The organism is Nocardia anocheti, assembly GCF_029675105.1.
GTDB lineage: Bacteria > Actinomycetota > Actinomycetes > Mycobacteriales > Mycobacteriaceae > Nocardia.
On the sequence record NZ_JAQQFV010000008.1, the window covers coordinates 227206 to 284083 of the forward strand.

Genomic DNA, 56878 nt, shown 5'->3' on the forward strand with positions numbered 1-56878 from the left:
AGGCCGAGCCGCAGACGATCGGCACCACCCCGGAGACCTGGCCACCGCCGGACCCGGAGCCGTTCGACGACCGGCCGGTCACCACGCCCGTCTACGTCGAGCCGGTGTACCACTCCGACGACGACGGCTTCACCGGCGACTGGAACGACTGGCACGACGACGCCCCCGTCGCCGAGGAGCCGACGCGCCGCGACGATGTGGACTGGAACGACTGGGCCACCACCACCGCCACCGAGCAGAGCGGCGACCACGTGGAGATGCCGGTCCTGCCCCGGCTCAAGGACTACGGCGGGGGCGGCACCGTCACCCGGCGGCCGCGCAAGTCCTTCGACGACGAGCGCTACGACGACCCGCACGGGCGCGCGAAGGCGGCGGCGGTGATCAAGGGCGTGGTCGGCGCGCTGGTGTTCGTGGTCGCGCTCGGGCTGGCCGCCAATATCTTCCTCGGCCCCTCCGACCGGGCCGACACCGCGAAACAGGCTGCCCTGGCCGGTGTTCCGGTGACCTCGTCCGCCGAGCAGACCGTGGTCGCGCCCGCGCCACCGCACGCGGTGGACGGGTGTGAGTCCTTCCGCAGTTCCTCGATCACCATCAGCGCCGATCGCGGCGACACCGCGTCACCGCAGGGCGCGATCCTGGGTTTCGAGTACAGCTACTACGTCGATCGCGACGCCGCCAAGGCGCGCACGTACGTCACCGACGACGCGCACGTCGGCGACGAGGCCGCGCTGGCGGCGGGTATCGCCACCTTCCCCGTCGGGGTGAAGTACTGCATCCACATCACCCGCGCCGACACGACCGATCCGTCGGTGTGGAACGTCACCGTGCAGCAGCAGTGGCCCGGCGACACCGCCATCGAGAAGATCAACCAGACGATGCGGACCACCGAGGTCTCCACCGGCCGCTACCGCATCACCAGCATCGATCACCGGAACTGAGCACACGCGAAAGGCCCCCACACCGGCATGGTGTGGGGGCCTTTCGTGGCGACCCTGACGGGACTCGAACCCGCGACCTCCGCCGTGACAGGGCGGCGCGCTAACCAACTGCGCCACAGGGCCTCGATGTAGTGCGGGTGCAGCGTACGCCAGGAGTGCCGTCGGAGCGTAATCGTGCTGGTCGGCGGGGTCTCCGACGCGCTAGTTGACACCCGCGTCAAGTCCGATGAGACTGTGACTGTGACCACACCGGGGGCTGAGTCGTCGAGGAATTCCGTGACATTGCTGATCGCCAACCGCGGGGAGATCGCCCTGCGCGTGCTGCGCACCGCCACCGAACTCGGGCTCGACACCGTCGCGGTGTACGCCGAGGACGACGCGCTCACCCCGCACGTGCACCTGGCCGACGAGGCCATCGCCCTGCCGGGCACGGGCGCCGCCGCCTACCTCGATCAGCACGCGATCCTGGCCGCCGCCAAGGAATCCGGGGCGGACCTCATCCACCCGGGTTACGGATTCCTCAGCGAGAACGCCGCGTTCGCGCGGGCCTGCGCCGACGCGGGTCGCGTCTTCGTCGGACCCGATCCAGCGGCCCTCGAACTGTTCGGCGACAAGTCCGCGGCCCGACGCGCGGCGGTCGCCGCCCAGGTGGCGGTGTCATCTGCCACCGACGGCCCCAGCGAGCTCGCCGAGATCCGCGCCTTCTTCGCCGAACACCCCGGCGGCATCATGATCAAGGCCCTGGCCGGGGGCGGTGGGCGCGGGATGCGGGTGGTGCGCGCGGCCGAGGAACTCGACGACGCCGTCCGGCGGTGCGCGGCGGAAGCCCAGCTCGGCTTCGGTGATCCGGCCGTCTTCGCGGAGGCCCTGGTCGAGGACGCCCGGCACATCGAGGTGCAGATCGTGGCGGCCGACGGGGTGGCGCTGGCGGTCGGCGATCGGGATTGCAGTGTGCAGCGTCGTCATCAGAAGCTGATCGAAATCGCTCCGGCACAGGGGCTTTCGCCGCAGCTGCGCCGGGAGCTGCACGCGGCGGCGGCCCGGCTGTGCGCGAGTGTGGACTACCGGGGACTGGCCACCGTCGAATTCCTGGTGTCCGAGGGCGAATTCGTGTTCCTCGAGGTGAATCCGCGTATCCAGGTGGAGCACACCGTCACCGAGGAGGTGACCGGGATCGACCTCGTCGCCACCCAGCTCGCGCTCGCCCGGGGTGCGCGCCTCGATGATCTGGACCTGCCGTCCGGCGTCCGCGCCGAGGCCACCGGCACCACCGGCGAGCCCGCCACGGCCGACGGCATCGCCATCCAGACGCGGGTGAACATGGAGACCCCGGCCGTCGACGGGTCCACGATGCCGACCTCGGGCACGCTCACCGCTTTCGCCCCGCCGACGGGTCCCGGTGTGCGCGTGGACACTTTCGGCCGCCCCGGCCTCACCCCGAGCCCGCGCTACGACTCCCTGCTGGCCAAGGTGATCACCCGCACCCGGGGCCACTCCTTCGCCGCCGCGGCGCGCAAGGCCGAGACCGCGCTGGCGGAATTCACCGTCACCGGGCTCGGTACCAATATCGCCCTCCTGCGGAAGATTCTGGCCGACAGCACCTTCCGTGCCGGGACCGTCACCACCGGGTATCTCGCCGAACACCTGCCCGCGCTGCTCGCCGGGGTCGATCGGCCCGAGGTCACCGGCGCGGCCGTGGAGCTGTATCCGGGGCAGGAGGCGGTGCGCGCCCAGCTCGCGGGCACGGTGGTCGAGGTGATCGGAGAGGACGTCGAGGTCGGCGCCGGGGCGCAGCTCGTGGTGCTGGAGGCGATGAAGATGCAGCACGTGCTGGCCGCACCGGCGGCCGCCAGGACCGTGCGGACGCTGGTGCGGCCCGGTCAGGTGGTCTCCCCCGGCGACCCGCTGGTGATCATCGCCCGCACCGGCACCGACGACACCGGCGCCGCCGACGCCGACCTCGATCCCGGCAGACCACGCGCCGATGTCGAGGAGATCCTGGCCCGGCATCGGGTGACCCTCGACGCGGCCCGCCCCGAGGCCGTCGCCAAACGGCACCGCCTCGGCCGCCGCACCGCCCGCGAGAACATCGCCGACCTGGTCGACGACGGCAGCTTCGTCGAGTACGGCGCGCTCACCATCGCCGCCCAGCGCAGCAGGCGCGGTGAGGACGACCTGATCGCCAACACCCCCGCCGACGGCCTGGTCACCGGCCTGGCCACCATCGGCGCCGAGCACTTCGGCCAGGCCGCCGAAGCCGTGGTCATCTCCTACGACTACTCCGTGCTCGCGGGCACCCAGGGCAAACACAATCACGCCAAGACCGATCGCGCCTTCGATCTGGCCGCGCGCAAGGGCATTCCGGTGGTGCTGTTCGCCGAGGGCGGTGGCGGTCGACCCGGCGACACCGACTGGACCGGCATGGGTCTGGACGTGCCCACCTTCCGCGCACTGGGCGCCCTGCGCGGCCGGGTGCCGCTGGTCTCGATCGTGTCGGGCCGCTGCTTCGCGGGCAACGCGGCGCTGGCGGGCACCTGCGACGTGATCATCGCGACGCCCGACGCCAATCTCGGCATGGGCGGCCCGGCCATGATCGAGGGCGGCGGGCTGGGTGTGTACCGCCCGGAGGACATCGGCCCGATCGACGTGCAGCGGCGCAACGGCGTGGTGGACCTGGCCGCCCGCGACGAGGCGCACGCGGTGGCCCTGGCCAAGCAGTACCTCGGCTATTTCCAGGGCGCGGTGGACGCCTACGAGGAGCCGGACCCGCGCCTGGCCCGACACGTGGTACCGGAGAACCGCTTGCGCGCCTACGACATCCACCGCGCGATCGAGGCGATCGCCGATGTGGGCTCGGTGCTGGAACTGCGCGCCGACTACGGCGTCGGGATCGTCACCACGCTGATCCGGGTGCGCGGCGTGGCGTTCGGGCTGGTCGCCAACTCCAGTCATCATCTGAGCGGCGCGATCGATGCCGAGGCCGCCGACAAGATGGGCGATTTCCTCACGCTGTGCCAGTCGTTCGGGCTGCCGGTCGTGTCCCTGTGCGACACCCCGGGTTTCATGGTCGGCCCCGATGCCGAGCGGACCGCGACCGTGCGCCGGTTCAGCAAGCTGTTCGTGCTCGGCGCGCAGCTCGACGTGCCGTTCGGCCTGGTGATCCTGCGCAAGGGCTACGGGCTGGGCGCGATGGCCATGGCGGCCGGGCATCTGCGCGCGCCGGACTTCACCGTCGCCTGGCCGACCAGCGAGATCGGCCCGATGGGTCTGGAGGGCGCGGTGCGCCTGGGCTTCCGCAAGGAACTCGAGGCAGTGGCCGACCCGGCCGAGCGCGAGACGCTGTTCGAGCAGCTGCTCACGCTGGCCTATCAGCAGGGCAAGGCCCTCACCGCCGCCACCGGCTTCGAACTCGACGACGTGATCGACCCGGCCGCCACCCGCGACTGGATCGCCACCCTGCGGCGATAGTTGACGCTGACGTCAACTTCAAATAGGTTCGCTCCATGTCACTCTTCGAAGTCTCCGAACGGGCCGAGAAATACCGGGCTGACCTGCTCGATTTCATGGACAGCCACGTCTACCCGGCCGAGGCCGTCTACGCCGCGCAGATGCGCGAATCCGGCGACCCGCACTTCCAGCCGCCGGTTCTCGAAGAGCTCAAGGCCGAGGCCAAGCGCCGCGGGCTGTGGAATCTGTTCCATCCGCACCCCGGTCGCGGCCCCGGCCTGACCAATCTCGAGTACGCGCCGCTGGCCGAGATCATGGGCCGCAGCGTGCTCGCGCCGGAGGCGTGCAACTGCAACGCCCCCGACACCGGCAATATGGAAGTGCTCGAGCTGTTCGGCACCGAGGAGCACAAGCGCAAGTACCTCGAGCCGCTGCTCGACGGCACCATGGCCTCGGCCTTCGCGATGACCGAACCGGCCGTGGCCAGCGCCGATGCCACCAATATCGAGCTGTCGATGGTGCGCGACGGCGACAAGTACGTGCTCAATGGGCGCAAGTGGTTCGCCAGCAACGCCCTGCACCCGCTGTGCCGGGTGCTCATCGTGATGGGCAAGACCGATCCCACCGCGGCCACGCATCGGCAGCAGTCGATGATGGTCGTCCCGATCGACGCACCCGGTGTCACCGTGCTGCGCGGGCTGCCGGTCTTCGGCTACCAGGACCGCGAGGGCCACGCCGAGATCGACTTCAAGGACGTGCGGGTGCCGGTCACCGACGTGCTCAAAGGCGAGGGTGAGGGATTCGCCATCAGCCAGGCGCGGCTGGGGCCGGGCCGCATCCACCACTGCATGCGCAGTATCGGCATGGCCGAGCGGGCGCTGGAACTGCTGTGCAAGCGGGCCCTGAGCCGCGAGACCTTCGGCAAGCCGATCGCCGCCAATGCCAATATCCGCGACTGGATCGCCGAGGCGCGCATCGACATCGAGATGATCCGGCTGCTCACGCTGAAGGCCGCGCATCTGATGGACACCGTGGGCAACAAGGCCGCGCGCACCGAGATCGCCGCGATCAAGGTGGCGGCGCCGAGCATCGCGCTGAAGATCGTCGACCGGGCCATCCAGGTGCACGGTGCCGCCGGTGTCACCGACGACTTCCCGCTGGCCATGGCCTGGGCGCACCTGCGCACCCTGCGCCTGGCCGACGGCCCCGACGAAGTGCACAAGCGCGCCATCGCGCATCAGGAACTGCGCAAGTACCAGGAGAAGAAGTGATGACCGGACTCGATCTCACCGGCCGCGCGGCCATCGTCACCGGCGCCTCGCGCGGCATCGGTCTGGCCACCGCCGAGGCCCTCGCCGCGGCGGGCGCCGACGTGGTGCTGACCTCGCGCACCCAGGAGTCCGCCGACGCGGCCGCCGCGCAGATCGGCGGCACGGCGGTGGGTGTCGGCGCGCACGCCGTCGACGAGGACGCCGCCCGCCGCTGTGTCGAGCTCACCCTGGAACGCTTCGGGCGCATCGACATCCTGGTCAACAACGCGGGCACCAATCCCGCCTTCGGTCCCGTGATCGACCAGGATCACGCGCGCTTCGCCAAGATCTTCGACGTGAACCTGTGGGCGCCGGTGCTGTGGACCTCGCTGGTCACCAAGGCGTGGATGGGCGAGCACGGCGGGGCGGTGGTGAACACCAGCTCGATCGGCGGGTTCACCATGGAACCGAACATCGGTCTCTACAACGCGTCCAAGGCCGCGCTCATCCACCTGACCAAGCAACTGGCACTGGAACTCTCGCCGAAGATCCGGGTCAACGCGGTGGCGCCGGGCGTGGTGCGCACCAAGCTGGCCGAGGCGCTGTGGCGCGAGCACGAGCAGGCCGTGGCGGGCGCGACCGCGCTGGACCGCATCGGCGAGCCCGCCGACATCGCCGCCGCCGTGGCGTTCCTGGTCTCCGACGCGGCGAGCTGGGTCACCGGCGAGACCATGGTGATCGACGGTGGTCAGAAGCTGGGCCACGCCGGGATGTTCCGGCCGGGGTCGGTGTTCGGTGGCTGAGGATCTCACCGGTATCGACCCCGACACCATCGAGCGCTGGTTCACCACGCTCGGCCTCGACCACGCGGCGCCGCTGCGGTTCGAGCGGATCGGTCTCGGTCAATCGAATCTGACCTATCTGGTGCGTGACGGCGCCGACCGACGCTGGGTGCTGCGGCGTCCACCGCTGGGGCACCTGCTGGCCTCCGCGCACGATGTGGTGCGTGAGGCCAGGATCATGGCGGCGCTCGCGCCGACCGACGTGCCCGTCCCCCGGGTGCTGGGCGTGCTCGACGATCCGGAGTGGTCCGAGGCCGCGCTGGTGCTGATGGAGTTCGTCGACGGCCAGGTGCTCGACACCATGCCCGCCGTCGAGGAGCTCACCCCGGATCGGCGCGCGGCCGTCGCCGCCTCGCTGCCACGCACCCTGGCCCGCATCCACGCGGTGGATCTCGACGCCGTCGGCCTGACGGATCTGGCCAGTCACAAACCCTATGCCGCACGCCAACTCCGGCGTTGGGGCGGGCAGTGGGAGCATTCCCGGACCAGGGACCTGCCCGAGATCGACGACCTCACCCGCCGCCTCGCCGCCGCGATCCCGCAGCAGCGCGAGGTGACCCTCGTGCACGGAGACTTCCACCTGCGCAACGTGATCACCTCGCCCACCACCGGTGCCGTGGTGGCCGCGCTGGACTGGGAGCTGTCGACCCTGGGTGACCCGCTGGCCGACATGGGCAGCCTGCTCGCCTACTGGGTGGAGCCCGGCGAGGACACCGGCGGCGACTTCCCCGCCTCGTCGCTGCCCGGCTTCCCCACCCGCGCCGAGATGGCCACCGCCTACCTCGACCTCACCGGCCGCGACCCCGCCGCCCTGCGCTACTGGCACACCCTGGGCCTGTGGAAACTGGCGATCATCGCCGAGGGCGTCCTACGCCGCGCCCAGGACGACCCCCGCAACAAGGCCGCCGCGGGCACCCCGACCGCCGAACGCATCGACGCCGTCGTCCAGCAGGCCCTCCTCGTCGCCGACACGGCGGGCATCTGACCACCAACGCAAAAAATCCCCTCACCAGAATCTGGTGAGGGGATCGTGGTGGCCAGAGCCGGGATCGAACCGGCGACCTTCCGCTTTTCAGGCGGACGCTCGTACCAACTGAGCTACCTGGCCGCAGGCACCCATACTGAATGCCGAACGCGAAGCGCCGGAACGAACTCCGGCGCTTACTTGCGACCCTGACGGGACTCGAACCCGCGACCTCCGCCGTGACAGGGCGGCGCGCTAACCAACTGCGCCACAGGGCCTTGCTGTACTGCTACACAGTCCGAAGACTGTACCCCCTACGGGATTCGAACCCGCGCTACCGCCTTGAAAGGGCGGCGTCCTAGGCCGCTAGACGAAGGGGGCTCGTCCCGGATCTCTCCGGACCGGCTTTCAACGTTTCCGTTGGGAGCTCGCATAGCTTATGACAGGTGTGCGCAGACTTCCAAATCGGCTGGTCAGGCGCCCAAACCGAGGTCGTCGAGGCGAGCCTGCGCGCGCCACCCGTCACTGCGGAAGCTCTGGATCCACAGCGGGGTCGCCATGGCCTCCACGATCACCTCCAGCACCTCGGCGAAGCGGCCGCGCAGATCGGCGGCCGAGCCGTTGGCGATGGGGTCGACCAGATAGCGCTGCCCGGCCAGCGCCGCGGACAGGGTGCGGGTGAAGCGGTCGGGGTCGGCGTCGGCGCGCAGCTGGCCGTCGTCGATGGCGCGCACCGCGAGCACGCGGGTGGCCCGGCCGACGATCCGCCCGCCGCCGTTGCCCGCGTCGCGGTGGAAGTCGGGCTCGATCACCAGGCGGTACTCGGCCTGCACGATGGTGTCGTGCTCGAGCCGCAGGGCGATCTCGTCGACCATGCCGTGCAGCACGTCGAGCGGGCCCAGATCGGCGCGCGCCAGCCAGCGCTCCGCACAGAACCGGTAGCGCTCGACCGCGGTCTCGAGCACCGCGCGCGCCAGGTCCTCCTTGGAGTCGAAGTGGAAGTACATCGCCCCCTTGGTCGCGCGCGACCCTTCCAGAATGCGGTTGAGCGATGCCGCCGCGTATCCGCTCTTCCCGAACTCGACGGCCGCGGACTTGATTATCGCCGCGCGTGTCCGGCGTGCCCGCTCTTGCTGCCGTGCCATGCTCGAAACGCCTCCGAATGTTCGCTGACGCGAATAGTGGTGTGAATAGCCGGTACCCCACCGACTGGTATGGTTCGTCGGCCCGGGTGCGCCGCAGGGGGTGCACACTCGGGCTCCACTACCTGTGCGAACCGCCTCCTCCTGCGGTGCCGATTACCCCTTTGCCAGAAGTTCGCGTGCCCATCGCGATCACCCCGGCACCCGAACCCTCGATGAATTCCCCGGCCTGTCGCACCAGGCGTGTTCCGAAATTCACCAGGTGGTCACCGTACCCGTATTCGCGGATCGACACGCGGCAAATGAGGCACCCATCCGAACATCCGGACCGGATATCCACCACAGCAAACGGATAGCGACCGAATTGGTTACGTCGGCTACCAATTCCACAGTGGCACAATCCGGTTGACCTGGTCTTCCGCGCTTCCGGGAACCCCCTGCAGTTCGCCGAAAGGTCGCGAGACCGGCACCCCTACCGGACCACCTCATCGACCGGACACTCCTAGCTCTGTCAAAGTTGTTGCCCGGCAACACTATTCGATAACACACCGAAACGGGAAGTCCGAACGTCGATGGGCACCAGACGTTTACCGCCCGATCGCGGCCCTCGACGGCAGCCGCACCGGGGCCGACCAGCCCCGATCGGCGCGCCGCGACGGGCACCGGGTACCGGTATTCGGCCCTCCGGCGGACCGTCCGCTAGACTCCCCAGCGCGCCCCTTTAGCTCAGTTGGTAGAGCTGGTGACTTTTAATCACTAGGTCGTAGGTTCGAGTCCTACAGGGGGCACCACGGATACCCTGGGCGCGACCCGGGCCCTACCGGGCACCCCTCTACCAGGCGGAGCCGATGACCTCTTTCGATGATTTGCTCTCCCAAGTCCCCATCGCCCAGATCGCCGACCAACTCGGCGTGGATCAGGCGACCGCGAGCACGGCCGTGCAGGCGGCACTGCCGACGCTGCTGGGCGGACTGCGGGCCAACGCGGCGCAGCCGCAGGGCGCCGCGTCGCTGCTCGGGGCACTCGACAACCACGGCGGCCTCGTCGAGGGCGCGGGCGCGGTGAACCTGAACCAGGTCGACGTGGCCGACGGCGAGAAGATCGTGAACAACGTCTTCGGCGACGAGAAGAACACCGTCATCAGCGCGCTCGGCGCCACCGGCGAGACCGGCGGCAACGACCTGATCGGCAAGCTGCTGCCGATCCTGGCGCCGATCGTGCTGGCCTACCTCGCCAAGCAGCTCACCGGCGGCGGTTCGACCCCCGCCCCCGCACCGCAGCCGCAGGCCTCCGGCGGCGGCCTCGGCGACCTGCTGGGCGGGCTGCTCGGCGGCGCGGGCGCCACCGGCGGACTGGGCGGGGTGATCGGCGAGGCGCTGTCGAAGAACGCGGGCGGCGCGCTGGGCAGCGTGCTCGGCGGGCTGCTCGGCGGCAAGCGCTAACACCGCGCGGCCCGCAGCGATAGTCCCTACGCTGCGGGCCGTACACCTACACTCGTCAGCAAGACCAACCGGCATCTGCCGACAATGTGGCCGCGCACGACAATGTTTCGCATCACACCTACGGTGCCGTAAGGTATGGCCGCATCGCGACGTTCGACCGCAAGCACGACAGCGAAGGGTTTTTACATGGCAAGGGATCTGACTCAACTCGAACTGCTCACGGAGTTGGAGCCGGTTGCCGAGGAAAACGTCAACCGGCACCTGTCGCTGGCCAAGGAATGGCACCCGCACGACTACGTCCCGTGGGACGAGGGCCGCAACTTCGCGGCCATGGGTGGCATCGATTGGGATCCGGAGCAGTCCCAGCTCAGCGAGGTCGCCAAGGCGGCCATGATCACCAACCTGCTCACCGAGGACAACCTGCCGTCCTACCACCGCGAGATCGCCGAGAACTTCTCCCAGGACGGCGCCTGGGGCACCTGGGTCGGCCGCTGGACCGCCGAGGAGAACCGCCACGGCATCGTGATGCGCGATTACCTGGTGGTCACCCGTGGCGTGGATCCGGTCGCCCTGGAGAACGCCCGCATGATCCACATGACCAACGGCTTCGCCTCCCCCGCCGAAGTGGACGCGGGCTTCCTGCACTCGGTCGCCTACGTGACCTTCCAGGAGCTGGCCACCCGCGTGAGTCACCGCAACACCGGCAAGGTGTGCGACGACCCGATCGCCGACCGCATGCTGCAGCGCGTCGCCGCCGACGAGAACCTGCACATGATCTTCTACCGCAACCTGTGCGGCGCGGCCCTCGACCTGAGCCCCGACCAGGCCATCGAGGCCATCTCGCTGATCGTCGAGAACTTCCAGATGCCCGGCGCCGGGATGCCCAACTTCCGCCGCAACGGTGTGCTGATGGCCAAGCACGGCATCTACGACCTGCGTCAGCACCTCGAAGAGGTGGTGCAGCCGGTGCTCAAGAAGTGGAACGTCTTCGAGCGGACCGACTTCACCGGCCGTGGCGAGGCCACCCGTGAGCGCCTGGCGGGCTTCCTGGAGAAGCTGAGCCAGGACGTGGTCAAGTTCGAGGAGCAGCGCGACAAGATGCTGGCCCGCGAGGCCAAGAAGCGCGAGCTGGCCGGAGTCTAGTCAGCCACACGAACGACGCCGCCCGCCGATCATTCGGCGGGCGGCGTTGTCGTGTCCGGGGGTTACTTCGTCGGCAGCATGCCGTCGGGGCCGCCGCCGACGTCGGTGATCTTCCAGTCCTGGCCCGCGTCCACGGTGATGGTGAACAGCACAGTGTTGCGCTGCGGGTCGGGGTTCTGGGCGTTGGTGGTGCTCACGTCGACGAAGGCGTCGACCTGGTAGACATCGCCCTCGTGCGACATCACCTTGGCGGTGATCGGGGTGGCCGAGGAGGTCCACTTCAGCACGGCGAGGATCTGCTCGAGCTTGGGGCTGGCGGCGTCGAACTTGTCGGCGACGGGCTTGGCGGTGCCCGCCTTGAGGTTGGTGAGCCAGGCGTTGTAGTCCTGGTAGTTCACCGTGCCCGAGCCCACGGCGTAGTCCAGGGCGATCTGCTCGGCCCTGGCGTCGTCGGCGGCGCGCGCGTCGCGGTCGGACAGTTCCGAGCGCGCCGAGCCCAGCAGAACGCCGAGGACGAGGGCGATGATCGCCAGCACGGCGATCACGCCGCCGCCGATCAGCGAGGAGACCCGCAGCGCGACGGTGCCCTTCTGCGGCTCGGTGGGCTCGGCCTTCTTCGTCAGGTCGGTGGCGCCTTCGGTGCTGTCGGGCATGGCTCGTCGCTTTCGATTACGGAGGTGTCGGCAGACACAGGCTACTGACGACCACCCCGAACCGGGACATCGCGTCCCAGGTAATTCGCGGCACGGCGCTGCTCAGGACCAGCGCAAACCCCGGAAACGGGCCGGTGGGCGATATCGATCACACCGGCCGGTTTCCGTCAGGCGAAGCGCTCGGCGAGCCAGGTCAGCAGGGGTTCGGTGTCGGTGTGCAGGACGCCGAAATGCGGGCTGAGCGGGTTGGGCGCGACCTGCTCGTAGATGACGGCGGTGACACGGTCGGTGCCGTTGATCGCGCGCAACTCCTCGACCAGCGCGGCCGTGCCCTCGGGGTTCACGCGCGGGTCGTCCAGGCCCTGGACCACGCGCACCGGGACGGCGATCGGCAGGGCGGGGTGGGTGGCCGTCAGCCGGGCGAGCAGCTTCGCGAAATCCGGTCCGTCGAGAGCCTCCGGACGCACGATCTCGGTGCCCTTGATGCCACCCCAGGAATCCGGCCTGCTCAACCCGACCCGGCAGCGCGACTCGGTATCGCGCAGGTACAGCTCGTAGGCCCGGTCGGTGAAGATCGCGCGCGGATCGATGCTCGGATCGGCGGCGACCGCGCCGGTGACGAACAGCGGGTGGAAGGCGAAACCCTCGTGAGTGACCGGGGCCGACAGGCTCGCCTGGAAGCCCGCGGCGATGTGGTTGGCCGGTGCGGTGGCCACGGCGGCGACCAACTCGAGCTCTGGTGTCCAGTTCGGCGCGTGGTGGGCGGCGAACAGCGCGGCCTGGCCGCCCTGTGAGTGGCCGAAGGTGGCCACCCTGGCCGAGAGCTCCGGATGCAGGGCGCGGGCGGCGCGGACGATGTCGAGGACACCGCGCGCCTCGGACTCACCGAGCAGGTACGGGTGCGGGCCGGGCGTGCCGAGGCCCTCGTAGTCGGTCGACACCACGGCGTAGCCCGCGCGCAGCAGCGCGTTGAGGACCGGTTGCGGGTCGGCGTTGAACGGATGCGCCGGGGACTCGGCCGTGTCGCGCGAGGGGGCGCACAGGTCGGCCGAGCCGAGGGTGCCGTGGGCCCAGCTCACCACGGGGTGGCCGGGGGCGGGGGTCGCGGGCAGGGCGATGATCCCGGAGACGGCGATGGGCTCGCCGTGCACCGATTCCGAGCGGTAGAGGACGCGTTCGTTGACGGCGGCGTCGGCCAGGGCGGCCACCCCGGTCAGCGGGGCCGACCAGATCGGGTCGCCGTGTTCGCCCTCGACCAGGGCGGGTGGCTGATAGAACGCGTCACCGGACGGGGCGGTCAGTGCCGGGCTCCCCGCTGCCGCCGTGGCCGGTCCACTGGTCGAACTGCTCATCTGTGACGCTTCTCCTGCTCGGTGTGACGGACGGTACGCGGGTATTTTCGGGCGCGACCTCGGGTGATGAGACAATGGCGTGCGTGACTATCACGATGCCCCAGGCCCCCGCGGCGCTGCGGATCGGGCCGTACGCGGTCGATCCGCCGGTCGTGCTCGCACCGATGGCGGGCATCACCAACCTCGCGTTCCGCAAACTCTGCCGGGAATTCGGCAGCGACACCGCTATTTACGTCTGCGAGATGATTACCGCGCGGGCGGTGGTGGAGCGCAACGAGAAGACGCTGCACATGATGGCGTTCGACGCGAACGAGCACCCCCGCTCGATGCAGCTCTACGGCGTGGACCCGAAGACGCTCGGCGAGGCGGTGCGCATCGTGGTCGGCGAGGGCTGGGCCGATCACATCGACCTGAATCTGGGCTGCCCGGTCCGCAAGGTCACCCGGCTCGGTGGCGGCTCGGCGCTGCCGTACAAGCGCAGGCTGTTCGCCAATATCGTGCGCGAGATGGTCGCGGCGGCCGAACCGGCGGGCGTACCGGTGACGTTCAAGTTCCGCATCGGCATCGACGACGACCACCACACCTACCTCGACACCGGCCGCATCGCCGAGGCCGAGGGCGCGGCCGCGGTGGCCCTGCACGCGCGCACCGCCGCCCAGCTGTACTCCGGCGCGGCCGACTGGTCGGCCATCGCCCGGCTCAAGGAAGCCGTCACCACCATTCCCGTGCTCGGCAACGGGGACATCTTCTCCGCCGACGACGCGCTGAAGATGATGGCCGAGACCGGCTGCGACGGCGTCGTCGTCGGGCGCGGCTGCCTGGGTCGTCCGTGGCTGTTCGCCGAGCTCAGTGCCGCGCTGCGCGGCGAGCCCATCCCGGACGGACCCACCCTCGGCCGGGTCGGCGAGATCCTGGTGCGTCACGCCACGCTGCTCACCGAGCACGACGGCGAGGACAAGGCCATGCGCGACATCCGCAAGCACATGGCCTGGTACCTCATGGGCTTCCCGGTCGGCTCGCAGCTGCGCCGCAGCTTCGCCACCGTCTCGCGGCTGTCCCAGATCGAGGACCTCGTCGCCCAGCTCGACCCCTCGGTGCCCTTCCCCACCGACGCCCTCGGCCCGCGCGGCCGCCAGGGCTCCCCACAGACCAAGGTGGCGCTGCCCGACGGCTGGCTCGACGATCCCGAGGACGACACCGTGCCCGCCGCGGCCGATGTGATGCACAGCGGAGGCTGAGCCGAGCCGGGTCGCGGGGGGAATGTCATCGGTGCGCAATGAGATCGCCAGCGGTTCGTTTGCGCACAGGAGTGGCCTCTCGTGGCGGAATCGTTATCATTGCGGACATCGTTCCTCTCCGGTCCGACCCGGAGCCGGGCGATGACGCGCACGCTGCGCCAGAGTGAGAAGTGAGGTTCGTTGGTGGGTGACGATCGGCGCGGGCGTACGCCCAGGTCCGGAGGTCGCGCCCCCTGGGAGCGCTACCCCACGGCAGAGCCCACCGAGACCGAGAACACCGGCAGGCGTTCCCGGCACGCGGACGCGGCACCGGAGTCCGGCTCCGCACCGCTGACCGTGCAGGACCTCGTCGACCGTGTCGACAGCGAACGCATCAAGCGCAGACGTCCGGCCCCCGCGCCCGAGGCCCCGCCTTCCCGCGCCGGTCGCCGCGCCCGCGAGCAGGCCCCCCGTCCCACCCCGCGCGCCGACATCGCGCCGCGCACCGATTCCTCTCCCGTCGCCAGCGATATCGCGGGCACCGCCCCCTCCCCCGCCGACCGCACCGCCACCACCGCGCTGCCCGTCGGCATGGTGAACGATCCGGGCGACCCGGTCACCGACATCCTGCCCGCCATCACCGACACCACCGCGCCGCCCAAGCGGGCCACGCCGGTCAAGACGGCCCCGCCCGCCCCGCCCAAGCGACCCGACGGGGACAAGCGCTCCGGCGCCGACGGGCATCGGCGCAGGCAGTTGCGCATGGCCGGGCGGGTCTCGCTGACGTTCATGGCGGTGCTGGCGCTGGTGATCACCGGTGGTGGGTGGAGTTATCTGCAGGCCACCAACAGTGGGTTCACCCAGGTGTCGGCGCTGGACGGCTCCACCGACGACGTCCTCGACGGTGACATGCAGCTCGGCGACGAGAACTACCTGATCGTCGGCACCGATACCCGCGCGGGACTCAACGCGGGCGTCGGCGCTGGCACCGTCGAAGACGCCGAAGGCGCGCGCGCCGACACGGTGATGCTGGTGCACATCCCGGAGAACCGCTCGCGGGTGGTCGTGGTGTCGTTCCCGCGCGATCTGGACGTCAGCCGACCGCAGTGCACGGCCTGGGACAACGACAAAGGCGACTACACCAACGAGAAGGTCGCCCCGTTCATCGGCGACAAACTCAATGCCGTCTACGCGGCGGGCGGCCCGCGCTGCCTGGTCGACGTGGTGCGCAAGATGTCGGGCCTGAACATCGGCCACTTCATCGGCATCGACTTCGCCGGTTTCGAGGCCATGGTCGACAAGATCGGCGGCGTCGAGGTGTGCTCGACCAAGCCGATCATCGACGGCGTGCTCGGCACCGTGCTCGAGACCTCCGGTCGCCAGGTCATCACCGGTCAGTCCGCGTTGAACTACGTGCGCGCCCGGCATGTGATCGGCGAGGAACGCAGCGACTACGACCGCATCCATCGCCAGCAGCAGTTCCTGTCGGCGCTGCTGCGCGGGGCGCTGTCGAGCAAGGTGCTGCTCGATCCGGGCAAGCTGCAGGGCTTCGTGGACGCCTTCCGCGAACACACCTTCGTCGACGGCGTGGCCACCCAGGACCTGATCCTGCTGGGCCGCTCGCTACAGAAGGTGAGCGCGGGCGCGGTCACCTTCATCACCGCGCCGACCGCGGGTACCACCAACTACGGCAACGAGATCCCGCGTGAATCCGACATCAAGGCGATCTTCCGCGCGATCATCGACGACCAGCCGCTGCCCGGCGAGGAGACCGCCCCGCCGATCACCTCCTCCACCACACCGGCCCCGGCCACCGAGGCGCCCAAGATCTACGCGGTGAACCCCAGCTCGGTCTCGGTGCGGGTGTCCAACGGCTCCGGCCTCGGCGGCCTCGCCCAGCAGACGGCCAACCGGCTCGGCGCACAGGGCTTCGGCATCTACCACGTGGGCAACTACGCCATGGGCACCAGCGAGACCACCAAGGTGCGCTACGCCGAGGGCAACGAGGCCGAGGCCGCCACCGTCGCCAGCGCCATCCCCGGCGCCTCGATCGAGCGCTCCGACGACCTCGCGGGCGGCATCGTCGACCTGATCCTCGGCGCGGACTTCTCCGGCACGGTCCGCACCCCCACCCCGGTCAGCACCGAGATCACCGGTGCCGCCTCCGGCGAGCCCATCACGGCCGCCCCGGTTGCCCTGCCCTCCGATCTCGAGCACATGAACGCGGCCGACACCAGCTGCGATTGAGCCGCCACGCAGCCATCCGCCATTAACCCGGCGTTGGGTGACAGCGCTGCTGGTACCCACTAGGGTCAGCTTTCATGCGTGTGATCTACAACGAGCAGATGGCCGATCTCGCCAACCTCCTCGGCGAGATGGCCGGTCTCGCCGGGCAGGCGATGGAACGGGCCACCCAGTCGCTGCTGCAGGCCGACCTCACGCTGGCCGAGCAGGTCATCGGGGAGCAGGATCGGATCTCGGTGATGATCAGCGAGGCCGAGGAGAAGGCGTTCGCGCTGCTGGCCCTGCAGGCGCCCGTCGCGGGCGATCTGCGGCAGGTGGTCAGCGCGATCCAGATCGTCAACGACGTGAACCGGATGGGCGCGCTCGCGCTGCACGTGGCCAAGGTGACCCGGCGCCGCCACCCCAACCACACCCTGCCGGAGTCGGTCAACGGCTACTTCGCCGAGATGGGCCGGATCGCGGTGAACATGGGCGCGGGCGCCAAGGAGGTGCTCGAGACCCGTGATCCCGAGCGCGCCGCCCAGCTCAACCAGGACGACGAGGCGATGGACGACCTGCACCGTCACCTGTTCACCCTGCTGATGGACCGCGAGTGGAAGTACGGCGTGGCCTCGGCCGTCGACGTCACCCTGCTCGGCCGCTACTACGAGCGCTTCGCCGACCACGCCGTCGAGATCGGCCGCCGGGTGATCTTCCTGGTCACCGGCGTGCTGCCCTCCGACGAAGACCTGGAGAACTGACGCACACGCGCGAAAAGGCCCGTGCAATCGCACGGGCCTTTTGTCTGCTTGCGCACTGATCTCGCACGAACATGGGTAACTCGCCGGGTACGAGCGAACCCACCCACGACCACCGTCTTGCCGCCAACACAAACCTCCCCGCGCCTCAGTCTGGCCTGAAGTCGCGGGGAGGCGGGACAGCTAGCCGAAGCGGCCGGAGATGTAGTCCTCCGTGGCGCGCTGGGTGGGGTTGGAGAAGATCTTCTCGGTGTCGTCGATCTCGATGAGCTTGCCGGGCTTGCCCTGGGCCTCGAGGTTGAAGAAACCGGTCTGGTCGCTCACGCGCGCGGCCTGCTGCATGTTGTGGGTGACGATCACGATGGTGAACTCTTTCTTGAGCTCGGTGATCAGGTCCTCGATCGCCAGGGTAGAGATCGGGTCGAGGGCCGAACAGGGCTCGTCCATGAGCAGCACGTCGGGCGAGACCGCGATGGCGCGGGCGATGCACAGACGCTGCTGCTGACCACCGGAGAGGCCACCGCCGGGCTTGTCGAGACGGTCCTTGACCTCGTTCCACAGGTTCGCCCCGCGCAGCGAGCGCTCGGCGACCTCGTCGAGTTCCTTCTTGTTGCGCACGCCCTGCAGCTTGAGCCCGGCCACCACGTTGTCCTTGATCGACATGGTGGGGAACGGGTTCGGGCGCTGGAAGACCATGCCGATGGTGCGGCGCACGCCGACCGGGTCGATGGCCGAGCCGTAGATGTCCTCGCCGTCGAGCAGCACCGCGCCCTCGACGCGGGCGTTGGGGGTCACCTCGTGCATGCGGTTGAGCGAACGCAGCACGGTGGACTTGCCGCAACCGGAGGGACCGATGAAGGCGGTGACGCTGCGGGGCAGCACGGTCAGGTCCACGCTCGACACGGCGTGGAAGCTGCCGTAGTAGATGTTCAGATCTTTGACGTCGATCCGCTTGGCCATGGGAGTTGTCCGTTCGCTTCTATCGGTTGCGGGTGAGCAGCTTGTTGACACCGGCGGCGGCCAGATACAGCACCGCGATGATCAGGATCAGCGTGAGCGCCGCACCCCAGACTCGTTCGCGGCCCGCGGCCTCCGGGTTGGCCAGCTCCTGGTACATCATCAGCGGCAGCGAGGCCATATTGCCGTCGAAGATGTTCTGGTTGATCGACTTGCTGTAACCGACCAGCACCAGCACCGGCGCGGTCTCGCCCATCACGCGGGCGACCGAGAGCAGGATGCCGCTGACCATGCCGGGCGCGGCGGTCGGGACGACGATGCGCACGATGGTCTTCCACTTCGGCACACCCAGCGCGTAGGAGGCCTCGCGCAGTTCGTCGGGCACCAGCTTGAGCATCTCCTCGGTGCTGCGCACGACCACCGGCAGCATCAGCAGCACCAGCGCCAGCGACACGGCGAAGGAGCTCTGCGGCATGCCGAGGGTGGCGATCCACAGCGCGAAGATGAACAGCGCGGCCACGATCGAGGGCACACCGGCGAGGATGTCGACCATGAAGGTGGTGACCTTGGCCAGTCGCCCTCGGCCGTATTCGACCAGGTAGACCGCGGCCATGATGCCCAGCGGCACCGCGATCACCGAGGCCATCGCCGACTGCACGATGGTGCCGTAGATGGCGTGGTATACACCGCCACCGGTCTGGTCGGGCAGGATGCCCTTCTGCGAGTTGAACCACCAGTCCGCCGTGACGATGGCGGTGATGCCCTTGCTCACCACCAGCCACAGCACCCAGGCCAGCGGGATCAGCGCGATCACGAAGCAGGTGGTGACCAGGGCGGTCGCGAGGTTGTTCTTGATCCGCCTCGCGGTGCTGACGTGACGGAACGTGGGCGCCTTGACCGGCTTGTCGAGCAGCGTCGTGGTGGCCATCAGCCGTTCACCTTTCCGCCGGAGGCCAGGCGGGCCAGCGCGTTGACGACGAAGGTCAGCGCGAAGAGAACGAAACCGGCGGCGATGTAGGCGCCGGTCGGCAGCGGGGAGCTGAACTCCGAGGCCGCCGAGGCGATCTTGGAGGCGAAGGTGTAGCCGCCGTCGAACAGCGACCAGTGCCCGGCCTGGCTGGCCGTGCGCAGCACCACCAGCACCGCGATGGTCTCACCGAGCGCGCGGCCAAGGCCCAGCATGGACCCGGCGATCACACCGCTGCGGCCGTAGGGCAGCACGGTCATCCGCACGACTTCCCACTTGGTGGCGCCCAGGGCCTGCGCGGCCTCGATGTGCGCGCGCGGGGTGAGCGCGAACACCTCGCGGGCCACCGAGGTGATGATCGGCAGGATCATCACCGCGAGCACCACCCCGGCGGTGAAGATGGTGCCGCCACCGGCGATGGAGACATTGCCGTCGGCGAACAGGAAGAACCAGCCCAGCTTGTCGTTGAGGAAGTCCTGCACCGGCGCGATCTGCGGCGCCAGCACCAGGAAGCCCCACAGACCGAACACGATCGAGGGCACCGCGGCGAGCAGGTCGATCAGCATGGTGAACGGCTTGCTCAGGCGCGAGGGCGCGTAGTGGGTCAGGAACAGCGCGATGCCGACACCGATCGGCACCGCGACGATGAGCGCGAACAGCGAGCTCAGCACCGTCACCATGAACAGGTCGCGGATGCCGAAGCGCAGGTTGTTGGCGTCACCGGTGGAGAACTCGGTGCTGGTGAAGAAGTTCGCCTCGTCGGCCATGAGCGAGGGGACCGCGCGGATCAGCAGGAACAACGCGATCAGCGCGATGGCGGCGACGATCGTCGCGCCCGCCGCGGTGGCCGTCCACCGAAAGATCGTCTCGGCGTTGACACGACCGGTACGACCCGCGTCCGGGGTCTTGTCGATTTTCGGTTCGGGCATAGTCGCAGTATCTCCGGCCGCCCGCGGGCCCGTCGAATTCGACGAGCCCGGCGCGGTCACCTCGGGGTGCATGGTCATGGCCGACTCGGCGATCAGGAGATGGCGTCGATCGCGGTGGTCAGCTTGGTCTTGAACGCGTCCGGCAGGGGCACGTAGCCCGCGTCGGCGAGTCCGCTCTGGCCGTTGGTGACGACCGAGGTCAGGAAGGCCTTGACGGCCTTGCTGGTGTCGGCGTCGGCGTACTTCGAGCAGACGATCTCGTAGGTCGCCATCATGATCGGGTACGCACCGGCGGCGGTGGGCTTGTAGAACGAGCTGGTGTCGAGCACCAGGTCGTTGCCCTCGCCCTTGATCTTCACGCCGTCGATCGAGGCCGCGGCGGTCTCGGCGGACAGGGTGACCGGGGTCTTGCTCGCGGAGGTGATGATCTGCGCGATCGAGAGGTTCTGCGCCTTGGCGAAGGACCACTCGTTGTAGGTGATCGAGTTCTTGGTGCTCTTGATGGCGGCCGAGGTGCCCTCGTTGCCCTTGGCACCCTCACCGACGCCACCGTTGAAGGTCTTGCCGCCGCCCTTGCCCCACGCGCCGTCGGAGGCCGCGTCGAGGTAGAGCTGGAAGTTGTCGGTGGTGCCCGACTCGTCGGAGCGGAAGATCACGGCGATCTTCTCCGAGGGCAGCTTGGCGTTGGGGTTGAGCGCCTTGATCTCCGGGGCGTCCCAGGTGGCGACGGAGCCGTTGAACACCTTGGCGGCGGTCGGGCCGTCGAGGACCAGGTCGCTCACACCGTCGATGTTGTAGGTGATGGCGATGGGGCCGAAGACGGTCGGCAGGTTCCACGCCGGGGCGCCGCAGCGTTCCTGGGCCTTGGCGGGCTCTTCCTTCTTCGAGCTCAGCGGCGAGTCGGAGCCACCGAAATCGGTCTGGGCGCCGAGGAACTCGTTGACACCGGCGCCGGAGCCCGAGGAGGTGTAGTTGAGGGTGAAGCCGTCGCAGTTGGTCTCGTACGCGGCGACGAAGCGCTCCATGGCGTTCTTCTGCGACGAGGCACCCGACGCCTTGAGCGCCTGCTTGCCACCGCAGTCGACGCTGGTGTTGGCGGTGGTGCCGCCCGCGGTGGTGTTGTCATCGCTGCCACAGGCGGCCAGGGTCATCGCGCCGACGGCGACGGCGCCGACCAGGGCACTGGTGCGCTTGAAGTTCACTTTTCCTCCGACATTGCTGACAACTCGCTCGGTCCCTCACCGGCCCGGGCGAGTAGGGCGATGCGCGGCGCGGACAGCGCGCACATCAGGCGACGACTGTGCCGCCCAGAAGAAACGTAAGGTCGCACGGTTGACAGTTGGCCCGACGTGGATGAACGGAGAATGAACAGCCCGGCGCCAACAGGGTCACGGATGTGACGTTCGCCCTGTTTTCACCGCGCGGTACCCGCTCAGCCGCGTGTTATTCAGCCACGGCGAGGAATTCACCGTTGCTGTGAGGTGTCTCGCAGTCTCAGGCGAGCGCGTAGGCGACATCCACATGTGCCGGGGCGAAACCGAGTTTCGTGTAGGTGTTCACCGCGGCGGTGTTGTCGGCCTCGGTGTAGAGCAGCACCTCGGTGAGCCCGGTGTCGCGCAGGTGGCGCAGACCCGCCAGAGTGAGCAGTCGGCCCAGGCCACGGCCCTGCGCGGCGGGATCGATGCCCACCACGTAGACCTCGCCCGCCGGGGCCGCGTCGGGGTGCGCCTTGGTCCAGTGGAAACCGAGCAGCCGCGCGGGATCGGCGGCGTCGAAGGCCAGGAACAGCCCGGCCGGGTCGAACCATGACTCGGCGCGGCGGGCGGCGATGTCGCGCTCGGTCCAGCCGCCCTGTTCGGGGTGCCAGGCGAAGGCGGCGTTGTTGACGCGCAGCAGTTCGGCGTCGTCGGCGGGGCCCGCGTAGGTGCGCAGGACGAGGCCGTCGGGCACGGTCAGTTCAGGTAGCTCAGGGGTAGCCAGCGAGCGGCGCATCTGCCAGAGTTCGCGGGCGGTGGCCAGGCCGAGACGGGCCGCGAGGGCCTTCGCGGCGGGCAGGTCACCGTGCGCCCAGACCCGTGCGCCGTCGCCGCCCTCGGCCAGCGCGGCACCGACGAGTTCGGCGCCGAGACCGGCGCGGCGCGCGTCCGGATCGACGGCCACCTCGGCCATCGCGGGGTGTTCGTCATGCGCCGCAACGAGATTCGCGTAGCCCACCGGCTCGCCGTCGCGCTCGGCCAGCAGATGCCGGGTCGACGGGTCGACGTCGGCGAGGGAGAGCACGGCCTGTTCCGAGACCGGCGCCACCCCGTCGGCGGCCTTGGCCCGAGCGAGCAGCGCGCGCACTCGGTCGGCGGTGTCCGCGTCGATCCGGTCGGTCCAGGTCAGGTTTGCCGCAGCCACGTGGGTTGCCTTCCTCGCTGTCGTGCGCGGCCCGTGCCGCGTCGTCGCACCGTCCAACACCGCCACGGCGGCGAATGCTTCCCCGCGGGTGGCGGAGACTACTTGGCGGTGCCGTTGCTCGCCGGGGTGAGCGAGTCGTCCCCGTCGACATCGTCGTCCGGGAAGCTCACCGCGTCGCCCTTGGCGGGAGTGCGGGCCGGGCGCACGGCCTTGTAGCCCACATTGCGAACCGTGCCGATGAGCGATTCGTACTCGCTGCCGAGTTTGGCGCGCAGGCGCCGCACGTGCACGTCGACGGTGCGGGTGCCGCCGAAGAAGTCGTAGCCCCACACCTCCTGCAGCAGCTGGGCGCGGGTGAACACCCGGCCCGCGTGCTGGGCGAGGTACTTGAGCAGCTCGAATTCCTTGTAGGTGAGGTCGAGCGGGCGCCCGCGCAGCCGCGCGGTGTAGGTGCCCTCGTCGATCACCAGCTCACCCAGGGTGATCTTGCCCGTGTTCTCCGGGCTGGCCACGCCACCGTTGCGCCCGACCAGCAGCCGCAGTCGCGCGTCGAGTTCGGCCGGGCCGGTGCCGGGCAGCAGGATGTCGTCGAGTCCCCAGTCGGCGTTGACGGCCACCAGGCCGCCCTCGGTGAGCACCGCGACCACCGGCACCGAGGACCCGGTGCTGCCCAGCAGCCTGCACAGGCCGCGGGCGGCGGCCAGATCGGTCCTGGCGTCGACCAGGGCGACATCGGCGCTACCCGCCTCCAGCAGCGAGGACACCTCGGTCGGCGCGGGGCGGACGTTGTGCGCCAGCAGCGACAACGACGGCAGCACCGCGTCGGGGTTGGGGTCGGAGGTCAGTAGGAGCAGCTCCACCGGGCTCTCCTCCTATCTCGTGGCTCCGCGGACGACAGCAGCCGCGTAGCTACGTCGCCGAAACACAGGTCAGTCGTGTGCAACATTAGCGCCTGGAAGGCCATGACCTCGCACCATGTGCCCGACCCGATGTGTCGGCACCGATAGAGTCACCCCATGCGCAAGCTGATCATCGGGCTGCTGTGCCTGGCCGGGTTGGCGGTGGTGATCGATTTCGGCGCCGCCGCCTACACGGAATACGACGTGTCGCGGCAGCTGCGGGCCGGAGCCGAACTGTCGGCCGACCCCGAAGTGACCTTCCACGGTTTCCCCTTCGCCGCCCAGGCCCTCGGCGGCCGCTACGACAAGGTGACCCTGCGCGCGCGCAGCATGCGCCCGGACATCCCCGGCGAGATCGGCATGGAGGCCACCCTCAGCGGCCTGCACGCCCCGATCGGCCAGCTGCTCGACGGCGCGGCCCGCAATGTGCAGGTCGACCGGGTCGAGGCCAGCATGCGCATCGAGCCCACCGAGCTGGGCAGGCTGTTCGGCATCCCCGACCTGCAGGTACACACCCGCCCCGCCGACAAGTCCGACGGCACCGGCGGCTCGGGCGGCTCCGGCATGACCACCGCGGGCGCCTTGGTGCTCACCGGCACCCTGGCCACCGCGCCCAACGGCCGCGTCCTCGGGACCGGCGTCGTCCCGACCAGCACCAGCACCCGCGTCCCGGTGCAGGTGCAGGCCGATCTGCTGCTCGACGGCGACCAGGTCCGCATCCAGGCCACCGGCTTCTACCGCGACACCAGCGGCCCCACCGACACCACCACCACGACCAAGAACGAGATCCCCGAGGCCGATCAGGCGGCGGTGCTCGAGCGCTTCAGCCGTACGATCGATACCAAGGAGTTGCCGTTCGGTGTCACACCGACCGAGGTGTCGGCGCTCGGCGGCCAGATCGTCGTCGAGGGGATCGGCCGCAACGTGACCATCGACCTGGACCGATTGCAACGCAGATGATCGAACTCGCCATCCTCGCCGCCGTGGTGCTGGCCGCCGTCGCGGTCGGGCTGCTGCTGCGCCGCCGTCAGGGCCGCGTGCGCCCGGCCACCCTCGACCCGCAGACCGCCGAGCGCGCCCGCCTGCTCGACGCGGCCGGGGTCACCGGTTCGGCGCCCGCGGTGCTGCACTTCTCGGCCGACTGGTGCGGCCCGTGCGACGCGGTCCGCCGCGTGGTCGCCGGGGTCACCGCCGATCTGTCGGATTCCCCGAACGCCCCGCGCGACATCGAGATCGACATCGACGCCGACCCGGCGCTGGCCCGCGAACTCAATGTCCTGTCGCTGCCGACGACCTTCGTCTTCGACGCCGAGGGCAAGGAACGCTTCCGCATCTCCGGGGTGCCGAAGGCGGGCGATCTGCGCACCGCCCTGGAACCGCTGACGGTGTGATCCAGCTCCCGGTCCAGGGGGGCCGCGACATTTCCCGGGAAGACCGGGTAAACTACTCCTCGTGCAATCCGACCACGAGCTGATGCTCACCCGACGCCGCACAGTTGACCTGTGTCGCCTCGGTGGTTGTTGCTGCCTGTGCCGCTGATCGGTCGGCATCTCCGAGGAGATTCCTGACGCCGACCTATGTCCGCCGCGCGAGTGATCGAACAGATCCCCCGGCGAACTGGCAGATCCGAAGTCAACTGACTCATCTCAGCGCAGGAGTTCGCACCCATGACCACCACTCTCGATTCCGCACCGCGCGTCGATGTCCGAGGGCCACGCTTCGTGGCCTGGGTGACCACCGGCGTGCTGGTCCTGGTACTCGTCACCGCCGCCTTCTCCCCCGTCGCCGCCGCGATCCTGATCGGCCTGCAGGCCGTGGTGTTCGCGATCGGCGCGGCGCGCGGCCCCGCCAAGCACCCCTACGGGCGGATCTACGCGGCGTTCGTGGCGCCGCGGCTGGGTCCGCCGACCGAGACCGAACCCGTGCCGCCGCTGCGTTTCGCGCAGGCGCTCGGCTTCGTGTTCGCCGGTCTGTCCCTGCTGGGCTTCGCGCTCGGCTCCTCGATCGTCGGCGCGGTGTTCGCCGGCTTCGCCCTGTTCGCGGCGTTCCTGAACGCGGCGTTCGGGGTCTGCCTGGGCTGCCAGATCTATCCGCTGGTGGCCCGCTTCCGCCGGTCCACTGCCCCGGCACCGAACTGACCCCCTGCACGTCATCTCTGAAAGGAACAACATGGCTCGCTCCGATGTCCTGGTCTCCGTTGACTGGGCCGAAGAGAACCTCAACGCCCCCGGCGTCGTCTTCGTCGAGGTCGACGAGGACACCTCCGCCTACGAGGGTGGCCACATCGAAGGCGCGGTCCGCCTGGACTGGAAGACCGACCTGCAGGATCAGGTTCGTCGCGACTTCGTGAACCAGGAGCAGTTCTCCGACCTGCTCTCCGCGCGCGGCATCAGCAACGACGACACCGTCGTGCTGTACGGCGGCAACAACAACTGGTTCGCCGCCTACGCCTACTGGTACTTCAAGCTCTACGGCCACAACGACGTCAAGCTGCTCGACGGCGGTCGCAAGAAGTGGGAGCTCGACGGTCGTCCGCTCTCGCGTGACGCGGTCTCGCGCCCGGCCACCCAGTACAAGGCCGCCACCCCCGACACCTCGATCCGCGCGTTCCGCGACGAGGTCATCGCGGCCATCGGCACCAAGAACCTCGTCGACGTGCGTTCGCCCGACGAGTTCTCCGGCAAGATCCTGGCTCCCGCGCACCTGCCGCAGGAGCAGAGCCAGCGTCCCGGCCACATCCCGGGCGCGATCAACGTGCCGTGGAGCAAGGCGGCCAACGAGGACGGCACCTTCCGTTCCGACGCCGAGCTCGCCGAGCTCTACAAGGACGCGGGCCTGGACGGCGAGAAGGAGACCATCGCCTACTGCCGCATCGGTGAGCGTTCCTCGCACACCTGGTTCGTGCTGCAGGAGCTGCTCGGCCACCAGAACGTCAAGAACTACGACGGCAGCTGGACCGAATACGGTTCGCTCGTCGGTGCACCTATCGAGTTGGGAGCGTAAATCTATGTGTGCAGCACCTACCCAGGGTCAGGCCATCCCGGCCGGTGTCGACGTGGAGAAGGAGACGGTCATCTCCGGCCGTGTCCTGAGCACCGACGGCCAGCCGGTGGGCGGCGCGTTCGTGCGTCTGCTCGACGGCAACGGTGATTTCACCGCCGAGGTCGTCGCCTCCGGCACCGGTGACTTCCGCTTCTTCGCCGCGCCGGGTTCGTGGACCCTGCGCGCGCTGTCCTCGTCGGGCAACGGCTCGGCCGAGGTCCGCCCCGAGGGCGCGGGCATCCACTCCGTGGACGTCGCGGTCGCCAAGTAGTACCACCGCACGACGGCCCTGGTAGGTCTCCTACCAGGGCCGTTTGCGTATCCGTCACCCGGACTGACTACACTTCGGCTCGTGGTCTCATCTTCCGATCCGGCCGAGAACGCCAGTGACGTGACCGACGCGGCCGCGCCGCGTCGCAGTGGTGACGAGGCAGTCAACGTCGCCGCCGAACGAGCCAAGGAAACCGGCGTCCGGAACATCTCCGTGCTGCCGGACCTCCCCCTGCCGCCCGACACCGCGAATCTGCGCGAGGGCCCCGACCTGAACCACGCCATGCTGGCGCTGCTGCCGATGGTCGGCGTGTGGCGCGGCGAGGGCGAGGGCAACAACCCCGCCGACGGCGACTACCGCTTCGGCCAGCAGATCACCGTCTCCCACGACGGCGGCGACTACCTGGTCTGGGAGTCACAGACCTGGAAACTCGACACCGAGGGCGGCGCCTACGTCGGCCCCGACCTGCGCGAGAGCGGCTTCTGGCGCGTCGGCACCGACGGCGACGACGAGGTGATCGAACTCCTGCTCACCCACAGCTCCGGCATCGTCGAACTGTTCTACGGCACCGCCCGCACCCAGTCCTCCTGGGAACTGGCCACCGACGTGGTCATCCGCAGCCAGTCCGGCGCGGTCGTCGGCGGCGCCAAGCGCCTCTACGGCATCGTCGAGGGCGGCGACCTGGCCTACGTCGAGGAACGAGTCGACGCCGACGGCGCCCTCGAACCCCGCCTCTCCGCCCGCCTCCAGCGCTACATCGGCTGATCCCGGCCCTGCACATCGGGTTCCGGCCTCTGCCGGTCGGACATGGAGCGACCCCCGAGCCGTTCCGTCGCGTTCCTGGGAACGTGGCGGTCCCGGTCGGATGGGCCGGGGGCTCGGGGGTCGGGTGACTGCTTGGGATTCGCTCTCAGCGCACCGCTGGGGGTGATCCCACAGTGGGGCTGCTAGCGGGCAGCCACCTCACGCATCCGTTGAACATACATTCTTCAGACCACCTCCTCTCTTGTGTACCGATGAATCTAGCCCTGTGCGACGCGGTCGGCAATTGATTTAATTCCGGCTCTGACCTGGGTGGATTCCGGAGGCGGTCACCGTCACCACGGTGTCGGCGCGGTGGTCGGTGGGGAGTTGGTGGGTGACGACGACGACCGTGCGGTCCGGGTCGACCAGGCCGCTGTCCGCGTCGAGCAGAGCACGCAGCAGGTGCTCGCCTTCGGCGGCGTCGAGGTGTTCGGTCGGTTCGTCCAGCAGCAGGGTGTGGGCCCGGGAGACCAGTGCGCGCGCGAGCAGGATGCGCCGCCGCTGACCACCGGATACCGCCGCCGCTCCCCCGGTCAGCGTGGTGTGCAGGCCCTTCGGCAAGGTCTCCAGCCAGTCCCCGAGACCGACCGCGCGCAAGGCGTTCTCGGCCGTCTCCTCGGTGAGATCGCCCCGCGCCACCCGCAGATTCTCCAGCAGCGAGGTGCCGAACAGATGCGCGTCCTCGGCGAAGAACGTCACCCCCTCGCGCGGGGTGTCTAACAACCCCGCCCATGCCATGAGCAGCGTCGTCTTCCCGGCCCCACTGGGCCCGACAACCACGACCCGCCGCCCATGCGGCAGACCCTCAGCCCACTCGGCCACATCCCCACCCGCCTCGCCCGCGATCGCAGTGCCACCATCGGCGGCCCTACTCGCGGTGTCAGCGGCACCACGCGCAGCCCCACCCACGACCACGGCCGTACCCGACGCGGCATCGCGCACGGACGCGATCGCGGTGCCCGCAGCCTCACTCGTGTCCACACCGGTACCCGACGCGACCTCGCGCATGGACGCGGTGGTGCTCGCAGTGACAGCGGTGCCGCGCACGGCCACGGTCGTACGCGTGGCCACGGCTGTGCGTGGCCCGGCCTCGGGCACGGGTGCGGTGTTGCCGCGTTCGGCCTGTTGGAGGCGGTGGAGGGCGGCGCGGGAGGTGGTGAGGGTGGTGGCCGCGGTGGGGAGGGCGGCGACGGCTTCGAAGGCCGAGAGCGGGACCAGGACCAGGATGGTGAGGGCCATGGGGGTCATGCCGCCGGGCAGGCCACCGGTGGGGCCGTAGGCGGCGATGCCGACGAGCAGGGCGCCGAGCGCGCTGACGCCGATCGCGAGCGGGGTGGCCGCGGCGGCCCAGGCGCTGTGCGAGGCGGCCTTGTCCTCGGCCGCCACCGCCCGCCGCGACGCCGTGTCCGCCTGCTGGAGGGCCGCGTCCAACCGGCCCGCGACCCGCAGTTCAGCGGCGTGATCGAGCACCGTCATGGCCTCGGCCGTGAAATCGCCTCGATCCACCCGCACCGCCCGCTCGGCTTCACGTCCCGCCACCGCCGACAACCACGGCGCCAACACCCCCGAAACCCCCAGCGCCACCGCCAGAATCACCGCCGCGAGCGGCGAGATGATCGCGATCAACCCGACCGCAGCCAGCGACAACACCACCGCGACCGCCACCGGCACGAACACCCGCACCACCACGGCCCCGAGATCATCGATATCGGCCCCCACCCGCACCAACACGTCCCCACGCCGCAACTCCCGCCCACTCCCGGCAGTCACCCCACCCGGCTCACCACTCGTCCACCACTGCGGCCCATCTTCGACCTCGTCGGTGGGCAGGGCCCGGCTGGATGCGCGGCCGAGCACGCCCGCGGCACGTTGGGGATCGCGCCACCACCAGATGTCCGCGTGAGCCAGGGTGCGGTACACACTGGTTCGCGCGGAGGTCATCGCGCGCAGTGCCACATCGTGGGTGGCGAGGCGTTCCAGGTAGCGGCACAGGCCGCGTGAGATGCCGAGCGCGCGCACCGCCACCACCGCGACGCTGAGGTCCAGGACCGGCGGCATCTGCCAGGCGCGGGCGATCAGCCAGGCGGCCAGGGCGGCCAGGCCGAGTCCGCTGCCGAGCGCGACCACGCCCCAGGCGACGGCCACCGCCACCCGCCACGGTGACAGGGCGAGCAATCCCCACATCGCCCGCACATCCGCCGTCAACGACCGCTCACCACTCACGGAACTCACCCCGCACTTCGTCCCGCGAGACGGGCAGGTCACCGGAAGACACCGAAATCCTGTTCACACCAGCGGATTCCAGCGGCGCACCAGCACTCACCGGCACCACGACATCGGCCGCGGCGAGCACGGTGGGCCGATGACCGACGACCACCACGGTCGCCCCACGCGCCGCGATCTCACGCAGGGCGGTGAGCACGCGCTGTTCGGCGGCATGATCGAGATGGGCGGTGGGCTCGTCGAGCAGCAGGATCGGGCGATCGGCCGCCAACACACGGGTGAGGGCGAGACGTTGCCGCTGCCCCAGGGACAAGCCCGTACCGCCCTGACCGACAACGGTGTCCCAGCGGTCGGGAAGTTCATCGAGCACGGCATCGAAACCGGTTGCGGCGCTGACCTGTTCGAGCCGGGACAGATAGTCCTGCGCGCCACCCAGTGACCCGCCACGACCGTCATCGACCCCGGCACCGAGCAATTCGACGTTCTCCCGCAACGTCCCCGGCACCAGCACCGGCCGCTGCGGCAACCACGCGATCCGCCCCCACCACCGCGCGGAATCGAGCTCCCGCACATCGACCCCGTCGACCAGCACGCTGCCCCGATCGGCCGAGATCAGACCCAGAATCGCCTGCAAGGTAGTCGATTTCCCACATCCATTGGGACCGGTCAGCACCGTCACGACCCCCGGCGCCAATTCCGCGTCGAGCCGATCGGGCGCCACCCCCGACCGCGCGCCGACCGTCAACTCACGCAGCGTGATCCGACTACCGGCCCACACGCCACGATCCGCCGACCTCGAATCACCGCCGGTCCCGGCCGCCGGACTCCCCGGTTCCAGCACCGCGAACGCCTTCTCCGCCGCCGCCATCCCGTCCTGCGCCGCGTGGAACTTCTCCCCCACCAGCCGCAGCGGCCAGTACACCTCCGGCGCCAGGATCAATGCCACCAGCCCGGCGTACAACGTCATCTCCCCGTACACCAGCCGCAATCCGATGGCGACGGCGATCAGCGCGACGCTCAGGGTCGCGAGGCTCTCCAGCACCATCGAGGACAGGAAGGCGATCCGCAACGCCTTCATGGTGCGTTGCCGCAGCGAATCACCCAGCGCCCGCACCTGTTCCACCATGCTCGGTCCGCTGACGCCCTCGCGTCCCAGCGCGCGCAGGGTCGGCATCCCGGCGAAGAGGTCCAGGATCTGGTCGGAGAGACGGGTGGTGGCGGCGAGGGTGGCTTCGGCGCGGCCCTGGGTGAGCAGGCCGATGAGGATCATGAAGATCGGGATGAGGGGCACGGTGATCACCGCGATCAGCGCCGAGGTCGGATCGTGGAAGGCGATCACCACCAGCACGATCGGTGGCACGAGGCAGGCCAGCAGCAGGGCGGGCAGATAGCCGGTGAACCAGCCGCGCAGCCCGCTGAGGCCGTTGCCGACGACGACCGCGATCTCGGTGCGCCGCGCGTCGAGTTCGCGTGGTGACAGTTCGGCGCCCGCTCGCAGCACCGCGTTCTCCAGTTCGGCCACCACCGCGCTGCCCGCCCGATGCGCCAGCCGCGCCTGCCACCAGCTCGCCGCCGCCCGCACCGCCACGGCGACCGCGAGCAGCACCAATTCGGTCGTCCACGAGGCGAACTCGCGCTTGTCGGGATCGGTGATCACCCCGGCGAGCACACGCCCGAGCAGCAGCGCCATGGCCACGATCGAGGCCGTGATCACCAACGCGAGCACCACCGCGATCACCAGATGCGGTCGCGCCGACCGGGCGTACCGCCACAGCCGAGGGTCCACCGGCTTACGCCCGCCCGCCGACCGGTCGGCCGCGTCGCGATCCACCGGGCCCACCGGGGTCAGTCCTTACCGGTGAACGGCAGCCCGATCGGCGCCGGGATCTGTTCGACCCGGATCCGCTGACGGAACACCCAGTACGTCCAGCCCTGGTAGATCAGCACGACCGGCGTCGCGATCAGGGCCGCCCAGCTCATCACCTTCAGGGTGTAGGGCGTGGAGGAGGCGTTGTAGACGGTGAGGTGGTAGAGCGGGTCGATGGTGGAGGGCAGCACGTTCGGGAACATCGAGCCGACGATGAGCACCGTCGCGCCGATCACCGTCAGCGTGGTGCCGACGAAGGCCCAGCCGTCGCGTCCGGCGAGGTTCGCCGCGGCGGCGAGTAGCAGACCGGCCACGGCGAGCGCCAGCATCGCCCAGGTCCAGCCGGTGCCGTAGGCGAGCTGGGTCCACAGGCCGAAGGCGCCGACCACCAGCGCGGCGGGTGCCAGCAGCAGCCGGGCGGCGCGCTCGGCGTCGGCGCGCACCTCGCCCGCGGTCTTGAGCGTCAGGAAGATCGCGCCGTGCAGGGCGAACAGGGTGGCCGTGGCCAGGCCGCCGAGCAGCGCGTAGGGGCTGAACAGGTCCCACACCGAGCCGACGATCTGCTTGCGCTCGTTCAGCGGCACGCCGCGCACCATGTTCGCGAACACCCAGCCCCAGGCCAGCGCGGGCACCCAGGAGCCGATCCCGATGCCGATATCGCACCACCGGCGCCACTTCGGATCGTTGATCTTGCCCCGGTACTCGATCGCGCAGACCCGCAGGATCAACGCCACCAGCAACAGCAGCAGCGCCAGGTAGAACCCGGAGAACATGCTCGCGTACCACTCCGGGAAGGCGGCGAACAGCGCGCCACCAGCGGTGATCAGCCACACCTCGTTACCGTCCCACACCGGACCGATGGTGTTGAGCACCACGCGCCTGCGGGTGTCGGAGCCCTTGCCCAGGATCGGCATGAGCATGCCGACACCGAAGTCGAAGCCCTCCAGCACGAAGTAGCCGGTGAACAGCACGCCGATCAGTACGAACCAGAATTCCTGCAGATTCACGGCCTGCTCCTAGTAGGCGAAGGACAGTTGTTCGACGGACGGCTCCTCCGAGGTGTCCGACGCGGGCTTCGGCGTGTCCGGCCCGGCGACGACGTAGCGGCGGATCAGGTAGAACCACACCACCGCCAGCGCACCGTAGAGCAGCGTGAACACGATCAGCGAGAACAGCACGGTGGTGGCGGAGTGTTCGGAGACCGCCTGCTGCACCGTCATCCGGATGTTCGGATCGCCGGTGGGATTGGGCACCACCGCCCACGGCTGACGCCCCATCTCGGTGAACACCCAGCCCGCGCTGTTGGCCAGGAACGGCGTGGGGATGGCGAGCAGACTCAGCCAGGAGAACCACCGCTGGTCGGGCACGCGGCCACCGCGCGTCACCCAGAAACCGGCGAACACCAGCAGCATGGCACCGGCCGCCAGGCCGATCATGGCGCGGAAGGACCAGTAGGTGACGAACAGGTTGGGCCGGTAGTCACCGGGTCCGTATTTCACGTTGTAGGTCTGCTGGAGGTCCTGAACCCCTTCCAGCGTGACGTCGCTGAACTCACCTTCGGCCAGGTACGGCAGCACATACGGCACCTTCAGCACGTGGATCACGCTGTCGCAGTTGTTGTGCGTGCCGACGGTGAGCACCGAGAAGTCGGGGTCGGTCTCGGTGTGGCACAACGATTCCGCCGAGGCCATCTTCATCGGCTGCTGGTCGAACATGAGCTTGCCCTGGATGTCACCGGTGAACACCAGCGCGATCCCGGCGAGCACCACGACCACCAGCGACGCGCGCGCCGCCGGACGCCACATCGTGCGCGCCTCTTCGAGTTTCGCGGCGTCGCCGCTGCGCGCGTTGCGCACCATCCACCAGCCCGCGACACCCGCCACGAACACCCCGGCGGTGAGGAACGCACCGGCGACCACGTGCGGGAACGCCGCCAGCGTCGTGTTGTTGGTGAGCAGCGCGACGATGCTCTCCAATTCGGCGCGGCCGGTTTCCGGGTTGTAGCGCGCGCCCACCGGATGCTGCATGAACGAATTCGCGGCGACGATGAAGTACGCCGAGGCGTTCACGCCGAGCGCGACGATCCAAATCGTCGCCAGGTGAACGAGTTTCGGCAATCGCGTCCAGCCGAAGATCCACAGTCCGATGAACGTGGACTCCATGAAGAACGCGATGAGCGCTTCCAAAGCCAGTGGGGCGCCGAAGATGTCGCCGATGAAGCGCGAGTATTCGCTCCAGTTCATGCCGAACTGGAATTCCTGCACGATGCCGGTGGCCACGCCGAGGGCGAAGTTGATCAGGAAGAGTTTGCCGAAGAATTTCGTGAGTCGGTACCAGCGTTCGTTACCGGTGACCACCCACGCGGTCTGCATCATCGCGATCAGCGGCGCGAGACCGATGGTCAGTGGTACGAAGATGAAGTGGTAGACGGTCGTGATCCCGAATTGCCACCGGGAGACATCGAGCGTGTCCATCCGACCTCCAACTTCTACTACGACGACTTGTAGTAGATGTTACGCGGGGAACGCCGCCGATCAAGGGTGACGACGGACACGACACGCCGAAACCCCGCAGGGGCACGCCCACCCGTGCCCCACGCACGGCTCACCAGTCGCCGATGGCACCCGGTCGTTCGATGCCCTGATCCACCAGATCGATGATCTCCTGCGCGTTGTCCGGCGCCGACATCCGCACCCCGTCCAGCTGATTCACCCGCGCGGCCAGGGTGATGCTCGACAGTAGCCAGATGCTGTCACAGTCGAACAGGTCGGCGGTGAACAGCGACTGGTACTTGCACTCCCAGCCCGCCTTCTCCGCCACCGCGAACAGCGAGCGCTGCGTAACCCCCGGCAGCACACCGTTTTTCGCGGGCGGGGTGATGAGCTGCTTGTCGCGCGCGATCACCACCGTCGAGCGCGGGCCCTCGAGCACACGGTGCTCGGTGCTGTGGAAGATCACGTCCTCGGCGCCCATCCGCCGGGCGAAACGCAGTGCGGCCATGTTCGTCGCGTACGACAGCGTCTTGGCGCCGAGCAGCTGCCAGGGCGCGGCCTGCGCCAGATCGATCGAGATGCCCCGCGCGAGCGACATCACCTTCACGCCCTCGGCGCGGGCGGTCGCGACGCGTTCGGGAACCGGGGAGACGAGCACGTACGCGGTGGGCTTGGGATCCTCGGGCACCAGTTCCGAGCGCGGCGCGTCGAATTCCGAGTCACGGCCGCGCGAGTAGACCAGCCGCAGCATGCCCTCCTCCTCGTCACCCCACTCCTTGACCGCGAGCTTGACGGCCGAGCGCCATTTCGTCAGTCCCGGCTCCGGCAGTTCCAGCGCCTGCGCGGAGCGGCGCAGTCTGGCGAGGTGGTATTCCAGCGCCATGGCCGTGCCGTTGCGGACCAGAATCGTTTCGAAAACCCCGTCGCCTCGCAGTGCTCCGATGTCGTCGGCATAAAGCAACGGCGCGTCCGCATCAGCGAACGCGCCGTCGAGTGTCACAAGTACCCGTTCTCCCATGTGACGAGCGTAGGCGTTATCGGTCCGTTATGCCTATGGCTGCTACGAAACGGGCCCTCGTATCAGCCTGTCGCGGCGCCCGCCCGCGACACATGTCGGTGCACGCGCCTACAGTGGGTGTTGTGTCGCAGGTCGTCGCCCCCAGTCCTGTTCTCCATACTCCGGGTGCCGTCGCGGGCGCACCGGGCTCTCCCGACGCGGCGGTCGCCTGGCATTACGGCGATCCGTTCGGCGAGCAGAAGGCCGCGGTGCGCGCGGTCGCGGTCGTCGACCGGTCCCATCGCGCCGTCGCCACCATCACCGGTGCCGAGCGCCTGAGCTGGCTGCACACCATCACCAGCCAGCACATCGCCGCCCTGCCCGACGGCCACAGCGCCGAGAACCTGGACCTCGACCTCAACGGCCGGGTCCAGCACCACTTCGTGCTCACCGATCTCGACGGCACGCTCTGGCTCGACACCGAGGCCGAGCGCGGCACCGAACTGCTCTCCTTCCTCCAGAAGATGGTGTTCTGGGCCGACGCGAAGCCCGCGGACGCGCCCGACCACGCCGTGCTGAGCCTGCTCGGCCCGCAGGTCGACACCCTGCTGCCCACGCTGGGCCTCGACGCGCTGCCGGAGATCTACGGCGCGGTCGCGCTACCCGGCGGCGGGTTCCTGCGCCGGATGCCGTGGCCGGGCGAGCACGCCTTCGACCTGATCGTGCCGCGCGCGGCCCTGGGTGACTGGTGGACGAAACTCACCGGCGCCGGTGCCCGCCCCGCGGGCATGTGGGCCTACGAGGCACTGCGGGTGGCCGCCCTGCGCCCGCGCATCGGCCTGGACACCGACGAGCGCACCATCCCGCACGAGGCCCGCTGGATCGGTGGCGTCGACGAGCGCGGCGCCGTCCACCTGAACAAGGGCTGTTATCGCGGCCAGGAGACCGTCGCCCGGGTGCACAACCTCGGCAAACCCCCGCGCAACCTGGTGCTGCTGCACCTGGACGGTTCCGCCGACGAGCGGCCCACCACCGGCGACGACGTCACCGCGGGCGGCCGCACGGTCGGCCGGGTGGGCACCGTCATCGACCACTACGAACTGGGCCCGATCGCCCTGGCGCTGGTCAAACGATCGGTCCCCGCGGGCACCGAACTGGTCGTCGGCACCATGGCCGCCGCCATCGACCCCGACTCGGTCCCCGCCGACGACGTCGTGCAGGCGGGCCGCGCCGCCGTCGACCGGCTGCGCGGGCGATGAGCCCCACGCAGCGAGTCGGTGACACCGGGCGCGTCGAGGCCGTCTGCGTGGTGCACGCCGACATCGAGGTGCGCACCCGGGTCGGCCGCTCGGCGATCGACAAGCGACCGGTCGAGGGGCGGGTGCCGGTGCGCGCGCTCGGGCTCGAGGGTGACCACGTCTGCGATGTAGAGCACCACGGCGGCGTCGATCAGGCCGTCTACGCCTACTCCGACGCCGACGCGCAGCGCTGGGGCGGCGAACTCGACCGCACCCTGCCCGCGGGCTGGTTCGGTGAGAATCTGCGGCTGAGCGGGTTACCGGTCAGCGACGCGGTGCTCGGCGCGCACTGGGCCATCGGCGACACCCTGCTGGAGGTGAGCGCGCCGCGCGTCCCGTGCGCGGCGTTCCAGCAGTGGTCCGGCGAACGCCAGTGGGTCAAGCGCTTCACCCTCCGATCCGACACCGGCTGCTACTTCCGGGTACTCACCGAAGGCAGCATCGGCGCGGGCGACGAGGCCCGCGTGGTGCGCGTGCCCGAGCACGGCATCACCGTGCGCGACCTGTTCACCGGCACCGACCACGCCCTGCTCGAACGCCTGCGGGCCGAGGAGCCGACCATCTCCGCCGATGTCCACATGCAGATCGACCGGCACCTCCGCTCCGGGCGCGCCCTCGCCGCCGCGGGCCGGAGCGAGGCCGCACCCACTGCCGCACGGGAGGCTCGATGAGTGTCGAACTGGTCGAGGTGGTCCGTTCCGGTTTCCGCGAGTGCGTGCACCGCGGTTCGGTGGTCGTGCTCGATCCCGACGGCACCCCCACCCTCGAGCTCGGCGAGGTCCACGGCCCGATCTTCCCGCGCTCGACCAACAAGCCCATGCAGGCGCTGACCCTGCTGCGCAACGGCTTCGACCCCGTCGACGACGCCGAACTCGCCATCACCACCGCCTCGCACTTCGGCGAGCCCGACCACGTCGCCCTGGTCCGCCGCCTGCTCGACCGCTTCGGCCAGACCGAGGCCGATCTGGCCTGCCCACCGGATCTGCCGTTCGAGGAACAGGCCCGCGCCGAGGCCCGCACCGGCTCCGGCCCGAGCCCGCTGTACATGAACTGTTCAGGCAAACACGCGGCGATGCTGGCCACCTGCCTGATCAACGACTGGCCCCGCACCGGATATCTCGAGGTCGAGCACCCCTTGCAGCAGGCCGTGTTGGCCACCGTCGCCGACGTCACCGGCGAGCCCGAGACCGACCTGGGCATCGACGGCTGCGGCCTGCCGATCGTGCCCGTCTCGCTGATCAATCTGGCCCGCGCCTTCGCCGGTTTCACCACGGCCGAGCCCGGCACCGCGCCGCGCCGGATCGCCGACGCGGTTCGGGCGGATCCGCGAGTGATTTCGGGCACCAACGGCCCCGACCTGCTGGCCATGTCGAGCACCCCCGGACTGTTCTGCAAGATCGGTGCCGACGGCGTGCACGCGGGCGCGCTGCCCGACGGACGCGCCTTCGCCTACAAGATCGACGACGGTGCCGACCGGGCCAGGATGCCGCTGACGCTGGCGATTCTGCGTCGCCTCGGCATCGACTGGACCGACGCCCACACCGAGCTCGCCGCCACCGCCGTCACCGGTGGCGATGCCAGAGTCGGTGTGATCCGCGCGATTCCGGGGGTGCTCTGAGACCGGGTGGTCTCGGCGAAGAAGGGGCAAACGGTAGCGGTTCGGGAGTTCTTCACCCACTCCTGGGAGCGCGACCGTCTAACACACGCTAAAGTGTCTGTCAGGAAGAGTATTAATTCGAACGGGGCCGCCAACAAACCCCAGGCCGCCCCGCAGTGACGCGAGGGGGTCAGCCATGGGCCGTGGCCGGGCTAAGGCAAAGCAGACCAAAGTCGCACGTGAGCTCAAGTACAGCTCCGCGCCGACCGACTTCGCGAGCCTTCAGCGCGAGCTGTCGGATAGCACTCCGCTCTCACCACCGAGGAGCGGCGGAGTGATCTCCGATGAGCACGACGCAGACGAGTCGGCGTCCCGTTGGAACAACGAGGACGACGACTACGACAGCTGGCGCCGCTGACCGACCGTCGGTGAAGGGGGAGGCCCGCGCGGCCTCCCCCTTCAGCCGTTGTCACTCAGCGTGCGTCGGGCTCGCAGCAGTACGGCGAACATCCGAATAGACGACGAGCGTCCTGTGCACACACAGGACGCTCGTCGTGTTCGCCGCCTCGAGGCCCCGACCACCCCGAGCCGACGGGCACCTGCCCCCATATTCAGGTGTAGCCGATGTCGGCTCAGCACAAACCCCGCAAACGCGTGAGCCGGGTCGCGATTGTCGCGACCCGGCTCAGTGCGTGACGGGGATCAGAAGCGCGGGTGGTCGCCCAGCAGGACGGCGCGCGGCGCGTCGGCGTCGGCGGCCTTCTTGACCTGGCCCAGGGTCCAGCAGTCGATGTGACGGGCGGTGAGCACCGCCAGCGCGCGGTCGGCGTCCTCGGGGGCGACGATCGCGACCATGCCGACGCCCATGTTGAACGTCTTCTCCATCTCGACCCGCTCGACGCGCCCGCGCTGGGCGATCATCTTGAACACCGGCGCCGGGTTCCAGGTGCCGCGGTCGAGTTCGGCGACCAGACCGGCGGGCAGCACGCGCGCCAGGTTGGCGGCCAGGCCACCACCGGTGACGTGCGAGAAGGTGCGCACATCGGTCTCGGCGATCAGCGCCAGGCAGTCCTTGGCGTAGATGCGGGTCGGCTCGAGCAGTTCCTCACCGAGGGTGCGGCCGAACTCCTCGACGTAGCCGGTCAGCGACATGCGGTCGATGTCGAGCAGCACCTTGCGGGCCAGGCTGTAGCCGTTGGAGTGCAGGCCCGAGGAGCCCATCGCGATGACGACGTCGCCGGGGCGCACCCGGTCGGGCCCCAGCACCGAGTCGGCCTCCACGACGCCGACGCCGGTGGCGGACAGGTCGTAGTCGTCCGGGTCCATCAGGCCGGGGTGCTCGGCGGTCTCGCCGCCCAGCAGCGCGCAACCGGCCTTGATGCAGCCCTCGGCGATGCCGGAGACCAGCTCGGCCACCTTCTCCGGGACGACCTTGCCGATGGCGATGTAGTCCTGCAGGAACAGCGGCTCGGCGCCACAGACCACCAGGTCGTCGACGACCATGGCGACCAGGTCGAGGCCGACGGTGTCGTGCTTGTCCAGCGCCTGAGCGACCGCGATCTTGGTGCCGACACCGTCGGTGGAGGCGGCCAGCAGCGGCTCGCGGTATCCGCCCTTGAGGGCGAACAGACCGGCGAAGCCGCCGAGCCCACCCTGCACCTCGGGTCGGCTGGCCTTCTTCGCCAATGGTCCGAACAATTCGACTGCGCGGTCACCGGCTTCGATGCTCACGCCTGCCGCGGCGTAGGAAGCGCCTGCACCGCTGGGGGTCTGTTCAGTCATTGTGGGGGAAAGCTCCAAACCGAATCGGCGGATAGATGCCTAGTAACTCTAAGTGATCCGCCCGTCCAGCTGTCGTGCGGCTCCTAGCTCATTGTTCCAGCTCCTCGGCGAATGTGGTGTCGCTCTCGCCCCGCCGCGCGCGTTGCCGGACCGGGTCGGGAACCGGGACGGCCGCGACCAGCCGACGCGTATAGGGGTCGCGGGGGTGACGCAGGATCTGCTCGCGATCGCCCTGCTCGACACAGCGGCCCTCGCGCAGCACCACGATCCGGTCGGCCAGCTGGTCGACCACGGCCAGGTCGTGACTGATGAACAGGCACGCCCAGCCGCATTCGCGTTGCAGCTCGGCGAACAGTTCTAGCACCGCCGCCTGCACCGAGACGTCCAGCGCGCTGGTGGGTTCGTCGGCCACCAGCAGGTCGGGGTCGAGGACCAGCGCCCTGGCCAGGCTGGCCCGCTGCCGCTGGCCGCCCGACAGCTCGTGCGGATACCGGCGTTCGGTGCCCGCGGGCAGGTGGACGTCGTCGAGCAGTCTGCGCACCCGGTCGCCGATGGCGGCCCTGGAGCCCACCCTGTGCACGACCAGCGGCTCGGCCACGCACTCACCGATGGTCAGGCGCGGGTTGAGCGAGCCCGCCGGGTCCTGGAACACGAAACCGAAACGCCGCCGGATCGGGCGCAGCCTGCGCTGTGACAGCGTGGCGATGTCCTGTCCGCGCACCAGCACCTGCCCGGCGCTGGGCCGCTGCAAGGCCGCGACGCAGCGGCCGATGGTCGACTTGCCCGAGCCGGACTCCCCCACCAGCCCCAGCGTCTCCCCCGGCCCGATCCGCAGCCCGACCTCGTCCACCGCCCGGAACGCGGGTCGCCCGAACGGCCCGGGGAACTCGACCACCAGATCGCGCACCTCGAGCACCGGCTCGGCCGCCGGGTCGGGCGCCGGTCGCTCGCCCGCCGCGCCCAGATGCGGCACCGCCGCCAGCAGCGCCCTGGTGTACTCGGCGCGAGGCGCGGCGAACAGTTCGCGCACCGGTGCCTGCTCGACCACCTGTCCGGCGCGCATCACCACCACCCGGTCGGCCAGGTCGGCGACCACGCCCATGTTGTGGGTGATCAGCACGATCGCGCTGCCGAGCCGGTCGCGCAGATCACGCAGCAGGTCCAGGATCTCGGCCTGCACGGTGACATCGAGCGCGGTGGTCGGCTCGTCGGCGATGATCACCTTCGGTTCGCAGGCGATGGCGATCGCGATCATCACCCGCTGCTTCTGGCCGCCGGAGAGCTGGTGCGGGTAGTAGTCCACCCGGTGTTCCGGATCGGGCAGACCGACCGTGCCCAGCAACTCGATCGCCTTGGCGCGCGCGGCTTTCCGACTCATCGAACTGTGCGCGCGCAGCGCCTCGGCGAGCTGGAATCCCACGGTGAACAGCGGGTCGAGCGCGCGGGCGGGTTCCTGGAAGACCATCGAGACCGCGCCGCCACGCAGCGCCCTCAGCTGACGTTCGGTCATCGCGGTCACCGCCCGGTCGCCGACGCGCACCGATCCCCGCACCCGCGCGGTGTGCGGCAGCAGGCCGATGGCGGTGCGCGCGCTCACCGACTTGCCCGAGCCGGACTCCCCCACGATGGCGAGCACCTCCCCGGGGAACACCTCGTAGGACACCTCGCGCACGGCCTCGACCGGCCCGCCGTCGGTGGCGAAGGTCACCGACAGCCCGGCCACCGACAGCGCGGGCGTGCGGGTCTCAGTCATCGGCCTGCTCCTTCTCCGTGGCGGTGGTGACGGCCCGCCGGGTGCGCAGCAGCGGGTTGAGCGTCTCGTCGACGCTCTCGCCGACCAGCGTCATCCCGAGCACCACCAGCACGATGGCGGTGCCGGGGAAGATCGAGGTCCACCAGATCCCGTTGGACACGTCGTTGAGCGCCTTGTTCAGGTCGTAGCCCCATTCGGCGGCCTGGGTGGGCTCGATGCCGAAGCCGAGGAAGCCCAGCGCGGCCAGGGTGAGAATCGCGTCGGCGGCGTTGATGGTGATGATCACCGGCAGCGAACCGGTGACATTGCCCAGGATGTGCCGGAACATGATCCGCGCCGTCGACGCCCCGGTGACCCGCGCCGCGTCCACGTACGGCTCGGTCTTCACCGCCACCGTCGCGTTGCGCACCACCCGGAAGTACTGCGGCACGTACACCACCGTGATCGCGATGGCCGCCGACAGCATCCCGCCCAGGCTGCTCGACGTCCCGCCCGCCACCACGATCGAGACCACGATGGCCAGCAGCAGGGTGGGGAACGCGTAGATCGCGTCCATGACCAGCACCAGCACCCGGTCCACCCAGCGCCCCACGAATCCCGACAGCAGGCCCAGCGGCACCCCCACCAGCAGCGAGAGCGTCACCGCGACCACGATCACCAGCAGCGCGGTGCGCGCCCCGAACAGCACCCGCGAGAACACGTCCTCGCTGCGTACCGAGGTGCCGAACCAGTGCTGCGCCGAGGGCGGCTGCTGGGAGACGAACGCCACCCCGTCGGCGTTGTTCTGGGCCAGTCCGTAGGGCGCGAGCAGTGGCGCGCACACCGCCACGAACACGAACCCGGCCACCAGCACCAACCCGGTGATCAACGTGACCCGTTGCAGCCCGGCGGTCATCGACAGCATCCGCGCGCCCGGAATCCGACGCCCGCCCATCAGAACCGCACCCTGGGGTCGATCAGCGCGACGACGGCGTCCACCACGAAGCTCATCACCGCGACCACCACCGCGATGAACGCCACGATCCCCTGCACCGCGATGAAATCGCGCGCCCGCAGGTATTCGGCGAGCTGATAGCCCAGTCCCTTCCACTCGAAGGTGGTCTCGGTGAGCACCGCGCCGCCCAGCATCATCGCGACGCACATGCCCATCACCGTGATGATCGGGATGAGCGCGTTGCGCACCGCGTGCCGCCCGGTGACCACCCGCGCCGACAGCCCCCGCGCCCGCGCCGCCTCCACGAAATCGCTACGCAGTGTCTGGATCAGGTTCACCCGCACCAGCCGCAGGAAGATGCCGCCGGTGAGCAGCCCGAGCGCCACGGCGGGCAGGACCGCGTGCTCGAGCACATCCAGCACATAGGACGGCTCCCCGTAGCGGATCGCGTCGACGATGAGGATGTTCGTCCGTGGCGAGACGTGCCGCAACGCCAGTTCCACTCCGGTACTGGCCCGCCCGCCGACCGGAAACCACCCCAGCCACACCGAGAAGATCAGCTTGAGCAGCATCCCGACGAAGAACACCGGCGCCGCGTAGGCCAGCACCGCCGAGAACCGCAGCGCCGCGTCGGCGGTCGAATCCCGGTGTGTCGCCGCGTATCTGCCCAGCGGCACGCCGACGGCGAAGGCGATGAGCAGCCCCCAGAACACCAGCTCGAAGGTGGCGGCACCGTAGGTGATCACCACGTCCGCGATCTCCTGGTTGTCCTGGGTGCGCCCGAAATCGCCGTGCAGGAAACCGGTCAGGTACTCCCAGTACTGGGTGAGGATCGGCCGGTTGAGCCCGGCCGCCTCTTTGCGCTGTTCGATCTGGTCCTGGGTCAGCCGACCGCCCATGGCCGCGCTGATCGGGTCACCGATCACGCGCATGAGGAAGAACACCACGGTGACCAGCAGCCAGGCGGTCGGCAGGATCAGCAGCAGCCGGACCAGCAGATACCGCGCCAGCGCGAACTGCCGGGAGTCACTGCCACGCAGCGACTTCCGGCGCCGCGTCGGCTCCGTTTCGGCGCTCACCGCGGCCTACTTGCTCAGGACGGTGAACCGGAATTTGAACGAGCCGTCGAGTGTCTGCTCCACACCCGAGACCGACGGCCGCGACACCGCGACCTGCTTGCCCGAGAGCAGCGGCAATGTCGGCAGGTGGTCGCGCGCCAGATCGGTCTGCAACTTCTCGATCAGCTCGATCCGCTTCGCGCGATCGGGTTCGGTGGCCTCGGCGGTCAATTGCGCGGTGACACCAGGGTTCTCGAAGTGCGACTGCAGGAAGTTGTTCGGCCCGAAGAACGGTGTGAGGTAGTTGTCGGCGTCCGGGAAGTCCGGGAACCAGCCGAACTGGTAGAGCGGGTAACCGTCGGCGGCGCGCTCCTTCTGATAGGTCACCCACTCGGTGGACTGCAGATTCACTGTGAACAGCCCCGACGCCTCGAGCTGTGACTTCACCGCCGCGTATTCCTCGGACGAGCTCGACCCGTAGTGGTCGGGGTTGTACTGCAGGTTCAGCGTCACCGGGGTCGCGACGCCCGCGTCGGCCAGGAACTTCGCGGCCGTGGCCTTGTCCGGCTTGGCGCCGTAGAGCTCCTCGAGCGGCTCGGCGGCACCCGGCATCCCCTGCGGCACATAGCCGTACGCGGGCTGATACGTGCCCTTGTACACCGAGGTGGCCAGCGCCTCGCGATCCACCGACGACGCGACGGCCTTGCGCACCGCCAGCTTCTGCTCCGGTGTCGCGCCCGGCATGGTGTTCATGTTGAACACGATGTAGCGCAGCTCGCCGCCGGGTCCGTCGGTGACCTTCACCGAGGAATCCCCGCGCAGCGAGTCGATATCGGTGGGCGTGAACGAGCGGTAGCCGACATCGATGGCACCGTTCTGCAGATCGAGTTTCAGATTGTCGGAGGTGGCGTAGTACTTCATCGACACCGTCTCGGTGCGCGGGGTGCCGAGCACCCCCTGATAGCCGGGGTTGGCCTGGTACTCGACCAGCTTGTTCTTGTCGTAACTGCTGATCGTGTACGGGCCCGAATAGCCCTTGGCGGCAACGACTTCGTCGTCGGTGGCGACCCGGTCGGCCGGGAACACCTTCTCGTCCACGATCGGCCCGGCCTGGGTGGGCAGGATGGTCGGGAAGGTCTGATCGTCGGCGACTTTCAGCGTGAACGCGACGGTGAGATCGTCGACCACGTCGGTTTTCGCGAGATTGCCCAGCAGCGAGGCCGGGCCGTGCGGATCGTTGATCGCCACCATGCGATCGAAGGAGAACTTGACGCTGTTGGCGGTCAACGGATTACCGTTGGCGAAGGTGAGTCCGGATTTGATCTTGCAGGTGTAGACGGTCGGGCCGCTGAACTCGCATTTCTCCGCCGCGTCGGGCTTCGGCGTGGTGTCGCCGGGCGCGAAATTCAGCAGGTACGAATAGATCTGGGTCTCCACCAGCAGCGAGCCGTTGTCGTAGGCGGCGGCCGGGTCCAGCGAGAAGATCTTGTCGGTGGTACCCAGGACCAGCCCACCCGCTCCGTCGGTGCGACCGGAGCCGCATCCGGCGAGCGTGGCCGCGACCACGGCGGCGATTCCTACGGCGGCAACATATTTCTTCACCATCGGGCCCCGTTCTCGAACTGCGATATCAGGGGACCGTACCGGCGAAGCATTACCGCCCAGTTTCGAATGCGTCGATCACCGGCCGGGATGTTCTGAACAATTCTTACGTAATAATGTTGCGCCGCAATGTCATTCATATGACCTACGGAAAGGGCCGGTCAGGTTTATCCTGACCGGCCCTACCTGGAGTTCGCGCTACGGACGGCTCAAGGCGTCCACGTTGACGTTCTCGCCCAGCAGTTTCGCCTCGGACTTGCCCGAGAGCATCCCCTCGAGCACGTTCTTGCCGATGGCGGCCTCCTGCGGCAGCGGAATCGGGTAGTCGCCGGTGAAGCAGGCCGTGCACAGGCGCGAGGCGGGCTGCTCGGTGGCGGCGATCATGCCCTCGGTGCTGATGTAGCCGAGGCTGTCGGCGCCGATCGAGCGGCGCACGTTCTCCACCATGTCGGCGTAGCTGTCGTCGGAGCCGGTGCCGTTGGCGATCAGCTCCGCGCGCGAGGCGAAGTCGATGCCGTAGAAGCAGGGCCACTTCACCGGCGGCGAGGCGATGCGCACGTGGATCTCCAGCGCGCCCGCCTCCCGCAGCATGCGGATCAGCGCGCGCTGGGTGTTGCCGCGCACGATCGAGTCGTCGACCACGATCAGGCGCTTGCCGCGGATCACCTCGCGCAGCGGGTTGAGCTTGAGCCGGATACCCAGCTGACGGATGGTCTGGCTGGGCTGGATGAAGGTGCGGCCCACATAGGCGTTCTTCATCAGGCCCTGGCCGTAGGAGATGCCGGAGCCCTGCGCGTAACCGACCGCGGCAGGCGTGCCCGACTCGGGCACCGGGATCACCAGATCGGCCTCGATCGGATGTTCCTTGGCCAGCTTGCGACCGATCTCCACGCGGGTGGAGTGCACCGAGCGGCCGGAGATGGTGGTGTCGGGACGCGCCAGGTAGACGAACTCGAACACGCAGCCCTTGGGCTCGGGAGCGGCGAAGCGCATGGACCGCACGCCGTCGGCATCGATGGCCAGCAGCTCGCCCGGCTCGATCTCGCGGACGAAGGCGGCGCCGACGATGTCGAGCGCGGCGGTCTCGGAGGCCACCACCCAGCCGCGGTCGAGGCGACCCAGCACCAGCGGGCGCACACCGTGCGGGTCGCGCGCGGCGTAGAGGGTGTGCTCGTCCATGAAGGTGAGGCAGAACGCGCCGCGCAGTTGCGGCAGCAGCTCCATCGCGGCCTGCTCGATGCTCGAGTCGGCGGCGGCGTGCGCCAGCAGCGCGGTGACGATGTCGGAGTCGGAGGTGGCACCGGTCATCTGCGGGCGGCCGTTGATCACGCCCGCGCCGATCAGGCCCAGCTCGCGCGCGCGACCGGCCAGTTCGGCGGTATTGACCAGGTTGCCGTTGTGGCCCAGCGCCAGGCCGGAGCCGACGGCGGTGGTGCGGAAGATCGGCTGCGCGTTCTCCCAGGTGACACCACCGGTGGTGGAGTAACGACAGTGACCGACGGCGATGTGCCCCGGCATGGCGCCGAGGGTCTGCTCGTCGAACACCTGCGAGACCAGGCCGAGGTCCTTGAAGACCAGGATCTGCGAGCCGTCGGAGACGGCGATACCGGCCGCCTCCTGGCCGCGATGCTGCAGCGCGTAGAGGCCGTAATAGGTGAGCTTGGCGACGTCCTCGTCCGGAGCCCAGACGCCGAAGACGCCACACTCCTCACGGGGCTCGTTCTCGGGCTCGTCCGGAAGTGTGGATGTGCTGTCGATCGCGCGATCGGCGTGGGTCACCGTTTGCTCCCTGATCGGGTGGGCTGGGGGAATGGCCGGTCAGTGCACGGATGCGCCAACAGCAACTCCCCGTATTGCTAGGGCTGGGGGCACTGGTCATTCTACGGCCGATGGGGGCCTCGACGTGCACCGCAGTGCAAACCCGGCGCAATCGACCGTGGTGATCGCGCGAATTCCGGGGACACAGCTGTTACCGTGCCGATCGTGACCACCGAAGACAGTGCGCACGAACCAGCTGATTCCCCAGCGTCTCCCGTGGACAACGCCGATTCGGTAGCGAAGGATTCCGATCCGTCGCCGAGTCGGGGAGCGACGTTGGACACACTCCGTATCCCACCGCGTCGCTGGCTGCGGATCGTGCTCGCGCCCACAGTGGTGCTGTCGATCGTGTTGTCCCTGCTCGGGGTCATGTACCTGGCCTACATCTCCGACCCGGAGGGAAATCTGCACGATTTCCCGATCGCGCTGGTCAACCAGGACGTCGGCGACACCATCGACGTCGACGGCCGCACCCAGCAGGTGAACTTCGGCAAGCAGGTGGCCGACGCGCTGGTGGCGGGCATGCCCGCCGATCAGATCGACCTGAAGGTCGTCGGCATCAGCGAATCCGAGCGGCTGATGCGCAGCGCGCAGATCTACGGCGCCATCGTCATCCCCAGCGATTTCAGCAAACGACTGGGCATTCTCGGGGTGGGCAGCGTGGTCGGCGGCGAGATCGAACGCCCGATCATCACCGTGCAGACCAACCCCGGCATGGGCCCCTATTCCGCGGGCATCGTCACCCGGATCGGTCAGCGGGCGATGACCGAGGTGAACAACCAGGTCGGCCAGCAGCTCACCACCCAGGTCCGCGACACCCTCGCCGCCACGCCGGAGGGCGCGCCGGCGCCGCAGATCTCCGGGGCCGCCCAGCTCACGCTGTCCCAGCCCATCCACGTGATCGAGCAGGACTGGCGTCCACTCGCCTCCGGCGCGGGCCTGGGCCTGACCGCCTTCTTCTACGCGCTGCTCATCCTGATGGCCGGGGTGGTCGGCGCGATGGTCATCCACACCATGGTCGACGCGCAACTGGGCTTCCAACCCACCGAGTACGGCCCCTGGTACGTGCACTATCCGCCCACCCCGATCTCCCGATTCCACACCCTGCTGATCAAATGGGGCGTGATGGTCGTCGTGGCGATCGTCATCTCGCTGCTCTACCTGCTCGTGGCGAAGATCCTCGGCGTGGCCGGTCAGCAGCCCACCCAGCTACTCCTGTTCTCGATCCTGGCGCTCATCGCGGTCGGCCTCACCTGCATGGCCTCCCTGGCCGCCTTCGGCACCGCGGGCCTGCTCATCAACCTGGCCGTCTTCGTCATCCTCGGCCTCCCCTCCTCCAGCGGCACCGTCCCCATCCAGGCCACCCCCACCTACATCGCCTGGCTCGCCGAATTCGAACCGATGCACCAGGTCTACCTCGGCATGCGCTCGATCCTCTACTTCGAATCCGACTACACCGCGGGCCTCGGCCGAGGCATCTGGATGTCCCTCCTGGGCCTGCTCCTAGCCCTCATCGGCGGCATCGTCATCACCAAGTACTACGACTACAAGGGCCTCCACCGAGAAAACCTCATCGACAAGAAGAAGACCACCGCCTGACTACGGCCGGTCGTATATCCCGTGGTCGCCGACCCGGCGCCACACGAGGAGCGGCTCGCCGTCGTCGGTCTTCTCCAGGTGGAAGGTCGCGCGGCCGTCCGGAGAGGCGAAGTTCCATGTCAGCGAGCAGACCTCGGAGTTACTGAGCCGGTGCACCCGGAGACGCCGCGGCCAGCCAGGCGTGCCGCTGAACGCCCCGGCGTCGATGACAGGCAGGAAGTGCGACCGCAGAGCCTGTTGGAACATTCGCTGGTGCTCAGCGGGCAACCGCCGAAAGTCCCGGTCGAACGACGCGAGCGTCCGGTATCTCACTCCACCGCCTCGGCGGGACCCGCGGCGAGTGAGTCCAGATGCGCCAGCAATGCCTCGGCGTCGTCGAAAGTCTTGTGCCGCCCGGCTTCGACATCCGCTTCGGCCGCGCGCTCGGCGGCTTGATGCCCCTGCTCCCAGAACCACATCTCGTCGACGGGAACCGGCAGCGTCGGCCGCAACTCGATGACACCGTCAGCGCGCTCGGTGATCTCCAACTGCGCGCCCGGCTCGTCCAGCCGGTACTTCTTGCGCAATTCGGCAGGCAGCGCGACTGTCCCCCGCCCCTGGATAGCCGCATAACCCCGGAATGTGCCCATAACCCCAGGGTCCTCCGTTACCGCGATACCGTCAAGCAGCAAAACAGCAATGCGGCCGTCTCTACCCGGAGTCGGAGAGCCCGTTCGGCTTGATCGGGATTATCGGTAGCCAGTCGGCGATCTCGCGGGCTCGCATTCCCGAGGCCGACAGGGCGCCGGATTCGACGGCGGTGTCGAAGTCCAGTAGGCCGGTGGCCAGGAGCAACCAGGTGCGGGGATCGGTTTCCACGACGTTCGGTGGTGTGCCTCGCGTGTGCCGTGGGCCTTCGATGCACTGCACCGCCACGAACGGGGGCACCCGCACCTCCACCGAATGTCCCGGCGCACTGCCCGCCAGCGCCCGCGCCGTGCCCTTGACGGCCGCGCCCAGCTCCGCCCGCCCCGGCGCCGTCGCCCCTTCGTCCCGCAACCACTCCCCCACCGCGAGCACCGCCGCCCGCACCTCCCCGGCATCCACCGTCTTCCTCGCCATACCCGGCACGCTACCGACGGCGGTCGGGTCAGATCTTCTTGACGGTGACGGTGGATTCTTCGAGTAGGCGGGAAAGGTCGTCGGCGTCAGAGGTGTAGAGGACGACGGGCCCGGCTATTCGGCAGGCCGACGCGGCCAGAACGGCGTCGATCGCGTATTTGTGCCCGTGCATTCCGGCCACGGTCATCAGGCGGCGGGCGTGGGCGATCGTGGCGTCGTCGGTGTGCAGGACGGTGATGCGGGACATCGCCCACTCCCACTGTCGCGGTGCGCACCGGGGGTTCCACGCCTCCAGCAGGGTCATCGCCGAGGTCGCGACGATCGTGTCCAGATCGGGAGCAGCGATGATGAGCGCGTGGAAGCGCGGGTCACCGGTAGCGACGCGGGACAGGGCCTCCGAGTCCAGCACGATGGCCCCGGCCGATACCGACGGAGCTCGGCGGCGGCTCACGCCGTCTTGGGCTTGCGCGCCGGATCGCCCCACAGGGCCTCGAGCAGCTCGGCGCGCGCGGCGTCGATCTGCTCGGCGGACACCGGACCGTGCTCGGTATCCAGAAAGTCGCCCAGCTCCCGCAGTTTGTCCATGGCGTCGCGATGCCGCACCGCCTCGGTGACATAGGCCGACACACCGCGCTCGTCGGCTCGCTCGCGGATGGACTCGAGCAACTCGTCGGGAAGCGTGATGGTGACTTTTCGCGCCATATATCGAGTATGGCACGCACGAGGGGCGGAGCGGCGAGGATGGAGCGATGTCGATGCGGGAGCTGGTGGTGTTGGGGACGGCCGGGGCCGTGCCCACTCGGCGGCGCAATCACAATGGGTATCTGCTGCGGTGGGATGGGCAGGGGGTGCTGTTCGATCCCGGGGAGGGGGTGCAGCGGCAGATGTCGTTCGCGGGGGCTTCGGCGACCGAGTTGCGGTGGGTGTGTGTCACCCATTTCCACGGTGATCATTCGCTGGGGGTTCCGGGGATCGTGCAGCGGCTGGGTCGGGATCGGGTGCCGCACGACGTGCACGCGGTGTTCCCCGCCGAGGGTGCCGAATTCTGGGAGCGGTTGAAGTACGCGACCAGTTACTACGACGAGCCCTCGATCGTGGAACATCCCATCAGCGGTGAGCGGGAGACCTTGCAGGGCAACGGTTTCACCCTCACCGCCCTGCCGCTGGCGCACAGCATCCCCACCTACGGCTATCGCCTCGCCGAGCCGGACGGGCGCGCCTATCTGCCGGAGAAACTGCGGGAGCACGGCATCACCGGCGCGGCCGTGCGGGACCTGTCGGGTGAGCTGCTCGCGGAATGCACGACTCCCAAACCGGGCCAGAAGGTCGCCTTCGTGATGGATACGGGCCTGTGCGACAACGTCTTCGCGCTCGCCGACGGCGTCGACATGCTCATCATCGAGTCCACCTTCCTCGACACCGAGACCGCGCAGGCCGCCGAACGCGGGCATCTCACCGCCCGGCAGGCTGGCGAGGTGGCCCGTGCGGCGGGGGTGAAAACCCTTGTCCTGACGCATTTCTCCGAGCGGTACACCGAATCCGACGACCCCCTGTTCCTCGAACAGGCCGACTTCTCCGGCGCCGTCCTCGCCCACGACCTCGCCCGCATCCCCCTCCCCGCCCGCCGACCCGGCCGCACCGTGCCGCCCGCGCACTAGGGTGATGGTCATGCGAGGTGTGGCCGCCCTGATCGCGCTGTGCGCCCTGGTCACCGCCTGCCAGGCCCCCGACGACACCACCCCGCCCGAACGGTCACCGCTGGTCGCCGCCTGCGCGGGTGACCAGCCGACCGGACCGCAGACCATCGCGGGCGCCGACCTCGCGCGCTTCATCGCCACCACCCCGCTCCCGGCGGATGTGCGGGTGGCGGGCGGCCAGCTGGCGTTCTCGCCGCAGCGGGCCGGACTGGTCGACTTGTCCCTGGACCTCTGTCTGCCGGGCGAGGCCGACCTCGACGACCTGCGTCTGGTCGCCACAGCCCTGGCCCACGACCTCGCCGCCCACGAGCTGGGCGACCGCACCGCCGCGCTGTCGGTCGCCTGCGTCTGCCCGCACGATCCCGGTGTCACCGCGGTGCGCGACCCGGCGTTCCAGCAGCACCCGTGGGACGGCACCCCCTCCCCCGAAGCCGAGCTGCTGACCTGGGAAATCGTGACCGGTTAGGCACCGGCACCCCCAGGAGTCGTACATTCGTCCCATGAGCGATGCGGAACCGACGACCCTGCGGCTGCGCAGCAGCAGCGACGGGCTCACCCTCGCCGCCGACAGCTTCGGCCCGGCCGGAGGCCAGCTGGTCGTGATGCTGCACGGCGGCGGCCAGACCCGGCATTCCTGGAAGCGGACCGGTCGCGCGCTGGCGGCGGCCGGGATGCGGGTGGTCGCGGTGGACGCGCGCGGGCACGGCGACAGCGACTGGTCCCCGGATCGCGACTACTCGCGCACCGCCATGGTCGCCGACCTGCACACGGCGCTGGCCCAGCTCGGTGCCACGCCGGAGTCCGGCGCGGTGGTGGTCGGCGCCAGCATGGGCGGGATCACCGGTCTGCTCGCCACCGCCGACCCGGCCGGAGCCGCGATTCGCGCCCTGGTCCTGGTGGACATCGTGCCGCGCGCGCAGTCACAGGGGGTGGAGCGGGTGATGGACTTCCTCGGCAGGCACCGCGACGGCTTCGACACCCTCGAGCAGGTCGCCGACGCGGTGGCGGCGTACATGCCGCACCGCCCGCGCCCCGAGAAGGCCGACGGTCTGCTGCGCAATCTGCGCCAGCGTGACGGCCGCTGGTACTGGCACTGGGACCCGGACCTGATCAGCGATGTCGACGCGAATCCGGAGGACCGCGTCGCCGAGATGGAGGCCGCCGCCGAGGCGCTGACCATCCCGGTCCTGCTGGTGCGCGGCGGCAAGTCCGATGTGGTCAGCGACGAGGGCGCCGCCGCCTTCCTGGCCCTGGCCCCGCATGCCCGCCTCGCCGAGATCGGCACCGCCGCCCACACCGCCGCGGGCGACGACAACGACGCCTTCACCGACGCCGTCGCCAGCTTCGTCGCCACTGCCTGACCCGGCCGGATGACCGCAGCGGGCGACCGTCGCCGCCGACCCTGAGCCGTCGCGGCACACGCACTGTCGCGGCGCTATCGCCGCCCCTCGATCCATCGAGCCGCGATCGGTGCCAGCGCACCCCCGGCATTGATCGCCAAGTGCGCCAGCGCGGGCGCGGTGGCGCTGCCCGAACGGCGACGCAGCCAGCCGAAAAACAGCCCGGCGAGGGTGGTCGCCGCGACCGTCACCGCCACCGGGTCGCCCGCCACCCGCGCCGGGCTGATGTGCCACACGCCGAAATCGAGGGCTCCGACCACCGGCGCGGCCGGGACGCGCGCGTCGTCGAGCAGTGGGTCGAGGGTGCCCCGGAAGACCGCTTCTTCGGCCAGGACCGTGCCGACGGGGATGTGCAGCGCGATCCACTCCAGGGTCGATGTCTCCGGCACCCGCTCGGCCACTTCGAGTGGCAGCCGCCGCAACGCCGGAATCGAGAGCGCCACACCGTAACCGGCGAACACCACGGCGGAAGCGCCCATACCCCAGCGAAATCCCGTGACCGACGCCCACTTCGGTCGGCCGCCGAACCCTGCCGTGAACGCCGCCGCGAACACCACATTCGCTACTGTCCGCCCCCGCAAGCGCAGGTTCAGCGCGGGCAGCAAACGATTACTCCACAGAGGTGGAATCATCAGTGCGAGAACAACTTTCAATGCAGCGGAGACACGATCGAGGGCACGCCCCGGCGCGCCGCGTGTCCGCTCCGGGAACCGGAGGTCCCGCACGGTCGCGCCCCTCACTTGACCTCCCGCTCGTAGACCTCCGCCGCTTCCAGCGCCGCCCTGATCCGGTCGACCTCCACCGCGCTCACCCCCGGCGGCGCCGCCACCGCCAGCCACCCGTCCAGCACCAAGGTCCCGTACCGATGCCCGTGCCCGTCCACAACACCCTGGGCATTGGTGAGATCGGCCGTGACCTGCCAGAACGTCACGAACGGCGCCCAGCGCATCTGCGTCGACACGTCGGTTCCGCGTGGTTCGCTCAGCCAGTCCGGCTGGGTGAAGATGAGGTCGGCCGACCACCACACGATGGGGTCGGAGGGGTGTTGGAGGTAGGCGATGCGGGGCGCGCGCCAGGTCTCGGGCGGGCCGAGGTCGGTGGCATCGTCGGCGAAGCGGACCACCAGGCCGTCGGCGTAGACGGGCTCCACCTGCGGTGATCCCGGATCGCGCCGGTCGACGAACTGTTTCCACAGCCGGTTGGAGTTCGGCGGCCCCACCCACAACGCCCCGTCGACCTTTTCACGCAGATCACCCAGCCCGTCGAACGCCTCCTCCGACCCCTGCGATCCCAGACTCTCCCCGTAGACGAACAGTTTCGGCCGCTGCCCCTCCGGTTGGGCCAGCCAGCGCTGATACACCGCGTCGAACAGTTCCCGGCTCGCCGCGGCGGCCTTCTCACGGTCGGACAGGAACGACAGCACACTCGGCAGATAGGAGTACTGGGTGGCCACGATGGCGGTGTCGCCGCCGTAGAGGTATTCGATCGCGCCCGCCGCCATCCCGTTGACCCAGCCGGTGCCCGTGGTGGTCACCACCACCATGGCCTCGCGCTCGAACGCCTTGGTCCGGTCGAGTTCCGCGACGGCCAGTTGCGCGGCGGTCTGGTCCTCGTGCGTGGATTCCAGGCCCACGTAGGCCCGAATCGGTTCGCGCGCGGGCTTTCCCGTCACTTCGGCGATATCGGCGGCGCTGGGACCGTTGGACACGAACCACCGGCCCTCGTACCCGAGGGTCTGCCAGGCGGCCAGCGAGGCCGGGCTGCCCGAGCGTTCGGGACTCATCGGCTGCACCGCGTACGGGGTCACCCGATCGTTGCGCACGCTGAACGCGGAGTTGGCGGCGGCGAAGAACGCCCGCGAGGCCACGCCGTTGAACAGGGTCGTCGCGAACACCACCAGCACCAGCGCCCCGGCGGCGGGCGCGAGCTCGCGGGGCACCTTCACCCAGCGGTTGAGCTGACGCGCCAGCACCAGCACCAGCGTGCGCACCGTGCGGTAGGCGGCCACCACCGCGACACCGACCGCCACGCTGAGCAGCCCGGTGCGCAGGTAGGCGGGCGTGGTGGTCCCGGCCATTCCCATCAGCGAGGTGATCTCGCGCTGCCAGCGCGCCGACTGGATCAGCATCAGCCCCGCGACCAGCACGCACACGACCAGCACCGTCGCCTTGATGCCGTAGCGCAGCCGGTCCGAGGGGCTGGGGATCGGGATGCGCGCCCGCACCCAGCGCCGGAAGATCCACTCCAGCACGCAGCCGAGCCCGTAGCCGATGGCGGCGTTGATTCCGCTGATCAGGCCCTGGAACAGCCAGTCACGCGGCACCAGCGAGGGGGTCACCGACAGGGCGAAGAACAGCGTGGCCAGTACCAGGCCCGGGTAGTTGAGGTCGATGACGTCCTCGGCACGGCGCAGCAACGCGGCGCCGCGCGCACGCAACGTCACGAGGGTCGAGCCTGCCGCAGACACTCCCACAGTATGGCTGGCCGGTCGGACACAGCGGGCCGTTGTGAGTGGCGGGTCGGTCACTGTCGGCGGCAACTACCCATCACACTCGAGTAGTTTCCCCCGTCCGCGCGAACCCCCTGCTCAGCACACTTGTTCCCATGAGCACACCGAATGCCAAGCCGAAGAACACCACGGCCTACATGGCGCAGGCCGCGATCGCGTTCGCCGTCAGCCTGTTCGGGACCGGCGCCGGGATCGCCTACCTGCCGCTGGACGGCTGGCAGCGCGCCTTCCTGGCCATGTCGGGCCTGTTCCTGGTGACCAGCTGCTTCACCCTCGCCAAGGTCGTGCGCGACCAGCAGGAGACCCAGTCGCTGATCGGACGGATCGACGAGGCCCGGCTGGAACAGCTGATCGCCGAACACAATCCGTTCAAGTCGGTGTCGTGAGGGAGTTCGGGCGGCCCCGATCGAGGGGTTCGGGGCCGTCCGATCTCACTTGAGCTGACGCTCGGTGACCATCGATTCGATCAGGTACGTCTTGATCCGCTCCGCCAATTCCGGTGTGTAGTCCGGAGGTTGGGCCACCGCGGCCCACGCGTCCGGCACGAGGTTGCCGTAGTTGTGGCCGTGCCCATCCGAAACCGTCTGCGCGCGTGGCAGATCCGCCGCGACCTGCCAGAACGTGACGATCGGATACCACGACATCGACGGCGACACATCGGGTCCGCGCTTCTCGCGCAGCCAATCGGGCTGGCCGAACAGCAGATCCGGTGACCACCACACCACCGGATCGGAGGCGTGCTGGAGATAGACGATGCGCGGATCGGTCCAGTTGGGCGAGGGTTTCCCGAGCTGATCGGCACTCGCGGCGAAACGCACCGACAGGCCGTCGGCAAAGGTCGGGGTGATCTCCTCGGTGCCGGGATCGCGGCGCCGCACGAACTCCGACCACAGACGGTTGGAGTTGGGCGGGCCCACCCAGAGCACGCCGTCGGTCCGGTTGCGGATATCGGCCAGGCCGGAGAAGGCGCCCTCCGAGCCCTGCGAACCCAGGCTCTCGCCGTAGACGAGCAGTTTCGGCCGGTTGTCCTCGGGCAGCGCCGACCAGCGCTCGTAGACCTTGTCGAAGAGCAGGCGGCCCATCGTCATCGACTTGTCGCGGTCGGACAGGAACGACAGCGCGCTGGGCAGATACGAGTACTGGGTGGCCACCAGCGCGGTGTCGCCGTTGAACATCAGCTCCACGGCCTCGGCACTGGTCGTGTCGACCCAGCCGGTCCCGGTGGTGCTGATGACGACCAGCACTTCGCGCTCGAAAGCCTTGGTCCGGTCGAGTTCGGCGACGGCGAGATCGGTCTGCGCCTCGAAGCCGTCGGCCGATTCCAGGCCCGTGTACACCCGGATCGGTTCGCGGGCGGGCTTTCCGGTGATCTGCTCGATGGCCAGCGGAGTCGGCGCGTTGGCCACGAACCAGCGGCCCTCCGAACCGAGGGTGTCCCAGGCCGCGAGCGAGGCGGGGCTGCCGGAACGTTCGGGCAGGGTCGGCTGGATCGCGTGCGCGGAGGTGTGGCT

53 protein-coding genes and 5 tRNA genes (2 of these 58 running past the window's edge) are annotated in these 56878 nt (G+C 69.3%); 26 read left to right on the forward strand and 32 right to left on the reverse strand.

From position 1 onward, the window contains the following. Positions 1-938: the 3' portion of a DUF8176 domain-containing protein gene (locus tag QC180_RS22090; RefSeq protein ID WP_278264699.1), read on the forward strand. Its footprint begins 97 nt before the window's first position; the window shows 938 of its 1035 coding nt (coding positions 98-1035); its start codon lies beyond the left edge, outside the window; its stop codon occupies positions 936-938. A gap of 46 nt (positions 939-984) precedes the next feature. Here QC180_RS22090 and QC180_RS22095 read toward each other — a convergent pair. After that, a tRNA-Asp gene (locus QC180_RS22095) sits at positions 985-1061 on the reverse strand. A 153-nt stretch (positions 1062-1214) separates the two neighbouring features. Between QC180_RS22095 and QC180_RS22100 the strand changes: the two genes are divergently transcribed. Genes QC180_RS22100 through QC180_RS22115 form a run of 4 tightly spaced genes read left to right on the forward strand, consistent with a single transcriptional unit; the run spans position 1215 to position 7462 of the window. Next, the gene (locus tag QC180_RS22100) at positions 1215-4406 is read left to right on the forward strand and encodes an acetyl-CoA carboxylase family protein (RefSeq protein ID WP_278264700.1); all 3192 of its coding nucleotides are present in this window, start codon (positions 1215-1217) and stop codon (positions 4404-4406) included. Positions 4407-4441: 35 nt separating this feature from the next. Then, the gene (locus QC180_RS22105) at positions 4442-5656 is read left to right on the forward strand and encodes an acyl-CoA dehydrogenase family protein (RefSeq protein WP_278264701.1); all 1215 of its coding nucleotides are present in this window, start codon (positions 4442-4444) and stop codon (positions 5654-5656) included. Beyond that, complete coding sequence (locus tag QC180_RS22110) at positions 5656-6438, forward strand: SDR family oxidoreductase (RefSeq protein WP_278264702.1); 783 nt, start codon at positions 5656-5658, stop codon at positions 6436-6438. Before QC180_RS22105 ends, QC180_RS22110 begins: the two co-directional genes overlap by 1 nt. Beyond that, positions 6431-7462, forward strand: coding sequence for a phosphotransferase family protein (locus QC180_RS22115; protein ID WP_278264703.1), 1032 nt, complete (start codon positions 6431-6433; stop codon positions 7460-7462). Before QC180_RS22110 ends, QC180_RS22115 begins: the two co-directional genes overlap by 8 nt. A gap of 46 nt (positions 7463-7508) precedes the next feature. Here QC180_RS22115 and QC180_RS22120 read toward each other — a convergent pair. From QC180_RS22120 to QC180_RS22135, 4 genes are all read right to left on the reverse strand, one after another. Continuing rightward, positions 7509-7585: transfer RNA gene (locus tag QC180_RS22120), tRNA-Phe, on the reverse strand. 60 nt (positions 7586-7645) lie between these two features. Next, positions 7646-7719: transfer RNA gene (locus QC180_RS22125), tRNA-Asp, on the reverse strand. A gap of 30 nt (positions 7720-7749) precedes the next feature. Next, positions 7750-7822 (reverse strand) — tRNA-Glu (locus QC180_RS22130). A 92-nt stretch (positions 7823-7914) separates the two neighbouring features. Further along, entirely contained in the window at positions 7915-8586 is a 672-nt protein-coding gene (locus tag QC180_RS22135) for a TetR family transcriptional regulator (RefSeq protein ID WP_278264704.1), read from the reverse strand. A gap of 712 nt (positions 8587-9298) precedes the next feature. On the opposite strand from QC180_RS22135, the gene QC180_RS22140 reads away from it, so the two are divergent. From QC180_RS22140 to QC180_RS22150, 3 genes are all read left to right on the forward strand, one after another. Then, positions 9299-9374 (forward strand) — tRNA-Lys (locus QC180_RS22140). A 57-nt stretch (positions 9375-9431) separates the two neighbouring features. Beyond that, a complete protein-coding gene (locus QC180_RS22145) occupies positions 9432-10025 on the forward strand; it encodes a DUF937 domain-containing protein (protein WP_278264705.1) in 594 nt (197 codons plus the stop codon). Between the two features lie 186 nt (positions 10026-10211). Continuing rightward, a complete protein-coding gene (locus QC180_RS22150; protein WP_278264706.1) occupies positions 10212-11168 on the forward strand; it encodes an acyl-ACP desaturase in 957 nt (318 codons plus the stop codon). A 62-nt stretch (positions 11169-11230) separates the two neighbouring features. Here the strand turns inward: QC180_RS22150 and QC180_RS22155 are convergent, their stop codons facing one another. Together QC180_RS22155 and QC180_RS22160 are read right to left on the reverse strand one after the other, a co-directional pair. Further along, positions 11231-11821 (reverse strand): hypothetical protein, encoded by a 591-nt coding sequence (locus QC180_RS22155; protein WP_278264707.1) that lies wholly within the window; start codon positions 11819-11821, stop codon positions 11231-11233. A gap of 167 nt (positions 11822-11988) precedes the next feature. Continuing rightward, on the reverse strand, positions 11989-13173 hold the full coding sequence (locus QC180_RS22160) for a lipase family protein (RefSeq protein WP_278264708.1): 1185 nt from the start codon (positions 13171-13173) through the stop codon (positions 11989-11991). 95 nt (positions 13174-13268) lie between these two features. Between QC180_RS22160 and dusB the strand changes: the two genes are divergently transcribed. The 3 genes from dusB to phoU all read left to right on the forward strand — a co-directional run bounded on the left by dusB (position 13269) and on the right by phoU (position 17374). Next, on the forward strand, positions 13269-14411 hold the full coding sequence (dusB, locus tag QC180_RS22165) for a tRNA dihydrouridine synthase DusB (RefSeq protein WP_278264869.1): 1143 nt from the start codon (positions 13269-13271) through the stop codon (positions 14409-14411). A 183-nt stretch (positions 14412-14594) separates the two neighbouring features. After that, positions 14595-16637, forward strand: a complete 2043-nt coding sequence (locus QC180_RS22170; RefSeq protein WP_278264709.1) for an LCP family glycopolymer transferase — start codon at positions 14595-14597, stop codon at positions 16635-16637. A 74-nt stretch (positions 16638-16711) separates the two neighbouring features. After that, on the forward strand, positions 16712-17374 hold the full coding sequence (phoU, locus tag QC180_RS22175; RefSeq protein ID WP_278264710.1) for a phosphate signaling complex protein PhoU: 663 nt from the start codon (positions 16712-16714) through the stop codon (positions 17372-17374). Between the two features lie 180 nt (positions 17375-17554). Here the strand turns inward: phoU and pstB are convergent, their stop codons facing one another. The 6 genes from pstB to QC180_RS22205 all read right to left on the reverse strand — a co-directional run bounded on the left by pstB (position 17555) and on the right by QC180_RS22205 (position 23484). Beyond that, the gene (pstB, locus tag QC180_RS22180; RefSeq protein WP_278264711.1) at positions 17555-18331 is read right to left on the reverse strand and encodes a phosphate ABC transporter ATP-binding protein PstB; all 777 of its coding nucleotides are present in this window, start codon (positions 18329-18331) and stop codon (positions 17555-17557) included. Between the two features lie 19 nt (positions 18332-18350). Continuing rightward, positions 18351-19256 (reverse strand): phosphate ABC transporter permease PstA, encoded by a 906-nt coding sequence (gene pstA / locus QC180_RS22185; protein ID WP_278264712.1) that lies wholly within the window; start codon positions 19254-19256, stop codon positions 18351-18353. Further along, positions 19256-20224, reverse strand: a complete 969-nt coding sequence (gene pstC, locus QC180_RS22190) for a phosphate ABC transporter permease subunit PstC (RefSeq protein WP_278264713.1) — start codon at positions 20222-20224, stop codon at positions 19256-19258. The genes pstA and pstC overlap by 1 nt, the downstream gene beginning before the upstream one ends. Positions 20225-20316: 92 nt before the next feature. Continuing rightward, positions 20317-21426, reverse strand: a complete 1110-nt coding sequence (gene pstS, locus QC180_RS22195; RefSeq protein WP_278264714.1) for a phosphate ABC transporter substrate-binding protein PstS — start codon at positions 21424-21426, stop codon at positions 20317-20319. Between the two features lie 292 nt (positions 21427-21718). Beyond that, positions 21719-22624, reverse strand: a complete 906-nt coding sequence (mshD, locus tag QC180_RS22200; RefSeq protein ID WP_278264715.1) for a mycothiol synthase — start codon at positions 22622-22624, stop codon at positions 21719-21721. A 98-nt stretch (positions 22625-22722) separates the two neighbouring features. Then, positions 22723-23484: a winged helix-turn-helix transcriptional regulator gene (locus tag QC180_RS22205; RefSeq protein ID WP_278264716.1), complete on the reverse strand. Its 762-nt coding sequence runs from the start codon at positions 23482-23484 to the stop codon at positions 22723-22725. A 156-nt stretch (positions 23485-23640) separates the two neighbouring features. Here QC180_RS22205 and QC180_RS22210 point away from each other — a divergent pair, with 156 nt between their 5' ends. From QC180_RS22210 to QC180_RS22235, 6 genes are all read left to right on the forward strand, one after another. Beyond that, positions 23641-24483 (forward strand): LmeA family phospholipid-binding protein, encoded by an 843-nt coding sequence (locus QC180_RS22210; protein ID WP_278264717.1) that lies wholly within the window; start codon positions 23641-23643, stop codon positions 24481-24483. Further along, entirely contained in the window at positions 24480-24914 is a 435-nt protein-coding gene (locus tag QC180_RS22215) for a thioredoxin family protein (protein ID WP_278264718.1), read from the forward strand. The genes QC180_RS22210 and QC180_RS22215 overlap by 4 nt, the downstream gene beginning before the upstream one ends. A 276-nt stretch (positions 24915-25190) precedes the next feature. Continuing rightward, positions 25191-25661, forward strand: coding sequence for a DUF4395 domain-containing protein (locus QC180_RS22220; protein WP_278264719.1), 471 nt, complete (start codon positions 25191-25193; stop codon positions 25659-25661). 31 nt (positions 25662-25692) lie between these two features. Next, positions 25693-26526, forward strand: a complete 834-nt coding sequence (locus QC180_RS22225; RefSeq protein WP_278264720.1) for a sulfurtransferase — start codon at positions 25693-25695, stop codon at positions 26524-26526. A 4-nt stretch (positions 26527-26530) separates the two neighbouring features. Further along, complete coding sequence (locus QC180_RS22230; protein WP_278264721.1) at positions 26531-26836, forward strand: DUF1416 domain-containing protein; 306 nt, start codon at positions 26531-26533, stop codon at positions 26834-26836. An 81-nt stretch (positions 26837-26917) separates the two neighbouring features. Continuing rightward, positions 26918-27601: a heme-binding beta-barrel domain-containing protein gene (locus QC180_RS22235; protein ID WP_278264722.1), complete on the forward strand. Its 684-nt coding sequence runs from the start codon at positions 26918-26920 to the stop codon at positions 27599-27601. A 288-nt stretch (positions 27602-27889) separates the two neighbouring features. Here QC180_RS22235 and QC180_RS22240 read toward each other — a convergent pair whose 3' ends face one another. The 5 genes from QC180_RS22240 to QC180_RS22260 all read right to left on the reverse strand — a co-directional run bounded on the left by QC180_RS22240 (position 27890) and on the right by QC180_RS22260 (position 35240). Beyond that, positions 27890-29824: an ATP-binding cassette domain-containing protein gene (locus QC180_RS22240; protein ID WP_278264870.1), complete on the reverse strand. Its 1935-nt coding sequence runs from the start codon at positions 29822-29824 to the stop codon at positions 27890-27892. A gap of 28 nt (positions 29825-29852) precedes the next feature. Then, positions 29853-31703, reverse strand: a complete 1851-nt coding sequence (cydD, locus tag QC180_RS22245) for a thiol reductant ABC exporter subunit CydD (RefSeq protein ID WP_278264723.1) — start codon at positions 31701-31703, stop codon at positions 29853-29855. 5 nt (positions 31704-31708) lie between these two features. Beyond that, on the reverse strand, positions 31709-32737 hold the full coding sequence (gene cydB / locus QC180_RS22250; RefSeq protein WP_278264724.1) for a cytochrome d ubiquinol oxidase subunit II: 1029 nt from the start codon (positions 32735-32737) through the stop codon (positions 31709-31711). 9 nt (positions 32738-32746) lie between these two features. Then, positions 32747-34204 (reverse strand): cytochrome ubiquinol oxidase subunit I, encoded by a 1458-nt coding sequence (locus QC180_RS22255; protein ID WP_278264725.1) that lies wholly within the window; start codon positions 34202-34204, stop codon positions 32747-32749. A gap of 130 nt (positions 34205-34334) precedes the next feature. Next, positions 34335-35240 carry an aminodeoxychorismate lyase gene (locus tag QC180_RS22260; protein ID WP_278264726.1) on the reverse strand — a complete coding sequence of 302 codons (906 nt, stop codon included), beginning with the start codon at positions 35238-35240 and terminating at the stop codon, positions 34335-34337. A gap of 92 nt (positions 35241-35332) precedes the next feature. Between QC180_RS22260 and ygfZ the strand changes: the two genes are divergently transcribed. The 4 genes from ygfZ (at position 35333) to QC180_RS22280 (ending at position 38532) form a co-directional block, all read left to right on the forward strand. Beyond that, a complete protein-coding gene (gene ygfZ / locus QC180_RS22265) occupies positions 35333-36478 on the forward strand; it encodes a CAF17-like 4Fe-4S cluster assembly/insertion protein YgfZ (protein WP_278264727.1) in 1146 nt (381 codons plus the stop codon). Next, on the forward strand, positions 36475-37188 hold the full coding sequence (locus QC180_RS22270; protein ID WP_278264728.1) for an MOSC domain-containing protein: 714 nt from the start codon (positions 36475-36477) through the stop codon (positions 37186-37188). Before ygfZ ends, QC180_RS22270 begins: the two co-directional genes overlap by 4 nt. After that, a complete protein-coding gene (locus QC180_RS22275; protein ID WP_278264729.1) occupies positions 37185-38135 on the forward strand; it encodes an asparaginase in 951 nt (316 codons plus the stop codon). The genes QC180_RS22270 and QC180_RS22275 overlap by 4 nt, the downstream gene beginning before the upstream one ends. Positions 38136-38310: 175 nt before the next feature. After that, entirely contained in the window at positions 38311-38532 is a 222-nt protein-coding gene (locus QC180_RS22280; protein WP_278264730.1) for a DUF3073 domain-containing protein, read from the forward strand. 284 nt (positions 38533-38816) lie between these two features. Here QC180_RS22280 and purM read toward each other — a convergent pair whose 3' ends face one another. The 6 genes from purM to purF all read right to left on the reverse strand — a co-directional run bounded on the left by purM (position 38817) and on the right by purF (position 47022). Beyond that, entirely contained in the window at positions 38817-39896 is a 1080-nt protein-coding gene (purM, locus tag QC180_RS22285; RefSeq protein WP_278264731.1) for a phosphoribosylformylglycinamidine cyclo-ligase, read from the reverse strand. Positions 39897-39984: 88 nt separating this feature from the next. Next, positions 39985-41649 (reverse strand): ABC transporter ATP-binding protein, encoded by a 1665-nt coding sequence (locus QC180_RS22290; RefSeq protein WP_278264732.1) that lies wholly within the window; start codon positions 41647-41649, stop codon positions 39985-39987. Beyond that, a complete protein-coding gene (locus tag QC180_RS22295) occupies positions 41642-42583 on the reverse strand; it encodes an ABC transporter permease (RefSeq protein ID WP_278264733.1) in 942 nt (313 codons plus the stop codon). Before QC180_RS22295 ends, QC180_RS22290 begins: the two co-directional genes overlap by 8 nt. Then, positions 42583-43593 carry an ABC transporter permease gene (locus QC180_RS22300; RefSeq protein WP_278264871.1) on the reverse strand — a complete coding sequence of 337 codons (1011 nt, stop codon included), beginning with the start codon at positions 43591-43593 and terminating at the stop codon, positions 42583-42585. The genes QC180_RS22295 and QC180_RS22300 overlap by 1 nt, the downstream gene beginning before the upstream one ends. Positions 43594-43668: 75 nt before the next feature. Continuing rightward, on the reverse strand, positions 43669-45246 hold the full coding sequence (locus tag QC180_RS22305) for an ABC transporter substrate-binding protein (protein WP_278264734.1): 1578 nt from the start codon (positions 45244-45246) through the stop codon (positions 43669-43671). A gap of 195 nt (positions 45247-45441) precedes the next feature. After that, the gene (gene purF, locus QC180_RS22310) at positions 45442-47022 is read right to left on the reverse strand and encodes an amidophosphoribosyltransferase (RefSeq protein WP_278264735.1); all 1581 of its coding nucleotides are present in this window, start codon (positions 47020-47022) and stop codon (positions 45442-45444) included. A 315-nt stretch (positions 47023-47337) separates the two neighbouring features. Between purF and QC180_RS22315 the strand changes: the two genes are divergently transcribed. Further along, positions 47338-48660, forward strand: coding sequence for a YhgE/Pip domain-containing protein (locus QC180_RS22315; protein ID WP_278264736.1), 1323 nt, complete (start codon positions 47338-47340; stop codon positions 48658-48660). Here QC180_RS22315 and QC180_RS22320 read toward each other — a convergent pair whose 3' ends face one another. The 5 genes from QC180_RS22320 to QC180_RS22340 form a co-directional block, all read right to left on the reverse strand. Further along, on the reverse strand, positions 48661-48972 hold the full coding sequence (locus QC180_RS22320) for a hypothetical protein (RefSeq protein ID WP_278264737.1): 312 nt from the start codon (positions 48970-48972) through the stop codon (positions 48661-48663). Further along, on the reverse strand, positions 48969-49289 hold the full coding sequence (locus QC180_RS22325) for an AbrB/MazE/SpoVT family DNA-binding domain-containing protein (RefSeq protein ID WP_278264738.1): 321 nt from the start codon (positions 49287-49289) through the stop codon (positions 48969-48971). Before QC180_RS22325 ends, QC180_RS22320 begins: the two co-directional genes overlap by 4 nt. 61 nt (positions 49290-49350) lie before the next feature. Continuing rightward, positions 49351-49761, reverse strand: coding sequence for a sterol carrier family protein (locus tag QC180_RS22330; protein WP_278264739.1), 411 nt, complete (start codon positions 49759-49761; stop codon positions 49351-49353). Positions 49762-49789: 28 nt separating this feature from the next. After that, complete coding sequence (locus QC180_RS22335) at positions 49790-50170, reverse strand: DNA-binding protein (protein WP_278264740.1); 381 nt, start codon at positions 50168-50170, stop codon at positions 49790-49792. Between the two features lie 38 nt (positions 50171-50208). Beyond that, positions 50209-50463 carry a ribbon-helix-helix domain-containing protein gene (locus tag QC180_RS22340; protein WP_278264741.1) on the reverse strand — a complete coding sequence of 85 codons (255 nt, stop codon included), beginning with the start codon at positions 50461-50463 and terminating at the stop codon, positions 50209-50211. 47 nt (positions 50464-50510) lie between these two features. Between QC180_RS22340 and QC180_RS22345 the strand changes: the two genes are divergently transcribed. The 3 genes from QC180_RS22345 to QC180_RS22355 are packed head-to-tail and all read left to right on the forward strand — an operon-like array spanning position 50511 to position 52819. Next, positions 50511-51419 (forward strand): ribonuclease Z, encoded by a 909-nt coding sequence (locus QC180_RS22345; protein WP_278264742.1) that lies wholly within the window; start codon positions 50511-50513, stop codon positions 51417-51419. Between the two features lie 10 nt (positions 51420-51429). Continuing rightward, positions 51430-51924 carry a hypothetical protein gene (locus tag QC180_RS22350; protein WP_278264743.1) on the forward strand — a complete coding sequence of 165 codons (495 nt, stop codon included), beginning with the start codon at positions 51430-51432 and terminating at the stop codon, positions 51922-51924. A gap of 34 nt (positions 51925-51958) precedes the next feature. After that, positions 51959-52819 carry an alpha/beta fold hydrolase gene (locus tag QC180_RS22355; protein WP_278264744.1) on the forward strand — a complete coding sequence of 287 codons (861 nt, stop codon included), beginning with the start codon at positions 51959-51961 and terminating at the stop codon, positions 52817-52819. A 74-nt stretch (positions 52820-52893) separates the two neighbouring features. On the opposite strand, the gene QC180_RS22360 is transcribed toward QC180_RS22355, so the two are convergent. Together QC180_RS22360 and QC180_RS22365 are read right to left on the reverse strand one after the other, a co-directional pair. Then, positions 52894-53337, reverse strand: coding sequence for a CPBP family intramembrane glutamic endopeptidase (locus QC180_RS22360; protein WP_278264745.1), 444 nt, complete (start codon positions 53335-53337; stop codon positions 52894-52896). A gap of 257 nt (positions 53338-53594) precedes the next feature. Further along, positions 53595-55301 (reverse strand): alpha/beta hydrolase, encoded by a 1707-nt coding sequence (locus tag QC180_RS22365; protein WP_278264746.1) that lies wholly within the window; start codon positions 55299-55301, stop codon positions 53595-53597. Between the two features lie 161 nt (positions 55302-55462). Between QC180_RS22365 and QC180_RS22370 the strand changes: the two genes are divergently transcribed. Beyond that, positions 55463-55753 carry a YiaA/YiaB family inner membrane protein gene (locus QC180_RS22370; protein ID WP_278264747.1) on the forward strand — a complete coding sequence of 97 codons (291 nt, stop codon included), beginning with the start codon at positions 55463-55465 and terminating at the stop codon, positions 55751-55753. 45 nt (positions 55754-55798) lie between these two features. Here the strand turns inward: QC180_RS22370 and QC180_RS22375 are convergent, their stop codons facing one another. Beyond that, positions 55799-56878: the 3' portion of an alpha/beta hydrolase gene (locus QC180_RS22375; protein ID WP_278264748.1), read on the reverse strand. 717 nt of this gene lie beyond the right edge of the window; 1080 of the gene's 1797 nt are visible here — the last part of the coding sequence; the start codon falls outside the window, past its right edge; it ends in the stop codon at positions 55799-55801.

Coding starts and splice junctions, on each gene's coding strand:
- QC180_RS22105 (WP_278264701.1), top strand. CDS start 4,442: ATGTCACTCTTCGAAGTCTCCGAACGGGCCGAGAAATACCGGGCTGAC.
- QC180_RS22110 (WP_278264702.1), top strand. CDS start 5,656: ATGACCGGACTCGATCTCACCGGCCGCGCGGCCATCGTCACCGGCGCC.
- QC180_RS22135 (WP_278264704.1), bottom strand. CDS start 8,586: ATGGCACGGCAGCAAGAGCGGGCACGCCGGACACGCGCGGCGATAATC.
- QC180_RS22145 (WP_278264705.1), top strand. CDS start 9,432: ATGACCTCTTTCGATGATTTGCTCTCCCAAGTCCCCATCGCCCAGATC.
- QC180_RS22150 (WP_278264706.1), top strand. CDS start 10,212: ATGGCAAGGGATCTGACTCAACTCGAACTGCTCACGGAGTTGGAGCCG.
- QC180_RS22155 (WP_278264707.1), bottom strand. CDS start 11,821: ATGCCCGACAGCACCGAAGGCGCCACCGACCTGACGAAGAAGGCCGAG.
- QC180_RS22160 (WP_278264708.1), bottom strand. CDS start 13,173: ATGAGCAGTTCGACCAGTGGACCGGCCACGGCGGCAGCGGGGAGCCCG.
- dusB (WP_278264869.1), top strand. CDS start 13,269: ATGCCCCAGGCCCCCGCGGCGCTGCGGATCGGGCCGTACGCGGTCGAT.
- phoU (WP_278264710.1), top strand. CDS start 16,712: ATGCGTGTGATCTACAACGAGCAGATGGCCGATCTCGCCAACCTCCTC.
- pstB (WP_278264711.1), bottom strand. CDS start 18,331: ATGGCCAAGCGGATCGACGTCAAAGATCTGAACATCTACTACGGCAGC.
- pstA (WP_278264712.1), bottom strand. CDS start 19,256: ATGGCCACCACGACGCTGCTCGACAAGCCGGTCAAGGCGCCCACGTTC.
- pstC (WP_278264713.1), bottom strand. CDS start 20,224: ATGCCCGAACCGAAAATCGACAAGACCCCGGACGCGGGTCGTACCGGT.
- QC180_RS22210 (WP_278264717.1), top strand. CDS start 23,641: ATGCGCAAGCTGATCATCGGGCTGCTGTGCCTGGCCGGGTTGGCGGTG.
- QC180_RS22215 (WP_278264718.1), top strand. CDS start 24,480: ATGATCGAACTCGCCATCCTCGCCGCCGTGGTGCTGGCCGCCGTCGCG.
- QC180_RS22220 (WP_278264719.1), top strand. CDS start 25,191: ATGACCACCACTCTCGATTCCGCACCGCGCGTCGATGTCCGAGGGCCA.
- QC180_RS22225 (WP_278264720.1), top strand. CDS start 25,693: ATGGCTCGCTCCGATGTCCTGGTCTCCGTTGACTGGGCCGAAGAGAAC.
- QC180_RS22230 (WP_278264721.1), top strand. CDS start 26,531: ATGTGTGCAGCACCTACCCAGGGTCAGGCCATCCCGGCCGGTGTCGAC.
- QC180_RS22240 (WP_278264870.1), bottom strand. CDS start 29,824: ATGTGGGGATTGCTCGCCCTGTCACCGTGGCGGGTGGCGGTGGCCGTC.
- QC180_RS22255 (WP_278264725.1), bottom strand. CDS start 34,204: ATGGACACGCTCGATGTCTCCCGGTGGCAATTCGGGATCACGACCGTC.
- QC180_RS22260 (WP_278264726.1), bottom strand. CDS start 35,240: ATGGGAGAACGGGTACTTGTGACACTCGACGGCGCGTTCGCTGATGCG.
- ygfZ (WP_278264727.1), top strand. CDS start 35,333: ATGTCGGTGCACGCGCCTACAGTGGGTGTTGTGTCGCAGGTCGTCGCC.
- QC180_RS22270 (WP_278264728.1), top strand. CDS start 36,475: ATGAGCCCCACGCAGCGAGTCGGTGACACCGGGCGCGTCGAGGCCGTC.
- QC180_RS22275 (WP_278264729.1), top strand. CDS start 37,185: ATGAGTGTCGAACTGGTCGAGGTGGTCCGTTCCGGTTTCCGCGAGTGC.
- QC180_RS22280 (WP_278264730.1), top strand. CDS start 38,311: ATGGGCCGTGGCCGGGCTAAGGCAAAGCAGACCAAAGTCGCACGTGAG.
- purM (WP_278264731.1), bottom strand. CDS start 39,896: ATGACTGAACAGACCCCCAGCGGTGCAGGCGCTTCCTACGCCGCGGCA.
- QC180_RS22290 (WP_278264732.1), bottom strand. CDS start 41,649: ATGACTGAGACCCGCACGCCCGCGCTGTCGGTGGCCGGGCTGTCGGTG.
- QC180_RS22295 (WP_278264733.1), bottom strand. CDS start 42,583: ATGGGCGGGCGTCGGATTCCGGGCGCGCGGATGCTGTCGATGACCGCC.
- QC180_RS22305 (WP_278264734.1), bottom strand. CDS start 45,246: ATGGTGAAGAAATATGTTGCCGCCGTAGGAATCGCCGCCGTGGTCGCG.
- QC180_RS22325 (WP_278264738.1), bottom strand. CDS start 49,289: ATGGGCACATTCCGGGGTTATGCGGCTATCCAGGGGCGGGGGACAGTC.
- QC180_RS22330 (WP_278264739.1), bottom strand. CDS start 49,761: ATGGCGAGGAAGACGGTGGATGCCGGGGAGGTGCGGGCGGCGGTGCTC.
- QC180_RS22340 (WP_278264741.1), bottom strand. CDS start 50,463: ATGGCGCGAAAAGTCACCATCACGCTTCCCGACGAGTTGCTCGAGTCC.
- QC180_RS22345 (WP_278264742.1), top strand. CDS start 50,511: ATGTCGATGCGGGAGCTGGTGGTGTTGGGGACGGCCGGGGCCGTGCCC.
- QC180_RS22350 (WP_278264743.1), top strand. CDS start 51,430: ATGCGAGGTGTGGCCGCCCTGATCGCGCTGTGCGCCCTGGTCACCGCC.
- QC180_RS22355 (WP_278264744.1), top strand. CDS start 51,959: ATGAGCGATGCGGAACCGACGACCCTGCGGCTGCGCAGCAGCAGCGAC.
- QC180_RS22360 (WP_278264745.1), bottom strand. CDS start 53,337: ATGGGCGCTTCCGCCGTGGTGTTCGCCGGTTACGGTGTGGCGCTCTCG.
- QC180_RS22370 (WP_278264747.1), top strand. CDS start 55,463: ATGAGCACACCGAATGCCAAGCCGAAGAACACCACGGCCTACATGGCG.